Annotated in this window: 54 protein-coding genes and 3 tRNA genes (1 of these 57 only partly in view); 29 read left to right on the forward strand and 28 right to left on the reverse strand. The window is 71.7% G+C overall.

Annotated features, from left to right (window positions below; translation table 11 throughout):
* Positions 1-53: 53 nt before the first annotated feature.
* The 4 genes from ACZ7HQ_RS39410 to ACZ7HQ_RS39425 all read right to left on the reverse strand — a co-directional run bounded on the left by ACZ7HQ_RS39410 (position 54) and on the right by ACZ7HQ_RS39425 (position 5,527).
* Complete coding sequence (locus ACZ7HQ_RS39410; protein ID WP_471000619.1) at positions 54-989, reverse strand: PD-(D/E)XK motif protein; 936 nt, start codon at positions 987-989, stop codon at positions 54-56.
* The gene (locus ACZ7HQ_RS39415; protein ID WP_471000622.1) at positions 986-3,541 is read right to left on the reverse strand and encodes a Z1 domain-containing protein; all 2,556 of its coding nucleotides are present in this window, start codon (positions 3,539-3,541) and stop codon (positions 986-988) included. Before ACZ7HQ_RS39415 ends, ACZ7HQ_RS39410 begins: the two co-directional genes overlap by 4 nt.
* Positions 3,542-3,653: 112 nt before the next feature.
* Positions 3,654-4,148: a very short patch repair endonuclease gene (locus ACZ7HQ_RS39420; RefSeq protein WP_471000625.1), complete on the reverse strand. Its 495-nt coding sequence runs from the start codon at positions 4,146-4,148 to the stop codon at positions 3,654-3,656.
* A gap of 368 nt (positions 4,149-4,516) precedes the next feature.
* A complete protein-coding gene (locus ACZ7HQ_RS39425) occupies positions 4,517-5,527 on the reverse strand; it encodes a hypothetical protein (RefSeq protein WP_471000627.1) in 1,011 nt (336 codons plus the stop codon).
* Between the two features lie 237 nt (positions 5,528-5,764).
* Here ACZ7HQ_RS39425 and ACZ7HQ_RS39430 point away from each other — a divergent pair, with 237 nt between their 5' ends.
* Positions 5,765-6,571, forward strand: a complete 807-nt coding sequence (locus ACZ7HQ_RS39430) for a class E sortase (RefSeq protein WP_471000630.1) — start codon at positions 5,765-5,767, stop codon at positions 6,569-6,571.
* Between the two features lie 30 nt (positions 6,572-6,601).
* On the opposite strand, the gene ACZ7HQ_RS39435 is transcribed toward ACZ7HQ_RS39430, so the two are convergent.
* On the reverse strand, positions 6,602-7,999 hold the full coding sequence (locus tag ACZ7HQ_RS39435) for an MFS transporter (protein WP_471000633.1): 1,398 nt from the start codon (positions 7,997-7,999) through the stop codon (positions 6,602-6,604).
* A gap of 168 nt (positions 8,000-8,167) precedes the next feature.
* Here ACZ7HQ_RS39435 and ACZ7HQ_RS39440 point away from each other — a divergent pair, with 168 nt between their 5' ends.
* On the forward strand, positions 8,168-8,695 hold the full coding sequence (locus ACZ7HQ_RS39440; RefSeq protein ID WP_471000636.1) for a winged helix-turn-helix transcriptional regulator: 528 nt from the start codon (positions 8,168-8,170) through the stop codon (positions 8,693-8,695).
* A 146-nt stretch (positions 8,696-8,841) separates the two neighbouring features.
* On the opposite strand, the gene ACZ7HQ_RS39445 is transcribed toward ACZ7HQ_RS39440, so the two are convergent.
* A complete protein-coding gene (locus ACZ7HQ_RS39445) occupies positions 8,842-9,609 on the reverse strand; it encodes a serine hydrolase domain-containing protein (RefSeq protein WP_471000639.1) in 768 nt (255 codons plus the stop codon).
* 77 nt (positions 9,610-9,686) lie between these two features.
* Positions 9,687-10,091 carry a thiol-disulfide oxidoreductase DCC family protein gene (locus ACZ7HQ_RS39450; protein ID WP_471000642.1) on the reverse strand — a complete coding sequence of 135 codons (405 nt, stop codon included), beginning with the start codon at positions 10,089-10,091 and terminating at the stop codon, positions 9,687-9,689.
* Between the two features lie 61 nt (positions 10,092-10,152).
* Here ACZ7HQ_RS39450 and ACZ7HQ_RS39455 point away from each other — a divergent pair, with 61 nt between their 5' ends.
* The 3 genes from ACZ7HQ_RS39455 to ACZ7HQ_RS39465 all read left to right on the forward strand — a co-directional run bounded on the left by ACZ7HQ_RS39455 (position 10,153) and on the right by ACZ7HQ_RS39465 (position 12,301).
* Positions 10,153-10,464, forward strand: coding sequence for a DUF6412 domain-containing protein (locus ACZ7HQ_RS39455; protein WP_471000645.1), 312 nt, complete (start codon positions 10,153-10,155; stop codon positions 10,462-10,464).
* Between the two features lie 127 nt (positions 10,465-10,591).
* The gene (locus ACZ7HQ_RS39460; RefSeq protein ID WP_471000648.1) at positions 10,592-11,317 is read left to right on the forward strand and encodes a YidC/Oxa1 family membrane protein insertase; all 726 of its coding nucleotides are present in this window, start codon (positions 10,592-10,594) and stop codon (positions 11,315-11,317) included.
* 126 nt (positions 11,318-11,443) lie between these two features.
* Positions 11,444-12,301 carry a fumarylacetoacetate hydrolase family protein gene (locus tag ACZ7HQ_RS39465; RefSeq protein ID WP_471000651.1) on the forward strand — a complete coding sequence of 286 codons (858 nt, stop codon included), beginning with the start codon at positions 11,444-11,446 and terminating at the stop codon, positions 12,299-12,301.
* A gap of 101 nt (positions 12,302-12,402) precedes the next feature.
* Here ACZ7HQ_RS39465 and ACZ7HQ_RS39470 read toward each other — a convergent pair whose 3' ends face one another.
* The 3 genes from ACZ7HQ_RS39470 to ACZ7HQ_RS39480 all read right to left on the reverse strand — a co-directional run bounded on the left by ACZ7HQ_RS39470 (position 12,403) and on the right by ACZ7HQ_RS39480 (position 14,931).
* Positions 12,403-13,266 carry an LLM class F420-dependent oxidoreductase gene (locus tag ACZ7HQ_RS39470; protein ID WP_471000654.1) on the reverse strand — a complete coding sequence of 288 codons (864 nt, stop codon included), beginning with the start codon at positions 13,264-13,266 and terminating at the stop codon, positions 12,403-12,405.
* An 85-nt stretch (positions 13,267-13,351) separates the two neighbouring features.
* Complete coding sequence (locus tag ACZ7HQ_RS39475; protein ID WP_471000657.1) at positions 13,352-13,864, reverse strand: heme-degrading domain-containing protein; 513 nt, start codon at positions 13,862-13,864, stop codon at positions 13,352-13,354.
* Complete coding sequence (locus ACZ7HQ_RS39480) at positions 13,864-14,931, reverse strand: Gfo/Idh/MocA family protein (RefSeq protein WP_471000660.1); 1,068 nt, start codon at positions 14,929-14,931, stop codon at positions 13,864-13,866. The genes ACZ7HQ_RS39475 and ACZ7HQ_RS39480 overlap by 1 nt, the downstream gene beginning before the upstream one ends.
* A gap of 48 nt (positions 14,932-14,979) precedes the next feature.
* Here ACZ7HQ_RS39480 and ACZ7HQ_RS39485 point away from each other — a divergent pair, with 48 nt between their 5' ends.
* From ACZ7HQ_RS39485 to ACZ7HQ_RS39550, 14 genes are all read left to right on the forward strand, one after another.
* The gene (locus ACZ7HQ_RS39485) at positions 14,980-16,212 is read left to right on the forward strand and encodes an ROK family transcriptional regulator (RefSeq protein ID WP_471000663.1); all 1,233 of its coding nucleotides are present in this window, start codon (positions 14,980-14,982) and stop codon (positions 16,210-16,212) included.
* A 109-nt stretch (positions 16,213-16,321) separates the two neighbouring features.
* Positions 16,322-16,678, forward strand: coding sequence for a hypothetical protein (locus tag ACZ7HQ_RS39490; protein ID WP_471000666.1), 357 nt, complete (start codon positions 16,322-16,324; stop codon positions 16,676-16,678).
* Between the two features lie 268 nt (positions 16,679-16,946).
* Positions 16,947-17,804 (forward strand): hypothetical protein, encoded by an 858-nt coding sequence (locus ACZ7HQ_RS39495; RefSeq protein WP_471000669.1) that lies wholly within the window; start codon positions 16,947-16,949, stop codon positions 17,802-17,804.
* Positions 17,805-17,905: 101 nt separating this feature from the next.
* The gene (locus tag ACZ7HQ_RS39500) at positions 17,906-18,661 is read left to right on the forward strand and encodes a GntR family transcriptional regulator (protein ID WP_471000672.1); all 756 of its coding nucleotides are present in this window, start codon (positions 17,906-17,908) and stop codon (positions 18,659-18,661) included.
* A gap of 153 nt (positions 18,662-18,814) precedes the next feature.
* Positions 18,815-19,939 (forward strand): TIGR03364 family FAD-dependent oxidoreductase, encoded by a 1,125-nt coding sequence (locus ACZ7HQ_RS39505; RefSeq protein WP_471000675.1) that lies wholly within the window; start codon positions 18,815-18,817, stop codon positions 19,937-19,939.
* 7 nt (positions 19,940-19,946) lie between these two features.
* The gene (locus ACZ7HQ_RS39510; RefSeq protein WP_471000678.1) at positions 19,947-20,645 is read left to right on the forward strand and encodes a phosphonatase-like hydrolase; all 699 of its coding nucleotides are present in this window, start codon (positions 19,947-19,949) and stop codon (positions 20,643-20,645) included.
* Position 20,646: 1 nt separating this feature from the next.
* Complete coding sequence (locus ACZ7HQ_RS39515; RefSeq protein WP_471000681.1) at positions 20,647-21,693, forward strand: ABC transporter ATP-binding protein; 1,047 nt, start codon at positions 20,647-20,649, stop codon at positions 21,691-21,693.
* A complete protein-coding gene (locus tag ACZ7HQ_RS39520) occupies positions 21,686-22,468 on the forward strand; it encodes a 2-aminoethylphosphonate ABC transporter permease subunit (RefSeq protein WP_471000684.1) in 783 nt (260 codons plus the stop codon). Before ACZ7HQ_RS39515 ends, ACZ7HQ_RS39520 begins: the two co-directional genes overlap by 8 nt.
* Positions 22,455-23,252 carry an ABC transporter permease gene (locus ACZ7HQ_RS39525; protein WP_471000687.1) on the forward strand — a complete coding sequence of 266 codons (798 nt, stop codon included), beginning with the start codon at positions 22,455-22,457 and terminating at the stop codon, positions 23,250-23,252. Before ACZ7HQ_RS39520 ends, ACZ7HQ_RS39525 begins: the two co-directional genes overlap by 14 nt.
* A 36-nt stretch (positions 23,253-23,288) precedes the next feature.
* The gene (locus tag ACZ7HQ_RS39530; protein WP_471000690.1) at positions 23,289-24,344 is read left to right on the forward strand and encodes a 2-aminoethylphosphonate ABC transporter substrate-binding protein; all 1,056 of its coding nucleotides are present in this window, start codon (positions 23,289-23,291) and stop codon (positions 24,342-24,344) included.
* Positions 24,345-24,468: 124 nt separating this feature from the next.
* Complete coding sequence (locus ACZ7HQ_RS39535; RefSeq protein WP_471000693.1) at positions 24,469-25,248, forward strand: HAD-IIA family hydrolase; 780 nt, start codon at positions 24,469-24,471, stop codon at positions 25,246-25,248.
* Positions 25,249-25,384: 136 nt separating this feature from the next.
* Positions 25,385-25,930 carry a hypothetical protein gene (locus tag ACZ7HQ_RS39540; protein WP_471000696.1) on the forward strand — a complete coding sequence of 182 codons (546 nt, stop codon included), beginning with the start codon at positions 25,385-25,387 and terminating at the stop codon, positions 25,928-25,930.
* A gap of 8 nt (positions 25,931-25,938) precedes the next feature.
* Positions 25,939-26,607: a class F sortase gene (locus tag ACZ7HQ_RS39545; protein ID WP_471000699.1), complete on the forward strand. Its 669-nt coding sequence runs from the start codon at positions 25,939-25,941 to the stop codon at positions 26,605-26,607.
* A gap of 110 nt (positions 26,608-26,717) precedes the next feature.
* Positions 26,718-27,761, forward strand: a complete 1,044-nt coding sequence (locus ACZ7HQ_RS39550) for a glycoside hydrolase family 6 protein (protein ID WP_471000702.1) — start codon at positions 26,718-26,720, stop codon at positions 27,759-27,761.
* Here ACZ7HQ_RS39550 and glxA read toward each other — a convergent pair whose 3' ends face one another.
* The 4 genes from glxA to ACZ7HQ_RS39570 form a co-directional block, all read right to left on the reverse strand.
* Positions 27,762-29,699 carry a radical copper oxidase GlxA gene (glxA, locus tag ACZ7HQ_RS39555; RefSeq protein WP_471000705.1) on the reverse strand — a complete coding sequence of 646 codons (1,938 nt, stop codon included), beginning with the start codon at positions 29,697-29,699 and terminating at the stop codon, positions 27,762-27,764. It lies immediately after the preceding gene.
* Positions 29,696-31,687: a glycosyltransferase family 2 protein gene (locus tag ACZ7HQ_RS39560; RefSeq protein WP_471000709.1), complete on the reverse strand. Its 1,992-nt coding sequence runs from the start codon at positions 31,685-31,687 to the stop codon at positions 29,696-29,698. Before ACZ7HQ_RS39560 ends, glxA begins: the two co-directional genes overlap by 4 nt.
* Positions 31,688-32,003: 316 nt before the next feature.
* Positions 32,004-32,726, reverse strand: coding sequence for a FadR/GntR family transcriptional regulator (locus ACZ7HQ_RS39565; protein ID WP_471000712.1), 723 nt, complete (start codon positions 32,724-32,726; stop codon positions 32,004-32,006).
* Positions 32,727-32,832: 106 nt separating this feature from the next.
* Positions 32,833-32,906 (reverse strand) — tRNA-Lys (locus tag ACZ7HQ_RS39570).
* Positions 32,907-33,091: 185 nt separating this feature from the next.
* Here ACZ7HQ_RS39570 and ACZ7HQ_RS39575 point away from each other — a divergent pair.
* From ACZ7HQ_RS39575 to ACZ7HQ_RS39595, 5 genes are all read left to right on the forward strand, one after another.
* Positions 33,092-34,156: a peptidoglycan-binding protein gene (locus tag ACZ7HQ_RS39575; protein ID WP_471000716.1), complete on the forward strand. Its 1,065-nt coding sequence runs from the start codon at positions 33,092-33,094 to the stop codon at positions 34,154-34,156.
* Between the two features lie 126 nt (positions 34,157-34,282).
* A complete protein-coding gene (locus ACZ7HQ_RS39580) occupies positions 34,283-35,425 on the forward strand; it encodes an SPFH domain-containing protein (RefSeq protein ID WP_471000719.1) in 1,143 nt (380 codons plus the stop codon).
* Between the two features lie 138 nt (positions 35,426-35,563).
* Positions 35,564-36,169, forward strand: a complete 606-nt coding sequence (locus ACZ7HQ_RS39585; RefSeq protein ID WP_471000722.1) for a lytic polysaccharide monooxygenase auxiliary activity family 9 protein — start codon at positions 35,564-35,566, stop codon at positions 36,167-36,169.
* 118 nt (positions 36,170-36,287) lie between these two features.
* On the forward strand, positions 36,288-36,755 hold the full coding sequence (locus ACZ7HQ_RS39590) for a DUF3592 domain-containing protein (protein ID WP_471000725.1): 468 nt from the start codon (positions 36,288-36,290) through the stop codon (positions 36,753-36,755).
* Between the two features lie 40 nt (positions 36,756-36,795).
* A complete protein-coding gene (locus ACZ7HQ_RS39595) occupies positions 36,796-38,457 on the forward strand; it encodes an AMP-binding protein (RefSeq protein ID WP_471000792.1) in 1,662 nt (553 codons plus the stop codon).
* On the opposite strand, the gene ACZ7HQ_RS39600 is transcribed toward ACZ7HQ_RS39595, so the two are convergent.
* From ACZ7HQ_RS39600 to ehuB, 6 genes are all read right to left on the reverse strand, one after another.
* Positions 38,419-38,492 (reverse strand) — tRNA-Lys (locus ACZ7HQ_RS39600). The two genes, ACZ7HQ_RS39595 and ACZ7HQ_RS39600, sit on opposite strands and share 39 nt — an antisense overlap.
* Before the next feature lie 99 nt (positions 38,493-38,591).
* Positions 38,592-39,350: an IclR family transcriptional regulator gene (locus ACZ7HQ_RS39605; RefSeq protein WP_471000728.1), complete on the reverse strand. Its 759-nt coding sequence runs from the start codon at positions 39,348-39,350 to the stop codon at positions 38,592-38,594.
* A 211-nt stretch (positions 39,351-39,561) separates the two neighbouring features.
* On the reverse strand, positions 39,562-40,344 hold the full coding sequence (gene ehuA, locus ACZ7HQ_RS39610) for an ectoine/hydroxyectoine ABC transporter ATP-binding protein EhuA (protein ID WP_471000730.1): 783 nt from the start codon (positions 40,342-40,344) through the stop codon (positions 39,562-39,564).
* Positions 40,334-40,984: an ectoine/hydroxyectoine ABC transporter permease subunit EhuD gene (ehuD, locus tag ACZ7HQ_RS39615; RefSeq protein WP_471000733.1), complete on the reverse strand. Its 651-nt coding sequence runs from the start codon at positions 40,982-40,984 to the stop codon at positions 40,334-40,336. The genes ehuA and ehuD overlap by 11 nt, the downstream gene beginning before the upstream one ends.
* A complete protein-coding gene (gene ehuC, locus ACZ7HQ_RS39620; protein WP_471000736.1) occupies positions 40,981-41,724 on the reverse strand; it encodes an ectoine/hydroxyectoine ABC transporter permease subunit EhuC in 744 nt (247 codons plus the stop codon). The genes ehuD and ehuC overlap by 4 nt, the downstream gene beginning before the upstream one ends.
* Positions 41,721-42,638: an ectoine/hydroxyectoine ABC transporter substrate-binding protein EhuB gene (gene ehuB / locus ACZ7HQ_RS39625; protein ID WP_471000740.1), complete on the reverse strand. Its 918-nt coding sequence runs from the start codon at positions 42,636-42,638 to the stop codon at positions 41,721-41,723. Before ehuB ends, ehuC begins: the two co-directional genes overlap by 4 nt.
* Before the next feature lie 47 nt (positions 42,639-42,685).
* Between ehuB and ACZ7HQ_RS39630 the strand changes: the two genes are divergently transcribed.
* Positions 42,686-43,180, forward strand: coding sequence for a DUF3830 family protein (locus ACZ7HQ_RS39630; protein WP_471000743.1), 495 nt, complete (start codon positions 42,686-42,688; stop codon positions 43,178-43,180).
* Here the strand turns inward: ACZ7HQ_RS39630 and ACZ7HQ_RS39635 are convergent.
* Both ACZ7HQ_RS39635 and ACZ7HQ_RS39640 read right to left on the reverse strand, forming a co-directional pair.
* Complete coding sequence (locus tag ACZ7HQ_RS39635; protein ID WP_471000746.1) at positions 43,161-44,570, reverse strand: amidase; 1,410 nt, start codon at positions 44,568-44,570, stop codon at positions 43,161-43,163. The two genes, ACZ7HQ_RS39630 and ACZ7HQ_RS39635, sit on opposite strands and share 20 nt — an antisense overlap.
* Before the next feature lie 23 nt (positions 44,571-44,593).
* Positions 44,594-45,544, reverse strand: a complete 951-nt coding sequence (locus ACZ7HQ_RS39640; RefSeq protein ID WP_471000749.1) for a D-2-hydroxyacid dehydrogenase — start codon at positions 45,542-45,544, stop codon at positions 44,594-44,596.
* Positions 45,545-45,729: 185 nt separating this feature from the next.
* Here ACZ7HQ_RS39640 and ACZ7HQ_RS39645 point away from each other — a divergent pair, with 185 nt between their 5' ends.
* The 3 genes from ACZ7HQ_RS39645 (at position 45,730) to ACZ7HQ_RS39655 (ending at position 48,443) form a co-directional block, all read left to right on the forward strand.
* The gene (locus ACZ7HQ_RS39645; RefSeq protein WP_471000754.1) at positions 45,730-46,521 is read left to right on the forward strand and encodes a maleate cis-trans isomerase family protein; all 792 of its coding nucleotides are present in this window, start codon (positions 45,730-45,732) and stop codon (positions 46,519-46,521) included.
* Positions 46,518-47,249 carry a maleate cis-trans isomerase family protein gene (locus tag ACZ7HQ_RS39650; protein WP_471000757.1) on the forward strand — a complete coding sequence of 244 codons (732 nt, stop codon included), beginning with the start codon at positions 46,518-46,520 and terminating at the stop codon, positions 47,247-47,249. The genes ACZ7HQ_RS39645 and ACZ7HQ_RS39650 overlap by 4 nt, the downstream gene beginning before the upstream one ends.
* Before the next feature lie 87 nt (positions 47,250-47,336).
* Positions 47,337-48,443, forward strand: a complete 1,107-nt coding sequence (locus ACZ7HQ_RS39655; RefSeq protein WP_471000760.1) for an LLM class flavin-dependent oxidoreductase — start codon at positions 47,337-47,339, stop codon at positions 48,441-48,443.
* On the opposite strand, the gene ACZ7HQ_RS39660 is transcribed toward ACZ7HQ_RS39655, so the two are convergent.
* Positions 48,422-50,233: a putative bifunctional diguanylate cyclase/phosphodiesterase gene (locus tag ACZ7HQ_RS39660; RefSeq protein WP_471000763.1), complete on the reverse strand. Its 1,812-nt coding sequence runs from the start codon at positions 50,231-50,233 to the stop codon at positions 48,422-48,424. The genes ACZ7HQ_RS39655 and ACZ7HQ_RS39660 overlap by 22 nt on opposite strands.
* 327 nt (positions 50,234-50,560) lie before the next feature.
* Between ACZ7HQ_RS39660 and ACZ7HQ_RS39665 the strand changes: the two genes are divergently transcribed.
* On the forward strand, positions 50,561-51,820 hold the full coding sequence (locus ACZ7HQ_RS39665; protein WP_471000767.1) for a M6 family metalloprotease domain-containing protein: 1,260 nt from the start codon (positions 50,561-50,563) through the stop codon (positions 51,818-51,820).
* Between the two features lie 79 nt (positions 51,821-51,899).
* On the opposite strand, the gene ACZ7HQ_RS39670 is transcribed toward ACZ7HQ_RS39665, so the two are convergent.
* From ACZ7HQ_RS39670 to ACZ7HQ_RS39690, 5 genes are all read right to left on the reverse strand, one after another.
* A tRNA-Lys gene (locus ACZ7HQ_RS39670) sits at positions 51,900-51,973 on the reverse strand.
* Positions 51,964-52,533, reverse strand: coding sequence for a bifunctional DNA primase/polymerase (locus ACZ7HQ_RS39675; RefSeq protein ID WP_471000770.1), 570 nt, complete (start codon positions 52,531-52,533; stop codon positions 51,964-51,966). The genes ACZ7HQ_RS39670 and ACZ7HQ_RS39675 overlap by 10 nt, the downstream gene beginning before the upstream one ends.
* A gap of 144 nt (positions 52,534-52,677) precedes the next feature.
* Positions 52,678-53,046, reverse strand: coding sequence for a hypothetical protein (locus tag ACZ7HQ_RS39680; RefSeq protein WP_471000773.1), 369 nt, complete (start codon positions 53,044-53,046; stop codon positions 52,678-52,680).
* Between the two features lie 444 nt (positions 53,047-53,490).
* Positions 53,491-54,828, reverse strand: a complete 1,338-nt coding sequence (locus ACZ7HQ_RS39685) for an AAA domain-containing protein (protein ID WP_471000777.1) — start codon at positions 54,826-54,828, stop codon at positions 53,491-53,493.
* On the reverse strand, positions 54,825-54,831 hold the 3' end of the coding sequence (locus ACZ7HQ_RS39690) for a hypothetical protein (RefSeq protein WP_471000780.1). Its footprint extends 1,583 nt past the window's final position; the window shows 7 of its 1,590 coding nt (coding positions 1,584-1,590); its start codon lies beyond the right edge, outside the window; it ends in the stop codon at positions 54,825-54,827. The genes ACZ7HQ_RS39685 and ACZ7HQ_RS39690 overlap by 4 nt, the downstream gene beginning before the upstream one ends.

Genomic DNA, 54,831 nt, shown 5'->3' on the forward strand with positions numbered 1-54,831 from the left:
GCGCTACGACAAACTCGCGGTCCGCTACGAGGCGACCGTCCTCGTCGCGGCCATCAACGAGTGGCTGTGACCAGCACATTCGATACACGCCCTAGAAGGGTTTGCGTCGTCAGTCGAGGGAAGTCAGGACCCACCCGGTACCACCTCTCTTCCCTGACCACAAAATGAACGCCGCGGTACTTCTCCGCATCGATGGGGCGGTAGCCGGCCGCAGCGAGCATGTTGAGGAGGGCGGCCTCGTCGTCGCATGAATGAAGCGTCTGCTCCAGCAACTCCAAGAATTCGAGCCCGGCACCACTTGGTTCAGGAGTCTCTAGACGGAACCAGGCCAGACAGAGCGTCCCCTCGGGGGGAGCGTCGAGCTGGTCGAGCCCGTGTATGCGGGGCTTTCGACTTCTGGTACCAATGCTTGCCTTGACCTCTACAGCCAGCTTTCCCCCGACGAAGTCGTGAGTGTGACCTTCGGGTCCGCGCCAGATCCGGTGGGCACTGGAGTCGCGCGAGAGGAGCCGACTCAACACCAGCAGCTCGCCGAACAATCCAGCGATCTGTTCAGGTCCGAGGGGAGCACTCTGCGACTGGAAGAGCGCCTTCCAGCGGTCAAGGACGCCGTAAAGCGCCTTGACCGGATTCCCGGGCAGGGCCGCAACCGCGCTCAGCACATCAACACACAGGTCCGTGAACAGGTCGTTGAGATCCGTGCGCAGGCAGGCGAGATCGGCATACGTCTGATACGTCTCATCGTCTTCCAACGGGCGCTTGCGCAGCCGGAGTACGGGGCCGTCAAGACTGGTCCGGAGTTTCCGATGCGTGTGTACCGGCACCAGCACGTGGCGGTACCCGTCATGGTCGACACCTGCGGCCAGGGCCCCTTGGGCCGTCATCACTGGCAGCTGTGACACACGCAGACGGCGTTCACCGGTGGTCTGCTCTGCCTCGAGTGCAACCCAATGCTCTTCGACCAACTTTCGGAAGGCCTCGTCGTTCACGCGTCTTCGCCTTCGACGAGCGGGCTGTAGTCCTCGTCCTCGATGCGCAATGCCGAAAGGTTGGCAGAGATGTACTTCTCGACCGTGCTGTCCCCATGCTGGGGCTTGGGGAATACCAGGCCCACACCTATGACGTGCTCCTCGGCGTTGAGCGGTGCGCGGAGCTTCTTGGTCGGGTCGGGCGTGGATACCTTGTCGATCGGATAGAGAACCAACAGCCCAGTGTCCGGGAGAAGCTCATGGCGCTTGTCCATGATGCCTTGCTCGGTCAGTTTCGCCGTGTCGCCGTCCAGATCCACAGCGGCGTCCCTGCGGCTCATGAGCGTCTTGATGTCGGCGAAGTAAGGATCGGGATTGCTCACGGCAAGACGAGCGCGGCTGTTGAGCCCGACCCGGATACCCGGAGCCAGGTCGAATGACTCACCTTTGGGATTACCGACAATCGCCACGTTCCAACGGCGAAGGGAGTCGGCTACTTTGATCCTCTTCTGGATGTAGCCGATGATCAGGTCGGCGTCATTCTCTGGCGAATTTTCATGGAATTTGTAGGTGCTGAGGAAATCGGTCACCACGTCGTGAGACACGTCACGGAAGACGTAGCGTCCTTCCGACGATCGGTCCTCTATTCGAACCGCATGCGAGCGAGACGCGGACACGAGGTCGCGCGCTGCGGTGATGTTCCCCCGGAGCCAGTCCGCGTCCGTGCGGAAGTAATGGGTCTGGACTCGCTTGCCACCATATGAAGAAGCTGCGGTGACGGCGTCGCGCATCTTGGCCGCCGCAGTGACGCGCAGTGCGGGGTGTGTGCGCAGGCGTACGGCGAAGGTGAGCGGTGTCTCGGCCTCGGTCATGTATATGTCGATGTCCCGGCGCATTTCCGTCTCGACGGTGGCGAGATGACGGAACCACTCGGCCAACTCGTCGGTCATCCAGATCCGAGGTAGATCCGCGTAGCCCTTCCTGAAGCCGAACCAACGCCCCATCTGCAACAGAGTGTCATACGCAGAGACGGCGCGGACGAAATAACTGACCGACAGTCCTTCGAGAGTCAGTCCGCGGGAAAGTGTGTTGCCGCCGACTGCGATTGCCACGACTGGGCCGTTTTCGTAGTCCAGACGATCCTCGCTGCTGGAGTTGTCCATGATGACACGGCAGCTTCGAAGCACACCGGGCAGCTCGGGTGTCAAGTCGTCGAAGGCGACCTTCGTCTCGCCGAACTCTTCCGCAGGCACACGCCCGGTCTCCTCCTCCCAGAGGTCGCGCAGCCGAGAGAGGAAGCTTGAGTCGGTGAGTGACTCGCCGGCGCGCTTCAACAGGTGTTGCAGTGGGCGCTTGAAGCTGTTGTGCACAGCTGTGTTGACGCTCGTGTGAACCAACATCGTGCTGTGCGGGTTGCCCTTGCGGCGCACGCGACGAGCTGCCGTGGTCAGCCAGAAGTACTCGACAGCCCGGCGGAGTGTGTCGGTGATGACGGGTTCGAAGCCATCGACGTCGGCCCTCGTCTCCGGGCGAACACACGGCACATCGTCGTCGGGGACCGAACGGATCATGTCGTATCCGTCGTCGACCTGCTCCGGGTCTTCGCCGTCGAGCGCATAGCGGCCGAACAGAACCTCCGTTCCGAAGTGCCCCTCCGGCTTCGGGAGGTTCACAACGAAGTCGCGGGGATACAAGTCCTGCGCGCTCGGATCAATGAGAAGGTTGGCGAAAGGAGATGCCGTGTAGCCCACGTAGGCGGAACGCGGCAGGCTGCTCATGATATTGAGGATCAGAGGGTTGATGGACTTCGTCGCAACCGTCGCCTGGTCCGCCTCGTCGTCAATGATCAACGCCGGGCAGTCCTGCAAGTAGTCCGCAGCCTTCTCCAGCCACTGCGCCAGTTTGCGAAGCACCGTCGCGTTCTTCTTGACCACGCACAGTACGTGTGTCTTGTTGCTCTTGCCGAAGTAGGAAGCCGGATTCTCCTGTGGAGTGAAGTCTTTGTCCAACCCGGTCAGTTGGGACCACAGCGACGGATTGGGCTCCACGAGTTGCTGAACCAGGCGCGCCTGGGTCTGGCGGCGGAGGCCGTTGTGGATGCCCGCCAGAACGATGAAGAGCTTGTAGCCGCGGTCGGCCGCCTTGGCCATGACGGAGGTGAAGTTGGTTGTCTTGCCGGACTGCACGTAGCCCACGACCAGACCGCGCGTGGAGAACGACTTCTCCTTGGGATGGTTCAGTAGAGAGACCACGCGGGTCGAGGAGTCGTCGAGGTTGCGGATGGCGGGTTCAACAGGCCAGCCGTCCTTCCGCAGCAGCTCGACAATCGCCGGCCAGCACTTGTCCTTGTCCTGCGGGCCCGTGTACCACGTGTCGCGGTTCCCGAGGATGACGGCATGCGGCTCTTCGAGTTCCTTGATGCGTATCGTCTGCTGTTCGTGGCGCTCGCGGATCTCCTGGACGATCTCCGGCCCGACTCCCAGCATCTCCAGCCGCTTGACCGCTTCCGAAGGCGGGAAGGTGTCCAGGAGCGCCTTGAACGTGTCATACATGCCGTCGAACTCGTCGGTCATAGGACCCGACCGCCCCCGCTCCCACTCGTCCATGTGTCTGGATCAGACCCGCGCTCCGGAAGCCCTGGCGTCCGGGGTGCTCCAGCGTCACCTTTACAAGGTCTACACATTATTAGGTCAGATGGTTGTCACTACCAAGCATCGTGTCCGGATTGATGCTTGACGCGGCCCGGCCGCCCGCTGAGGTCCGACCGCCCTTCGGCGCTACCAACTGTGCGATTCGACGTGTCACGTCCTCGGGGGATTCGTGCTCCCAGAAGCGCAACACCGTCCAACCCGCGTCTCGCAGGTGCTCCGTCGTCTCCAGGTCGCGCGCCATGTTCTTGTCGAGCTTGGCGCGCCACCACGAAGCGTTGGCCTTCGGGTGCGTGGCGTGTTCGGGGCAGCCGTGCCAGAAGCAGCCGTCCAGAAAGATCGCAACCTTGGCTTTGGTGAAGACGATGTCGATCGTCCGCCGAGGCATGCCCGGTACCGGCCGGTTCACTCGGTACCGGAGTCCTGCCGCGTGAAGGAGTCGGCGAACGGCGACTTCGGGCGCTGTGTCGCGCGATCCCTGACGGCTCATGCGAGCGGACACGGCGGCGGAGGAAGGCACTGCATGTGACACGGCAGCAATTCTGCCGGCGTAGCTGGAGCCATGTGGCTCTGCCAGGGAAAAGAAGTCTTGGATTCGGATGTGTGAGGAGCAAGCCCCCGCTTCTCGGGCATTGGTGCGCTTCTGCGGGCCGCCTCAGGGGCTCGTCCGCTTCGCTCACGTGTCGGTTGGCACCGATGACCCTTCGGGCCACCCCCTTGACCCGGGCCGCTCCAGCAACGGTAAGAAGCGAGCGGGCGGCCCGGGGAAGGCGGAGGCCCGGGGGAGCGGCCGCCCGGGTGGGCTGGAGGTGCCGCCGGAGCGGCGGGGCGCGCCAGTCGGGTGGCGGCACGCCGGGTCGGCTCAGCGGCGTGCGCTCGGTGGTGGCGCGGGTTGCGTTCCTAGGCTCCGTGGCAGCCCTCGTACACCTCGGCCGAGCCACACCAGCACTCCGCCCCCCGCACCGGCGGCCAAGCCACCGCCCGCCCCCGGGCCGCCAGCGTCGTCGCGTACTGCGGTAGCAGGGTCGTGTCCGCCGGTGATGACCCCTCCGATGCCGCGAACGCCTCGTAGGACGGGACCGTGCCCGTGACGATGCCGAGGTTGGCGGTGCCGGAGGAGGACAGTTCGCGCAGGGAGGACTCTATGGTCGCGAGGTGGGTCTCGTGGGACGGGTACTCCGAGGACAGGGGCGGGTACGCCGACAGCAGCTCGGCGAGTTCCGGTGCCGGCCAGTGCAGGACCGCCACCGGGAACGGGCGGGAGAGGGCCTCTCGGTAGGCGCCCAGTTCGGCCCTGAGGCGGGAGATCTCCGCCGCCAGTTCTGCCGGGTTGTCGGAGCCCAGAGACCAGACGCGTTTCGGGTCGTGGAGTTCGTCCAGCGGGACCGGGGCCGTGTGGAGGGTGTCGGCCAGTGTGTCCCAGGCGTCGTGCGGCAGGCCCCGCATGCGGCGGACCCGGTGGCGGCCGTAGAGGAGGGGGTGGGCCGACGCGGAGGGCTCCTGTCCGTCCGGCAGCAGCAGGCGGGCCGCCTCCGTGAAGGTCTCCTCCGCGGCCTCCAGCTCGTCGTGCGACTCCAGGGACTCCGCGATGATCACCCAGGGGCCCGGGTCCCGGGGGGCCGTCGTGCGCAGTCCCTCGATGATCGCTCTTGCCTCGGCCTCGTGGCCGTACTCCCAGAGGTTCGACGCCTTCAGGGCGCGGACCAGGGCGGGGTTCTCCAGGCCGTCCGTGGTGGACAGCAGGCGGTCGTAGAGCGCGGTGGCCGCGGGGCGGTCGCCGGACAGTTCGAGGTGGGCCGCGGCGCGCAGCAGGAGGGCCTCGGCGTCCTCGGGATACAGTCCGGCGGTCCGCTCCAGGCGTGCCGCTTCGGCGGTGTGGTCGACGTTCTCGGCAGGCGTGTCGGGGCGCATGGGGGACACCGTACTGAAGAGTGCGGACGGGGGGAGGTAAGCCCTGGTCAGGGTCCTGCCGGAGGTCTCCTCACACCGTCACCCCGTCCACCTGGAGCGTCTGGACCGACTTCGCCGCGAAGGGGACCGACAGCGTCCTGCCCGACAGACTGGCGTGGTATTCAGTTCCCGCGCTGCTATGGCCAGTTGGGCCTGCCGCGCCTACCCTGCGCACGGCTCCCGTGGAGGTGGGTGCGGATGCTTGCGGCGTCGGGCGTGCGGGTCGTACGGCACAGCGATCGGCGCAGGCGTGCCCGGCTCAGGCGGATGCTGTGGGGCGGCGGCGAGGTGTTCGTCACCGTCGGGGTGCTGCTCGTGCTGCTGGTCGTGCACCAGCTGTGGTGGACCAACCGGGAGGCCCGGCGCGGGGCCGAGCGGCAGGTGGAGGCGCTGGAGCGGGAGTGGGGCCCCGGGGCGGGCGGCGGTCGTGCGGTCTCCCCGCCCACGGCGCCCGCGTCACCCCGGGCGTCCTCGTCGTCCTCCGCACCGGTGTCCGGGACCGTCGGGTCACGTGCGCCGCAGCGGTCGTACGCCCCCGTCGGCCTGCCGCGGCAGTCCCAGGCGTACGCCATCCTCGTCATCCCCCGCCTTGGGCTGCGCGTCCCCGTCGCCGAGGGCGTGAGCAAGGCCGACGTCCTCAACAAGGGGTACGCCGGCCATTACCGGGGGACCCAACAGCCCGGCCAGGCGGGCAACTTCGCGCTCGCCGGGCACCGGAACACGCACGGCGAGCCCTTCCGGTATCTGCCCCGGATGCGGCGCGGGGACGACATCGAGGTGGAGACGCGGACGGCGACGTACACGTACGGCGTCGACCAGATCCTGCCGCAGACCTCCGCCATGGACTCGGGGGTCGTCCGGCCGGTTCCGCGTTCCGTGGTGCGGCCGGCGTACGGGTACGACACACCCGGCTACTACATCACCCTGACCACCTGCACGCCCGAGTTCACCTCGCGCTACCGGATGGTGGTGTGGGGCAGGCTGGTGTCCGTGCGGCCACGCTAGGGCCGCTCCGGAGGGTCTGGCCCCCGCCGGCTACTGCCGCTCCCGCAGCACCACCACCCCGACCGCCCCCGCCGCCGCCAGCCCCGCCGACACCAGCAGGGCGATGTCCGCGCCGTGCGCCGGGTTCCCGGCCGACGTGGCCAGGGCGATGGTCAGGGCCACGCCGGCGCAGGAGCCGATGTAGCGGAAGGTCTGCTGGGCGCCGGAGCCCATCGCGGCGCGTTCGCGCGGGACCGACTCGACGGCGAGCAGCGGCAGCGCGCCGTTGAGCAGACCGCTGCCCACCCCGCCGAGGACGAGGCCGGGCAGCAGCCGGGTCCAGTGGCCGGAGGCGAGGGCGCCGAGCATGGTCAGGACGGCGACGGCGTGCAGGGCGAAGCCGACGGCCAGCTGGACGCGCGGGGCGACCCGGCCGGCGAGGTGTTTGACCTGGAGGGCCACCACGAAGCTCAGCCCGGACCAGAGCAGGAACAGCCAGGCCGTCGCCATCGGGGACATCCGGAGCGTCTGCTGGAGCAGGGCCGGCAGGAAGCTGAACATGCCGATCACCGCGAGACCCGTGAAGAGGCCGCCGGCCGCCGAGGCGAGGAAGCGGGCGTGGCGCAGCAGGCCGAGGTCGATCATCGGCGTGGCGGTGCGGTGTTCCACCGCGGCGAAGAGGGCGATCAGGACCACGGCGGCCGCGAGGAGGAGTCCGACCGGGGCGCGCAGCCAGCCGTCGCGGCCCAGGGTGAGGGCCGCGACCAGGGCCATCAGGGCCAGGCCGAAGGTCAGGGCGCCGAGGATGTCCGGCCGGCCGCCGCGCGGGGCGCGGGACTCGGTGAGCGCTCGGGTGCCGAGCGCGGCGACGACGAGGGCGGCGGCGCCCAGGATGCCGTACGCGATCCGCCAGCTCGGCAGCGCGCCCGTGACCAGCGGGCCCACCGCGATGCCGCCGCTGACGAAGGCGCCCCACACGCCGGTCGCGTGCAGCCGGCCGCGTGGTGAGGGGAAGGCCGCCACCAGCAGGCCGAGGCTGCTCGCCAGGATCGCCGCGCTCGCCGCTCCCTGGGCGATGCGGGCGAGGGTGAACTGCCAGGTCGAGGTGGTGAACGCGCCGAGGGCGGTGGTGAGGCCGAGGGCCAGGGTGCCGCTGAGGAAGATACGGCGGCGGCCGTAGTCGTCGGCGAGGCTGCCGGCCACCAGCAGCAGGGCGGCGAGGCCGAGCGGGGTGCCGTTCAGCAGCCAGGCCTGGCCGGAGAGCGGGGTGTGCAGGGCGGCCGCCGTGTCCGGCAGCGTGACCATCGGGGCCGTGTAGGTCATCAGCGCCACGGCGGTGGCCGCGCTGGTCAGGGCGAGGGTGGCTCTGGGGCGTGTGGGGGCGTCCGGGGCGGTCGCGCCGCCCACGGCTGAGGCGGCTGGGGTGGTGGTGGAGTCGAGCCCGGTCATGGCGTGGTCCTGTCCTTCCGGGGACTGGGGCGACGTAACGGGTGGCTCAGGGGAACCGGCGTACGGCCCACCTCTACAGTTCGGTCATTGAACTGACCTGGCTCTCACCGTAACACTGCAGGTTCGGTCACCGAACCAACCTGTCGGAAAGTGGCTACAGTGGACGGCATGGCACTGGGCAAGGACTACGCGACACAGGAGTGCTCGATCGCTCGCGCGCTCGAGATCGTCGGCGAACGCTGGACGCTGCTCGTCGTCCGGGACGCGCTGTTCGGGGTGCGGCGGTACAACGACTTCCTGGTCCACCTCGGCATCCCGCGCGCCGTCCTGGCCGCCCGTCTGCAGACCCTGACCGCCGAGGGCATCCTCGAAAAGCGCAGGTACCAGCAGTCGCCGCCGCGCGACGAGTACGTCCTCACCGAGCGCGGCACCGCCCTGTGGCCCACCCTGCGCGCCCTCGGCCTGTGGGGGCGGGAGCACGTCACCGAGAAGAGGTTGCGCTACTTCCGGCACGCGGACTGCGGCACGGAACTCGGGCGGTACGGCGAATGCGCCCGCTGCGGGGTCGTCGTACCGGTCCCGGACGTGATCATGGAGCCCGGCCCGGGGCTCGACCGGGACCCGGCGGATCCGGTCAGCCGGGCCCTGCTGAAGCCGAAGCGACTGCTGGAGCCGCTGGAGACGGAGCCCGCCTGACCGCGCGGGTGGTGCCGGGTGGCGTGAGCCCGGCTGGTGGCGTGCGGGTGGTTGCCGGGTGGCGTGAGCGTGGCCGGTGGCGCGGGCGGTCGCCGGGTGTCACGGAGCCCGCCCGGCCGCCCGGGCGGTGCCGGGAGCCTGGCGGCTCAGGAGGCGTCGGCGCGGCCGTCCCTCAGGAGGCCGACGCCGATTCGGTCGGTACGGTCCGACGAGCCGCCCAGCCGGTGGACGACCACCCACCGGCCGTCCGTCATCGCTCCGGCGAAGAGCGAGGCGTGCCGGGTCGCGCCGTTGTGCCAGCGCACCGGGCCGGTCGTCTGCCAGGAGGGAGCGGGATCCCCGAGGCGGCGCTCGACCGCCAGCCGGACGAGCAGATCGGCGACCGCACGTGGGGTGGCCCACAGACCGCCCGCCGGAAGGATCGCCCCGTCCATGGTCCAGGGCCTGCGGTCCCTGCCGAACAGCCCCGGGGCGAGCAGCCGCCGGGTCGCCTCCGGCCGCACGCTCACCTCGTGGACGTCCAGTGGCCCAAGGACGTGCTCGGCGAGCAGTTCCTCGTACGGCGCACCGGCCGCGCTCACCAGTGCGGCGCCCAGCACGGCGTACCCGAGGTTGGAGTACTCCTGCTCTCCCGGTGGCCGGATCGTCACCCTGTCGAGCCGGCCGAGCAGCCGGTGCAGGGCGTCACCGTCGAACGCGGCGTACGGATCGCGGCCCCCGGCGCCGGGCGGCAGGCGCGGCAGCCCCGACGTGTGCTCGGCCAGGTGCCGCAGCGTGATCCCGGTGCCGGGCGCGGCGGGGAGCAGGCGCTCGACGGGGTCGTCTAGGCCGAGCAGACCCGCGGCGGCCATGCGCACGAGGGCCGTACCGGTGAGCACCTTGGTGAAGGAGCCGATCTCGACGAACCGGTCCACGGCGTGGCCGTCACCGGCCCGTGCGGGTGCCGTGCTGCTCAGGACGCAGGTGGGTGTGCGAGGCAGGGCGAGTCCTTTCAGGCGCGGCGCGGGGGAACGGCGCAGGCGGCGGTGGCTCCGGGCAGACGGTGTCGGTGCCGGGACACCTGGCGGTACACGGCGCGCGAGAGGACGCGTACGCCCGGGAAGCCGACGAGGGCCGCCAGGGCGCGGTGCGGCCGGGACGGTGAGGAGGCCACGAAGCGGGCCAGCGCGTCGGCGCCCGACGCGACGACCGTGCCGCCGTCCAGGAGCAGCACCTCCGACTCCAGACGCCGGACATGGGGCGCGGTCGTCTCCTCGGGCAGGAACTGCCAGGGCACCGCGTCGATCGTCGGCCGGGCAACGGCGCGGATGCGGTCGACGGACGCCTGGCAGAAGCCGCAGTCCCCGTCGTAGGCGAGGACGAGCGGTGCGCGGGACGTGCTGGCGGGGCCGGTCACCCGCACATTGTATAAATGACAGGCAGACACTGGTGGTTGTGACCGTGGGGAGGGGAGCCAGGTGGTCCGCAGTCTCGCGAGGTCACGCGCGCTCGCCCCGCTGTTGCTCCTGCTGCTGCCGGTCCTGCTGCTCGACACCGGCAACCTCTCCGCGACCGTGGCGCTCGCCGCGACCACGGCGGCCGCCGCCGCGTTCGCCGCCTGCGCGCTCGTCGCCGCCCGCTCGGCCCCCGCCGTCCCGCCCACCCGGGTGCGCACGGCCATCCGCGACCGGGCCCGCCGTACGGCCTTCCTGCCGCAGCGCGATCCCGACGCGCCCGGCCGGCGCCGGCCCAGGGCACCCGGACACGCCCCTGCGGCGACCGCCGCGTAGGGCACGTCCCGGCGCACCTCTGCGACACCTGTGTACGTGACCCCGCGCGGGTCGTCATGCCGTTCTGCTCATGTCCCGGAACATTCCGGAACTTTCCGGCACGACGAGACCCCCGGAGGGCTCACCCATGTCCGTCTTCTCCGTCTTCGCCCGCCTGGTCGAGCAGCTCGCCGACCTGCTCCAGCCGCTCTTCCACGCCTCCGCGGCCGCCGCCGCGATCGTCCTGTTCACCGCCCTCGTACGACTCCTCGTCCACCCCCTGTCCCGCGCCGCCGCCCGCGGCCAGCGCGCCCGCGCCGAACTCCAGCCGCGCATCGCCGAGCTGCGCGAGAAGCACGCCGAGGATCCGCAGCGGCTGCAGCGGGCGGTGCTCGAACTGCACGCCGAGGAACGGGTCTCGCCGCTCTCCGGCTGCCTGCCCAGCCTGCTCCAGCTGCCCGCCTTCTTCCTGCTCTACCACCTCTTCTCCAGCTCCACGATCGGCGGCGAGAGCAACGGGCTGCTCGGCCACCGGCTGTTCGCGGCGCCGCTCGGCGGGAAGTGGGCCGACGCGCTCGGCGGCGGTGGGGTGTTCGGCCCGGCCGGTCTGGTCTACCTCGCGCTCTTCGTCCTCGTCGCGGCCGTCGCCGCCTTCAACTACCGGCGCACCACGCGGATGGTGGCGAACAACCCGGCCGCGGCGGGCGCCACGGGCGGTGCGCAGGTGCCGGGGCTCGGGGCGGTCGGCAAGGTCATGCCGTTCATGTCCTTCTTCACGCTGTTCACCGTGGCGGTCGTCCCGCTCGCCGCCGCGCTGTACGTCGTCACCAGCACGGCCTGGAGCGCGGTGGAACGGGCCGCGCTCTACAGGTGAGGGGCCCGGTTACGGTCCAGTACGTGAACAGGGTCTTGCGGAGTGGACGGCCGGATTGGAGGATCGGCCAGTCCTCCGATGGCTGCACCCATCGGCCGGGCGCCCGCGACCGAGGGAGATGTGACCATGAAGCTGCTGCGAGTCGGTACGGCGGGGGCGGAGCGGCCCGCGCTGCTGGACGCCGAGGGAACCCTCAGGGACCTGTCGGGGATCGTCGAGGACATCGACGGCGCGTTCCTCGCCGACGAGACCGCGCTCGACCGGGTACGGGCCGCCGCCGAGGCCGGCGAGCTGCCCGCACTGGACGCGACGGGCCTCAGGATCGGTCCCCCGCTCGGCCGCATCGGCAAGATCGTGTGCATCGGGCTCAACTACCACGACCACGCCCGCGAGACCGGCGCCGAACCGCCCGCCGAGCCGGTGGTCTTCTTCAAGGCGCCGGACACGGTGGTCGGGCCGTACGACACGGTGCTCGTCCCGCGGGGATCGGCCAAGACCGACTGGGAAGTGGAGCTGGCGGTCGTCGTCGGGCGTACGGCCCGCTACGTGGAGTCGGCCGAGGAGGCGCTCGGGCACGTCGCCGGGTACGCGGTGGCCCATGACGTGTCCGAGCGGGAGTTCCAGATCGAGCGCGGCGGGACCTGGGACAAGGGGAAGAACTGCGAGACGTTCAACCCGCTGGGGCCGTGGCTGGTGACGGCGGACGAGGTCGCCGACCCGCAGAACCTCTCCCTGAAGCTGTGGGTCAACGGCGAGCTGAAGCAGGACGGTACGACGGCCGAGCAGATCTTCCCGGTGGCGGAGGTCGTGCGGTACGTCAGCCAGTTCATGACCCTGTACCCCGGGGACGTGATCAACACCGGGACCCCGGCGGGGGTGGCCATGGGGCAGCCCGAGCCGAAGCCGTATCTGAAGGCCGGGGACGTCGTCGAGCTGGAGGTCTCCGGGCTCGGGCGGCAGCGGCAGGAGCTCAAGGACGCGTAGACGCTCCGCTGGGGGACGCCGGGAACCGCGGGCCGGTCGTCGGCCGCGGGCGGTTCCCGGCGGGTCGCGCAGTTCCCCGCGCCCCTTTCGGGTGGGACCGCTTACCCCAGCAGAGAGGCGAGCCTGCGCCATTCCTCCCTCGGCAGGGCGTCCCGCTCGTCATCCGCCACCACCTGGAGGGCCACATGGTCCGCGCCCGCCCGGTGGAAGGTGTCGATCCGCTCGCGGATGCGGTTCTCGTCGCCCCAGGCGAACAGCGCGTCCACCAGGCGGTCGCTGCCGCCGTCGGCCAGGTCGTCCTCGGTGAAGCCGTGGCGCAGGAAGTTGGTCGTGTAGTTCGGCAGGGCCAGGTACATGTCCAGGGTCCGGCGGGCCAGGGCGCGGGCGCGGGACGGGTCGGTCTCCAGGACGACCTTCAGTTCCGGGGCGAGCAGCGGGCCCTCCCCGAGGATCTCGCGGGCCTGGGCGGTGTGCTCGGGGGTGACCAGGTACGGCACCGCGCCCGCCGCCCGGTCGCCGGACAGCTGCAGGGTCTTCGGGCCGAGGGCGGCCAGCACCCGGCGCTCGGCGGGCACCCCGGCCGCGTCCAGGGCGTCGAGGTAGGAGACCAGGGCCGAGTACGGGCGGCGGTACCGGTCGGTGAGCTTGGCGTGGCTCACACCGAGGCCGAGCACGAAGCGGCCGGGGTGGGCGGCGTCCACCTCGGCGTAGGCCGCCGCGCTCGCCTCGGCGTCGTAGTCCCAGATGCTCTGGATGCTGGTGCCCACCGTGAGGGTGCCGGTCGCCTCCAGGAGCGGTACGGCGTGCCGGGCGGCGCTGCTGCCGCCCAGCCATACGGCTCCGTAGCCGAGGGACTCCAACTCGGCTGCCGCATCCGCCAGTTCACCGCGCCGGGAGGGGTCCTCCGTGCGCAGGCCGACGCTCCAGACGCCGTACCGGCCGATCCTGTCCTTCAGGGTGCTCATGGGTCGATCCCTCCGGGTGGGGCCGTGATCGTCACGTTGCAGCCATTCCCAACCGGAGGGATCCCTCACGTAATCCCGGAGGGCGTCACACCTTCAGGAACTGCTCCAGCGCCGCCACGACGAACCTGTGGTCCTGCAGCTGGGGCAGGCCGGACACCGTCACCGCGCCGACGACGCCCACGTTCTCGACGGTGATCGGGAACGAGCCGCCGTGCGCCGCGTAGGTGTCGGGGTCCAGGCGGGAGGAGTCCTCGAAGGACGTGCCCTTGGCGCGGAAACGGGCGCCGACCAGGTAGGAGGAGGCGCCGTAGCGCTCCACCACGCGGCGCTTGCGGGCGATCCAGGCGTCGTTGTCCGGTGCGGACCCCGGCAGGGCCGCGTGGAAGAGCTGCTGGCCGCCGCGGTGGATGTCGACCGCGAGCGGGGCCTGGCGCTCCCGGGCCAGCTCGACCAGGAGCGAGCCGAGGGCCCAGGCGTCGTCGTGGGTGAACTGCCGGAAGACCAGGCGGCGTTCCTGCGCCTCCAGTTCCTCGACCGAGGGGGTGAGTTCGGGGGTGGTCCTGGGGGTGATCTGCGGGTGGTGCTGCTGGTGCTGCATCAGAGAGTCACCGTCACCTTGTCCCGGGCGGACCTGCGGGCCGCTTCCAGTACGTCGAGGGCGGCCGCCGCCTCCAGCGCCGTCACGGGGTTGGGGCCGGCGCCCCTGAGTGCCCCGGCCACCGCCGCGTAGTAGGCGGGGTAGTCGCCGGGCAGGGTCGGTACGGGGGTGCCGCCGCCGGTCAGCGGGGACTCGCCGGCGCCGATGCGGCCGTGGAGGGACTCGGGCTCCGCGCCCCAGTGGGGGCCGGGGCGCAGGCCCTCGCGCAGGGCCGCCTCCTGCGGGTCGAGGCCGTACTTCACATAGCCGGCGCGGGAGCCCAGGACCCGGAAGCGGGGGCCGAGCTGGGCGGTCGTCGCGGAGACGTAGAGGTGGGAGCGGACGCCGTTCGCGTGGGTGAGCGCGATGAAGGTGTCGTCGTCGGTCTCGGCGCCGGGGCGGCGGATGTCCGTCTCGGCGTACACCTCGGTGACCGGGCCGAAGAGGACCAGGGCCTGGTCGACGACATGGCTGCCGAGGTCGTAGAGCAGACCTCCGATCTCTGCCGGGTCGCCGGACTCGCGCCAGCCGCCCTTCGGTTGGGGGCGCCAGCGCTCGAAGCGGGACTCGAAGCGCCACACGTCGCCCAGGTCGCCCTGGGAGACCAGCTTGCTCAGGGTCAGGAAGTCGTTGTCCCAGCGGCGGTTCTGGAAGACGGACAGCAGCAGTCCGCGCTCCTCGGCGAGGGCGGCGAGGTCGCGGGCCTCGGCCGCGGTGCCGGCGACCGGCTTGTCCACGACGACCGGCAGGCCGGCCTTGAGGGCGGCGGAGGCGAGCGGGACGTGCGTCCTGTTCGGGGAGGCGATGACGACCAGGTCCAGCCGGTCCGCTCGGTCGAACAGCTCCTCGAGCGTGGCGACGGGCGTCACGTCCGGGAACTCGGCGCGGGCCTGCTCCTGCCGCTCCGGGTTGGCGGTGACCACGGTGTCCAGGGTGAGGCCCTCGGTGGCGGCGATCAGCGGGGCGTGGAAGACGGAGCCGGCGAGGCCGTAGCCGATCAGGCCGACGCGGAGGGGGGTAGCAGTCATGCGACCTACTTTCGCAACGCTGTTGCCAAAGTGCAAGTGGTGGGGACAATGGGTGGCGTGAACAGGACGAGGACGGGGACGGGGACGGGGACAGGGGCGGGTCCGGGGACGACGGCGGGGACGGGGGCCGGCCCGGGACCGGGACCCGGGCCTGGGCCTGGGAGCGGCGGTCCGTCGGGGGCGAACCTCGGCGCGGTGCGCAGCCACAACACCGCGCTGGTGCTGGGGCTGCTGCGGGACGCCGGGGCCGAGGGCATCAGCCGGCTCGAACTGGCCGAGCGGACCGGGCTGACCCCGCAGGCCGTCAGCAAGATCACCGCGCGGCTGCGGGAGGAGGGGTTCGCGGCGGAGGCCGGGCGGCGGGCGTCGACGGGCGGCAAGCCGCGGACCGTGCTGCGGCTCGTGCCGGAGGCGGCGCACGCGGTGGGAGTGCATCTGGACCGGGACGGGCTGCGGGTGGTGCTGGTCGATCTGCACGGCGCCGTGGTGGGGGAGCGGCGGGCCGGGCTGGATCTGGGGGCCGGTGCGCAGGCCGTGCTGGGCGTGGTCGCCGGAGTGGTGGCGGGGACGGTGCGCGACGGCCTGGGCCTCGTCCTCGGTGAGCAGGCGCCGGCCGGGGCCGGGACCCTGTTGGGGGTGGGCGTGGCCCTCCCCGGGCCGCTCGACCATGCGCGGGGGGTGCTGCACCGGGTCACGGGGTTTCCCGAGTGGGACGGGTTTCCGCTGCGGGACGCGCTCGGGGAGCGGCTGGGGGTGCCGGTCGTGGTGGACAAGGACACCAACGCCGCGGCGCTCGGGCTGTCGGTGGCGGGCGAGGGCGGATCCTTCGCCTATCTGCACCTCGGGACCGGGCTCGGTGCCGGGCTCGTGATCGGCGGGCGCGTGCACCGGGGGGCGCGGACCGGGGCCGGGGAGTTCGGGCACCAGGTGATCCAGCTGGACGGGCCGCTGTGCGAGTGCGGGAACCGGGGCTGCGTGGAGGCGCTGTGCCTGGCGGCGGTGGGGCGCGGGGAGCCCGGGGAGGCGGCGCGTGTGCTGGGGGTGGGGGCGGCGAACCTGGTCGGGCTGCTGGACATCGACGTGGTGCTGCTCGGCGGCCGGACGGTCGCGGGGGCACCGGAGGCGTACGTACGGGGGGTCGATGAGGTGCTCCGGGCGCGGGCCCGGCGGGAGGGGGTGCCCGCGGGGACGGTGCGGGTCGCTCCGCGGGGGGAGCGGGTGGTGGCCGAGGGGGCCGCGCAGCTGCTGTTGGCGCCCGTGTTCGGGCGGGGGGACGTGTAGGCGCGCTGTGTCTGCGGCCGGATGGGTCGCTCACCGCGCCACGGATGCGACGGCACCGCACCGCACGGGTACTCGGTGCAGCCAGGCCTTCCCCGTAAGGAGGTACGACGTGGACCCGACCAGGAGGAGAGCCGCCGCCGGTGTGCTGGGAGCCGCCGTGCTCTGTCTCGCGGTGCCCGCCCAGGTGTCCGCCGCCACCGGCGCACCCGCGAAACCCACGCGCTACTGCGGAACGGACCGGGCCACCGGACTCGGGGTGTCGGCCACCGGGAACGTGCCCTGTGCCACCGCGCGCCAGGTGGTCGCCGCGTACACCAAGGTCTGGCACGGCACGAAGGGCGCACCCGTCGAGGTGCGCGCGGCCGGGGCCACCTGGAAGTGCCAGGAACGCCGGGGTGACCCCAACCCGTACCAGGAGTGCGTCGCCGCGCGGGACCACACCCGCCTGGTCACGCTGACGTCGTGACCGGAGGTTCTCCCATGGTGTCCGTGCGTATCCGGCTGCGCCAGGAACGCTCGAGCGCTAGACGGCCGACGGGGGGCACCCGGACAAGTCCGAGCTGCGGGCGCTCCAGGAGGCCGACGCCAAGCGCCTCGCGACGGCCTCCCAGGCCCAGCGCGTCTGCGGTCCCTGAGGCCCGGGGTCCCGTCGCCGGAGCTGCGCTGATCGGGCGGAGTTCCGGCCCGTCCCGGAGTGGCGTGCGCGCCCCCCGCCCGCGACCCGGCATGGTCATGTGTTCATGCGACTGTGCACGTCCCTGTCCCTCAGTCTTGCCGCAGCCGCCGCCGTGGTCGTCCCCGTGTCGTCGCCGGCACCCGCCTTCGCCGACACGCCCCCGGCCTGCGTCGGCGCCGACGCGCACTCCTTCCCGCTGACCACCCGCATCCGCGGTGGCCCGGGCTCCTACGAGGCGGGCGGCGGATACGGCACCTGGTACCTCGACCTCACCAACACCACCCGCCGGACCTGCACCGGCGTCCACCCCGTTGTCGTCCTCGTCGACGACAGACGCGCACTGAGACCCGGCCAGGCCGAACTGGACTTCTACGACGGCCACCGGGCCCGGCCGGTGACGTTCGAGAGCACCGACGAGCAGGAACTGGTCGGCGTGCTCGACGGCGAGGGGTTCGCCGGCTTCGCGGTACCGCCCGGCGGGACCGTCAGCGTCAAGGTCAGGCTCGCGCTCCGCTCCGACGTCGTGGCCGAGCGGGTCACCGCCACCGCCGCCCTCGTCCAGCGCAGGGGTGACGACGGGGACTGGGTCGGGCAGTCCAACGCGTACCGGTTCGGGATCGGCCGGAACGGCGAGGAGCCGCCGCCGGACGCGACGCCGGAGCCGGACGGCACACAGGGGGGCGGCGGGGTGAGTCCCAGCGCGTCCGGCAGCCCGCAGGCCACACCCGGCACCGGGACCCCCACCGCGACGCCCCCTTCCTCGCCGCCGCCCGCCCAGGAGGTGGAGGCGGCCGGAGAGTGGGCCCGCGAGCTGGCCCGTACCGGACCCGGCCGCGCCGCCGGGTTGCTCGCGGGGGCCGTCGCGCTCCTCGGCGTCGGCGGCACGGCCCTGCTGGTGGCCCGCAGACGCCGTTGAAGCGCACACGCCGTTGAACCGCGGGCCGGGGTGCGGCGGGCCGGGGCGGCGTGGCCAGGGTGCCGTGGGGCGTGAGCCGCCCCGTCTGCGACGATCCCTGCGTGGACTATCCGAACGACCAGGCCCCCGGCGCCCCCGTCCGCTCCGGCATCCCCGAGCACGGGCGTATCCCCAAGTACTACGCGGTCAAGGCACGGATCGCCGCGCTGCTGGAGGAACTCGGGGAGGGCAGTGTCATCCCCACCGAGCGGGACCTCGCCGAGCGGTACGACGTCGCCCGGGAGACCGTGCGGCAGGCCGTACGGGAGCTGGTGCTGGAAGGGCGGCTGAGGCGGAAGGGGCGGGGGACCGTCGTCGCGGGGGCCAAGCTGGCCCAGCCGCTGTCCCTCGCCAGCTACACCGAGGGTGTGCGCCGGCAGGGCCGTACGCCCGGCCGCGCCCTCGTCACCCTGGACCGTTTCCCCTGCCCGGAGGCCCTGGCCGCCGAGACCGGGCTCACCCGGGGCGAACCCGTCTGGCACCTGGAGCGCGTGCTGCTCGCCGACGAGGAACGGGTCGGCCTGGAGAGCACGTACGTCGCGGTCGCGCGGGTGCCCCGGCTGGACGCCGACTTCGACCCGGACTCCTCCTTCTACGGCTACCTCACCACCCAGGGCCTCTCCTTCGGGGACGCCGACGAGCGCATCGAGACCGTGCTGGCCACACCCCGCGAGGCCCTGCTCATCGGCACCCCGCCCGCGCTGCCCATGCTGCTGATCCACCGGATCTCCCGGGATACGCAGGGGCGGCCCCTGGAGCGGGTGCGGTCGCTGTACCGGGGCGACCGGTTCTCGTTCACCACACATCTCAAAGGCTGAAAGGCGCCCTCTCAAGGGCTGAAAAACGCCCCGCCGACAGCCGTCGTGATGTCACGAAAAGATAACGGGTCTAGCCCAAACGTGATGGGTCGTTCACGCTCTCGTTGTCAGCCGGACCCTTCCGGTTCCCCGATCGCGAGGAGCGTTGCAGCCGTGAGAGTGACAGTCGTCGGAGCAGGCGTGGTGGGCACCATGCACGCCTGGCACGCAGTGCGGCGCGGCCACCAGGTCGTCCAGATCGAGCGCGAGGCCGAGGCGCGCGGCGCCTCGCTGCGCAACTTCGGGCAGATCTGGGTCAGTGGCCGCGCCGGTGGAGAAGAGCTGGAGACCGCGCTGCGGGCGCGGGAGCTGTGGGAAGGGATCGGAAAGCGGGTCCCGGCGCTCGGCTTCAGGGCCAACGGGTCCCTGACCCCGGTCCGCGGCCCCCTCGAACTCGCCGTCGCCGAGGCCGCCGCGGCCCGCCCGGACGCCGCCGCCCGCGGCTACAAGCTCCTCGCTCCGGACGAGGCCCGCGCCCTCAACCCGGCCCTGCGGGGCGACTTCACCGCCGCCCTGTACTGCGAGCGGGACGCGGCCGTCGAGCCGCGCACCGCCCAGCTGGCCCTGCGGGAAGAACTGCTGAAGTCCCCGGACTACACCTTCCTGCCGGGACGTGAGGTGCGCGAGGTGACCGGCCCCGGCACCGTCCGGGACGACCACGGGGACGTGCACCGGGCCGACGCGGTGGTGCTGTGCACCGGCGCCTGGCTCGGCGGCCTGGTCCGCGAACTGGCCGGGCCGGATCTGCCCGTGCGCCGTGTGCGCCTCCAGATGATGCAGACCGACCCGCTGGGCGAGCGGCTGCCGACCTCGGTCGCCGACGCCGACAGCTTCCGTTACTACCCGGCGTACGCCTCCCCGGCCCTGGACCGGCTCAACGCCGACCAGCCCCAGCCGGAGACCGCCGCCACGCACAGGATGCAGCTGCTCATGGTGCAGCGCGCCGACGGCGGCCTGACCATCGGCGACACCCACGAGTACGAGCACCCCTTCGCCTTCGACACCGTCGAGGAGCCGTACGAGCACCTCACCGGCGTCGTCGAGTCCCTCCTCGGCCGGCCGCTGCCGCGCGTCCGCCGCCGCTGGGCGGGCGTGTACGCGCAGTGCACCGAGCCCGGCCGGGTCGTGCACCGGCAGCAGGTGCACGAGGGGGTGTGGCTGGTCACCGGGCCCGGCGGGCGCGGCATGACCTGCGCCCCCGCGATAGCCGAGACCACCGCGAACGAACTGGGCTGGTGAGCACCAGATGACCGACATCAGCAACGACATCCGTCTCGTCGTCCTCGACATGGCCGGTACGACCGTGGCCGACGGCGGACTGGTCGAGCGGGCCTTCGAGGCGGCGGCCACCGAACTGGGCGTCGCACCCGGCTCGGCCGAGCACGCCGAGCACCTCGCCTACGTCCGCGCCACCATGGGCGAGTCCAAGATCTCCGTCTTCCGGCACCTGTTCGGCGACGAGGAGAGCGCCCGGCGCGCCAACACCGCCTTCGAGAAGGCCTACGGCGACCTCGTCGACGCGGGCCTGATCGCCCCGGTGCCGGGCGCCCGCGAGGCCATCGAGGAGCTGGCCGGCGGTGGCCGCACCGTCGTCCTGACCACCGGCTTCGCCCGCGTCACGCAGGACGCCCTCCTCGACGCCCTCGGCTGGCAGGACCTCGTCCCGCTCACCCTGTGCCCGGCCGACGCCGGCGGGCGCGGACGGCCGTACCCGGACATGGTCCTCGAGGCCTTCGTCCGCACCAAGGCCGCCGAGGACGTGCGGCAGATCGCCGTCGTCGGGGACACGTCGTACGACGTGCTCAGCGGCGTACGTGCCGGGGCTGGCCTGGTCGCCGGTGTGCGCACCGGGGCCCACGGGGACGCGGAGTTCCGCGCCGCCGGTGCCACCCACGTCCTCGACTCCGTCGCCGGCCTGCCCGCGCTGCTCCCGGGAGCCCGGTGAGATGAGCATCCGCTTCGACTCCGTCACCGTCGCCTACGACGGCCACGTCGTCCTCGACTCCCTCGACCTGACCGTCGAGCCCGGCGAGGTCATGGCGCTGCTCGGGCCGTCCGGCTCCGGCAAGACCACCGCGCTGCGGGCGGTCGCCGGGTTCGTACGGCCCGCGTCCGGGCGGGTGCTCCTCGGCGGCAGGGACGTGACGGACCTGCCGCCGTACCGGCGCGGCATCGGGATGGTCGTCCAGCAGTACGCGCTGTTCCCGCACATGCGGGTGGACGAGAACGTGGCCTTCGGACTCAGGGCCCGCAGGACGGCCAGGGGCGAGATGCGGCAGCGGGTCGCCGAGGCGCTGGAGATGACCGGCATGGCCGCCTACGCCCGCCGGCATCCGCGCGAGCTGTCCGGCGGGCAGCAGCAGCGGGTCGCCATCGCCCGCGCGCTGGCCATCCGGCCCGACGTGCTGCTCCTGGACGAGCCGCTGTCCGCACTCGACGCCCGGCTGCGGTCCGGCATGCTGGCCGAACTCGCCCGGCTGCACCGCGAGTTGCCGGACGTGACGATGCTCTACGTCACCCATGACCAGGTCGAGGCGCTGACCCTGGCGGACCGGATCGCCGTCATGGACCGGGCGAGGCTGCAGGCCTGCGGGACACCCAGGGAGCTGTACCGGGCGCCCGCCGACGCGTTCACGGCGTCCTTCGTGGGCGGCGCGAACCTGGTGCCGGTGACGGTGGGCCGCGGCGGCGTCTCCTTCGCGGGCGCGGAGCTGAAGGTCGACACGGGGGACGCGGTCGCAGGCGCACGGGCCACGTTGTGCGTACGGCCGCATCTGGTCGGGCTGGGGGAAGGCCCCAACCAACTCGTGGGCGTCGTACGGGAGATCCAGTGGCGGGGGGCCACGCATCGGCTGTACGTGGAGGTCGGCGGGCACGCGGTGACGGCGGACGTGCGCGAACTGAGGGATCCGCCGGGGTACGGGGACGCCGTGACGTTGCACTTCGCCGCCGAGGACGCGGTGCTGCTGCCCGCGGGGGTCGGCCATGAGTAGGCGACTGCTGTGGGCCCTCCCGCCCCTCGCTCTCCTCACCCTCTTCTTCCTCTACCCCCTCGCCCTCGTCGCCCGGCAGTCCTTCCAGCCGGACGGCGGCGGCACCTCCCTGCAGCCGTACGCCGACGTCCTCGCCTCGGCCGCCTTCCGGAACGCCCTGTGGACCACCGTCTGGCTGGCGCTGGCCTCCACCGCCGGATGCCTGGTCCTCGGTTTCCTGCTCGCGCTGGTCATCGCGTTCGTGCCGTTCTCCGGGGCGAAGGCGGTGGCGCGGTTCATCGACGTGTACCTGTCCTTCCCGTCCTTCCTGATCACACTGGCGCTGCTGTTCATCTACGGCACGACCGGCATCATCGGCTCCTTCCAGTTCCTCACCACGCCCTGGGGCGTGCTGCTGGCGGAGGTTACGTACTTCACGCCGTTCGTGATGCGACCGCTGCTCGCCGCGTTCTCGCAACTGGACACCGCGCAGCTGGAGGCGGCTTCGAGCCTCGGCGGCCGCGCCCTGCGCATCGTCCGGCGCATCATCCTGCCCGAGGCGCTGCCCGCGCTCGCGGCCGGCGGGAGTCTCGTCCTCGTGCTCTGCCTCAACGAGTTCGGGATCGTGCTGTTCACCGGCGCCAAGGGGGTCACGACCCTGCCGATGCTCGTCTACGGCAAGGCGATCCTGGAGTCCGACTACCCGGGCGCGTGCGTGGTCGCCGTCGTCAACGTCCTGATCTCCGTGGGCCTCTACGGCCTCTACCGGGTGGTGAGCCGCCGTGCTGGTGCATAGCCGCGGGGCCAGGTGGGCCGTGTGGGCGGTGTTCGCCGCCCTCTTCCTGCCGCTGTTCGCCCTCCCCCTGCTCGTCGTCCTCGGCGCCTCCTTCGCGACCCACTGGTCCGGCGTCCTGCCCTCGGGCCCGACCGCGGCCAACTACCGGTCCGCCACCCGCGGCGAGGCCCTCCAGGCCCTCACCACCAGCCTGCTCACGGCCACCGCCGCCAGCCTGCTCGCACTGACCGTCGGCACCTGGGCCGCACTGGCCGGGGCGGCCCTGAAGAAGCGGTACCGCAGGCTCGTGGACGCCCTGTTCGTGCTGCCGGTCGCCGTGCCCTCGGTCGTGGTCGGACTGTCGGTCCTGGTCGCCTTCTCCAAGCCGCCGATGCTGCTCAACGGCACCCGGTGGATCGTGATCCTCGCGCACACCGTGCTGGTCACCGCGTTCGCCCACCAGTCCGTGTCAGCGGCGATCAGCCGCCTCGACCCTGCCTGTGAACAGGCCGCCGCCTCCCTCGGCGCCCGGCCCTCCTACGTGCTGTGGCGGGTCCGCCTCCCCCTCCTGCTGCCCTCGCTCACCGCCGCGGCCGGCCTCTGCTTCGCCCTGTCCATGGGCGAGCTGAGCGCCACGATGATGCTCTATCCGCCCGACTGGACCCCGCTGCCGGTCCTGATCTACGCGGCCACCGACCGCGGCGCCCTGTTCACCGGCTCCGCCGTCGCCGTGGTGCTGATGGCCGCGACCTTGCTCGTCCTGTTCGCCGTCTCCCGGGTCCGCACCCGGGCCTCCTACCGCTGACCGACGCCCTCACCCAGGCAAGGAGTTCACCTCGCCATGCCCAGAAACCACCTCACGCTCGCCGTGGCCCTCGCTCTGCTCGCCACTCCCGCGCTGTCCGCCTGCGGCGGCTCGTCGAACGCCTCCGACGCCAAGTCCGTCACCGTCTACAGCGCCGACGGACTGAAGGGCGAGAACGGCGACGGCTGGTACGACAAGGTCTTCGCGGACTTCCGGAAGCAGACCGGCATCAAGGTCAAGTACGTCGAGGGCGGCTCCGGCGAGATGGTGCAGCGCGCCGTCCGCGAGAAGAGCAACCCGCAGGCCGACGTGCTGGTCACCCTGCCGCCCTTCATCCAGGAGGCCGACAGCAAGGGCCTGCTGCAGAAGTACGAGCCGAAGGACACCGACCAGGTCAGCGGCGCCGACAAGGCCGTCGACGGCACCTGGACGTCCGTCGTCGGCAACTACTTCGGTTTCGTCTACAACAAGAAGCAGCTGAAGCAGGCCCCGAAGACATGGGAGGAGCTGCTCGGCCCCCGGTACAGGAACAAGCTGCAGTACTCCACGCCGGGCGTCGCCGGTGACGGAACCGCCGTCCTCATCAAGGCCGTCCACGACTTCGGCGGCAAGGAACAGGCCCTCGCCTACCTCAAGAGGCTCCAGGCCAACAACGTCGGCCCGTCCGCCTCCACCGGCAAGCTCGCCCCCAAGGTGGACAAGGGCGAACTGCTCGTCGCCAACGGCGATGTGCAGATGAACTACGCCCAGTCCAAGACCATGCCGGGCCTCGGCATCTGGTTCCCGGCCGGCCGGGACGGCAAGCCCACCACCTTCGCGCTGCCCTACGCGGCCGGCCTGGTCACCAAGGCCCCGCACAGCGAGAACGGCAGGAAGCTGCTCGACTTCATGCTCGCGCGGAAGCAGCAGCAGGAGGTCAGCGAGATCGGCGGCGGTTTCGCCGCCCGCCAGGACGTCAAGGCCACCGACGCCAACGCCGTCGCCCTCGCCAGGCTGATGGACGGCGTCGCACTCTTCGAGCCGGACTGGAACGACATCGACAAGAACCTCGCCTCGTACGTCGAGGACTGGAAGGCGGCCACCGGCAGCTGAGCCGGCCGGCAGGCGAAACGCCGGGTCAGGATCAGGCCACGCTGATTAGGCTGGGGGGCGTCGGTACGCCGTGGTTCCGGCGCCCCCGCTTTCAGAACCGTACGTACGCCAGGAGAAGCACAACATGGCAGACCGCAAGCCGATCGAGTCGTGGCTGACCGACATGGACGGTGTCCTGATCCACGAGGGCGTCCCGATCCCCGGCGCCGAGGCCTTCCTGAAGAAGCTGCGCGAGTCGGGCCGGCCCTTCCTGGTGCTGACCAACAACTCCATCTACACCGCCCGTGACCTGCACGCCCGCCTGCGCCGCATGGGCCTGGACGTGCCGGAGAAGAACATCTGGACCTCGGCCCTGGCCACCGCCCAGTTCCTCGACGACCAGCGCCCCGGCGGCAGCGCCTACGTCATCGGCGAGGCCGGTCTGACCACGGCGCTGCACGACATCGGCTACATCCTCACCGACCACGACCCCGACTTCGTGATCCTCGGCGAGACCCGCACCTACTCCTTCGAGGCCCTCACCAAGGCCGTACGGCTCATCAACAACGGGGCCCGGTTCATCGCCACCAACCCCGACAACGTCGGCCCCTCCACCGAGGGCGACCTGCCCGCCACCGGCTCGGTCGCCGCCCTGATCACCGCCGCGACCGGCAAGAAGCCGTACTTCGTCGGCAAGCCGAACCCGCTGATGATGCGGGCCGGCCTGAACGCGATCGGCGCCCACTCCGAGACCTCCGCGATGATCGGCGACCGCATGGACACCGACGTCCTCGCGGGCCTGGAGGCCGGCATGCGCACCTTCCTCGTGCTCAGCGGCGTCACCCAGCCCGACGATGTCGACCGCTACCCCTTCCGCCCCTCGCAGGTCGCCGACTCCATCGCGGACCTGGTCGACTTGGTCTGACCCCGTCCGGCCCGGCCCACTAGGCCCTGACCAGGGATTTTCAAACCCCGGTCCACCCGTTCGGAGCAACGGGGCGCCCCCCGAGGATGCGGGGGCGCTCCAGCCGGGGGAGCCTCCAGATATCTGGAGGTTCACGATGGGCTCACTACGCCTCACGCTCTGTACGGGAATCCTGGCCCTCACCGCGTTCGCCCCGGTGGCCCACGCGGCCGACGCGGGCTCGGTCTCCGTGACCCCCGCCGTCCCCGCTCCCGGCTCCGACGTGTCCCTGCAGGTCCGTGGCTGCTCGGCGCAGCAGGGCAGCGCCACCTCGGCCGCGTTCGTCTCCGACGCCCCGCTGACCGGCGGCCAGGGCACCCTGTCGGGCGAGACCCGCGTCCGCTCCTCCCTCGGGCCGGGCCGCTACGACGTCAGGATCACCTGCGCCAACCATGTGATCACCGGGAAGGTGACGGTGGCCGGCAAAGGCGCCGGGCCGTCAGAGCCGGGCCGGCGGCCCACCCCGAACGCCACGCCCGTCGCCCCCGTCCAGGCGGGGGGCGGCGGCACCGCGCACTTCGCCACGGTGGCCACCGACGAGTCCGGACCCGACACGGGCCAGGCGGTGACCGGCCTGGCCCTCGCCGCGATCGCGGCCGTCGCCGTCACGCTCGGTGCCGGCCGCAGCCGCCGTACCCGCTGAAGCGGCACATGACCGGCGACCGCGAACGCGCCACCGGCGGCGGGCGGCTCCTCACGGGCCTCGCCTGGGCGCTGCTGCTGTTCGGCCTGTGGCTGTGGGGGCGCGGGCTGACCGGCGTACCGCACGGCACGGACGGCCCCGCCACGGGCGGACTGTTCGCCGTCGGACCCGCCGACCCCGCCCGGCTGCCCCGCCCGGCCACGCCGCTCGGGGACGCCGTACCCCAGCGGGTCGACATCCCCCGGCTGGGCGTGCGGGCACCGGTGGTGAGCCGGGGCCTGGACTCCCGGGGCGCCATCGACCCGCCGCCCCTCGACCAGCCGGGCGTGGTCGGCTGGTACGGCGCCGGCACCCCGCCCGGCGCCAGGGGAGCGGCGCTCCTGGTCGGACACGTCGACACCGCCACCCGGCCCGCGGTCTTCTACCAGCTCAGCACACTCCAACCCGGCGGGACGGTCCGGGTGGTCCGCTCGGACGGCACGGTCGCCGAGTTCACCATCGACGACGTCCGCGTCCTGCCCCGCGCCGGCTTCGACGCCGACCAGGCCTACGGCCCCCGCCGGCCGGGCCGCGCCGAACTGCGCCTGATCACCTGCGGCGGCTCCTTCGACCGCGCCGGCCACAGCTACACGGCCAACGTGGTGGTCTCCGCGTACCTCACCGGAACCACCCGCTGACCCCCTCCGGCACACCCGCGCGCCCCGCCACACGATCTCGTGACGAACCGGCCGGATATGCCACGATTGGCAGCCGGACCAGTTCGCCCGGGGGGACCAGGGGGATGCGCATGGACGACATCAGGGGGGCCCGTTCGACCGCGCGGGCGTCGGCAGCGGTGGTGGTGCTGGGGGCGGCACTGCTCCTCGCCGGATGTTCCTCCGGGAACGGGAACGGGAGTGGGGGCGGGGACCAGAACGGGGACGCTTCGGCCCGGATCACTCAACAGCCCAAGGCCGCCGACCCGTTCTGGGTCAACCCGGACGGCACCGCGGCCCGCCAGCTGGCCGCCTACACCAGGTCCGGCAGGAACGCCGAGGCCGCGCAGATCCGCAAGATCGCCGAACAGCCGGTGGGGGAGTGGATCGGCCCGGAGAACCCGGAGCGGGAGGCCCGCGGCTTCACCGAGGCCGCCCAGAAGTCCGACCGCACGGCCCTGCTCGTCCTCTACAACATCCCGCACCGCGACTGCGGCCAGTACTCCCAGGGCGGCGCCGCCGACGGCAACGCCTACCGCGCCTGGATCGACGCCGTCGCCCGCGGCATCGCGGACCGCTCCGCGACGGTCGTCCTCGAACCCGACGCCGTCCTGCACCTCGTGGACGGCTGCACCCCGGCCCAGTTCCGCGAGGAGCGCTACGACCTCCTCAAGGGCGCGATCGCCCGGCTCAAGTCCCTGAAGAACACGAAGGTCTACCTGGACGCGGGCAACGCCGGCTGGGGCCACCCCGACCAGATCTACCAGCCCCTCCAGCAGGCCGGCGTCGAGGGGGCCGACGGCTTCTCCGTCAACGTCTCCAACTTCTACTCCACCGAGGACTCCCTCGCCTACGGCACACAGCTCTCGGCGAAGGTGGGCGGCAAACACTTCGTCATCGACACCAGCCGCAACGGCAACGGCCCCTACACGGCCGGCGACCCGAACCAGCGCTGGTGCAACCCGCCGGGCCGCGCCCTGGGAGAGACCCCGACGACGAGGACGGCCGACCCGCTGGCGGACGCCTACCTGTGGGTCAAGCGCCCGGGCGAGTCCGACGGCACGTGCAAGGGCGGCCCGAAGGCAGGGGACTGGTGGGCGAGTTACGCACTCGCCCTCGCCAAGGACAGCAGGTGACTACGGCACCCTGACCCACTGAGCCTTCGACGGCGTCCCCTGATCGTCGTCCACGAACAGCATGTACCAGCCGGACTGCACCAGATTCCGGTTCTTCGGCACGGTCACCGTGATCCTGTCCCCTGCGGTCCTGAAGTCGAGCGCGACGGACCGCTGATCCACATCCGTCACGTGTGTCGAGGCACTCGGCCGGATCAACCGCACCTTCTTGATGCCGGCCGCGTGCTTCGACGTGAACGTCCCGGAAGCGCCGCGGGCGATCGTCTGCGGCCCACCACTCAACCCGGGCCGCGAACCGCGGTACAGATACGGCGGTGTGTAGATCTCGATCCGCTGCTCGAACTTCCCCGGCTTGGTGTTCGCCCGGTCCCCGTACAGCGAGTCGGACCCGAAGAACATCACCCGTCCGTCCGGCAGCAGGATCGACCCGGAGTGGTAGTTCCGTCCCACCAGCGGATCGGCGACCCGGGTGAAGCTGTTGCTGTCCGGGTGGTACAGCCGCGCCTGCAGGATGTTGGAGTCGCCGCGCCCCCGGTAGTCCTGCGAGCCACCGGACACCAGCACGGTGTCGTCGGGCAGGATCGAGGACTGCGGATACCGGGTCCCCTTCTCCAGCGCGGGCCCGTCCACGAACCTCGGGTTCCGGGCCGACAGGTCTATCAGCCGCGTCCTCTTGCTCGACAGCTTCGACTCGCCGACCCCACCGCCCCCGATCACCATGAACCTCTCGTCCTGCGCCGGGGGCAGCAGCACGGTCGCGGAGGTCTCCATCATGTCCGGATCGCTGAGCCCGGGCAGCTTCGTGAACCTGTTCGTGTCCACGTCCCAGACACCGGGGTCACGGCCCACGTCGTCGGGCCCGTATCCCGCGTTCGAACCCGAGTAGAAGATCTTCCCGTTCTGCATCAGGAACAGCGCCGGATACGTCGGGAACTGCATGATCTTCTTCGTGTACGTCCACTTCCTGGTTCTCGGGTCGAAGATCTCGTTCTTGCCCGGCACCAGCTGACCGATGTCGTCCAGGCCGGAGACACTGAGGATCCTGCCGTCCGACAGCGTGGTGAGCGTCGGGTACCAGCGGGCCTCGTTCATCGGGTCGACCTTGATGTACCGCTCGGCGACCGGGTCGAACTCGTAGGCGTCGCGGATGCCCTGGAAGTCCTTCTTGTCAAGGGCGAGCTTCTGCGCGATGCCGTACGTGTTGCGCGCGTCGGCGCCGGTCAGCCCCTGGATCCGGTAGTTGTCCTGGGTGCCGGTCTCGTACTGGGTGCCGCTTCGCTGCGCCTCGACGTAGATCCGCCCGAGCCCGGGGTCGTTGCGCAGCCAGGCGCCCGTCCTCGGGTCGAACACCTTCTTCGCGCGCGGCACCAGCACCGGGTCCTTGGAGACGAACGCCTTGCCGTTGGTCCTGCCGGTGAACCTGGTGCCCGCGGGCAGCGTGATCGGCCTGTCCGGGTTCTCGTTGTGGACGATCATCAGGCCGCCGGCCTTGGTGACGTCACCCTTGAGCTTCTCGTACCGCTTGGTGCCGCCCGCGATCAGCAGATCGCCGTTGGCCAGTTGCGTGTGCCCGGTGCAGAACAGGTCGTTGGGCGTGGGGATCTTCTTGATCGTGCCCTTGACCGGGTCCCAGATCCGGGTGTCGAACTTCTTCTTGTCGAAGTTGTCCTGGTTGTTGCCCGAGCCGGCCACCAGCAGCACCTTGCCGGTGTGCAGGAGCGCCGCGTGAATGGTGTCCTGGCGGTACTCCGGCGGGAACTCGATGATGTCCCAGTGGCCGTTCCCGGCCTTGTACTCGGGTCTGTTGATCTCGTACTGGTGGTACTGCGCGGTGCCGAAGCGGTACACCCACGGCCCGTTCATCCCGGCCAGCGCGAGTACCGCCGCCGTACCGACCGCAAGCCTGCGGGCACGACGGTGGCCGGACTGGTCCCTCATTCGTTACGTCCCCCCAGTCCGCCAAAGGCGATCTTCATGGTCTGCTCGGTCTCCCCAGCCGCCGGGCCGGTCCGGTCCCGGTCCCCGTGCCCGGCGGCCGCCCAGGTGGGCCGCTGCTGGGGCACGTGCGGGGCGTGGGCCGCGTACCGCGCCGGTACCGCGTCCTGCGGTTCGGCGGCGGCCGGCGCCGGCTTCGGCCGCTCCTGCCGCAGCGTGTACCGCCAGGCGAAGATCGGCGAGGCGGTGATCAGCAGGGCGAAGGCCGCCCAGGTGATCATCGCGGGGTGGGAGTGCCCGAACACGAAGCCGGCCGCGAGGGAGCCGGCGAAGACCAGGATGAAGAACCAGTGGATCCGGAAGGTCCCGAACAGGGTGTCGGGGCTTGCCGACTCGCCCTTGGGCGTCACCACGAACCTGCTCCTGCGGCGCAGCACGGCGTCCATGAGGGAGCGCGCGTAGACCGGCGCGGACAGGGCGGACATCACCATGCCCGCGACACCGCCGGAGCCCTCCGGCTCGTGCGGGGAGACGTTGTGCCGCCGGTTCCAGACGTACAGGCCGATCTGCAGCGCCGAGGCGTTGCCGTAGAGCATCAGCCACACGGTCGGGTCGATGTTCACACCCGAGGCGCCCAGGCCCAGGAACAGGGCGCAACTCAGCGCCGCGAGGATCCAGTTGAGGGCGGACATCGGATAGAAGATGATCATCATCGTGTAGTTGAAGAGCTTGCCCGGCCCCAGCGTGAACAGGCCCTTCCAGTACTGCTTGAGGATCGTCTCGTAGGTGCCCCGGGACCAGCGCAGCTGCTGGGTGAAGAAGTCGGTCCAGGCGCTCGGGCCCTCGCCGACCGCGAGCACGTCCGGGGTGTAGACGGACTTCCACTTCCGGCCCGTCGCCGGGTTCCTGGCGCGGTGCATCTCGAAGCCCGTCGCCATGTCCTCGGTGATGGAGTCGTACAGCCCGCCGATCTGCTTGAGTGCCCTGATGCGTACGGCGTTGGAGGTGCCGACGAACATGGGGGCGCCGTAGCGGTTGCCGGCGCGCTGGATCAGGGCGTGGAAGAGGAACTGCTGGGACTCGGCGGCCTTGGTGACGAACGTGTCGTAGTTGCCGTAGACCTGCGGGCCGATGACGAAGCCGACGTCCGGGTCGCGGAAGTAACCGAGCATCCGCTCCAGGTAGTTCGGCAGGGGTACGTGGTCGGTGTCGACGGAGGCGAAGAAGTCGTAGTCGTCGCCGTGCGCCTCCAGCCAGGCGTTGTAGTTGCCGTGCTTGGTCCTGGCGCGGTGCGGTCCCTCGGGCCGGTTCCACCGGGCGACACCCTTGCGGGAGAAGTGGTGCACGCCGAGCCGGGCGCAGACCTCCTTGACGGCCGGGTCGTCGCCCTCGTCCAGCAGCCACACGTGCAGCAGACCGCGGTGACGGAGCCGCACCGCCGCCTCCAGGGTCCTCGTCACCATCTCCAGCGGCTCCTTGCCGGGCACGAAGGAGGTGAGGAAGGCGACGCGGGTGCCGCTCTCGGGGACGACCGGGACGGGGTCGCGGGCGACGAGCGTGGCGTGCGCGTTGGACAGCACGTTCATGCAGCGGAAGAACTCGATCAGGCCGATCGAGACGAGCATGACGGTGTCGAGGGCCGGCAGGAAGTCGTGGGCGGGATAGTCGCGTTCGGTCCAGTGCTCCGGCCGGAGCAGCCAGAACAGCAGGACCAGGGAGAGTACGGGGGCCGCGCCCAGCATCAGCGCGGCGCGCACGCGGTGCGGCTCCTGCGAGAGCAGCGAGCGGTACTGCACCTTGTACGGCTTGGTCGGGTCGGGCTGGGTGAGGGGGCCCGCGAGCCGGCTGTAGTGCTCGTAATCGTATCTCGGCAGGCTCTTCCTCATCCGGCGGAACTGGCCGGTCCGATGCGTGACCGCCCTGAGCTGTGTGGTCTGTGACGGGTCGTTGTGAGCGTGGCTCGGTCCGGCGCCCGGCGGCGTCGACGTCATGAGTCATTCCCCCCACACGCAGGTCACCCGCGTGTTTCGTCGGTCCTTTCCGCCCGGCCGGCTCCCCTTAAGCCCACACGCGCGGGTCAGTGGTGGCGCGCAGTCCCCGCGTCTTTCCCCACCGCGTCGACACGGGACGGCGAGCTTCCGGTTGCATGATGCCCCCCTCGGCATCGATTCATGAGCGAGGTCCCCACCCCGCCGGCGTGCAACCGCTTGTTTCCCCCCAACTGCCGCCAAACGGCGGCAGCTTGGACACCCCAGGGTTCTACGGCGCTCCGCATGATCGCAAGACGCGAAACACCGTGTTTACCGGTCAAACCCGTTCATTGTGGCGCGCGTGAGGCTCAGGGGGCCGGGATGCGCCGGTGGTGGAGAGACGGACGCGGACGTTGCCGAAGTGGTCCCTTATGGCCTTCTCCGCCCGCAGCGAGTCGCCGGACCGGACCGCGTCCAGGATCTCCCGGTGCTGGTGGCAGGTGACCCTGGGGTCCTGCGGCACGTCCACCAGATCCCGCTGCACCCGGTGGAAGGCGTCCCAGAACGCCTCCAGCACCTCGCTCAGCAGCACGTTGTCCAGTCCCCGGTAGAGGGTGGCGTGAAAGGCGCGGTCGGTCTCGGCGAGGCCGGCTCCTTCCGCGGCCTCCTGTTCCATGCGGTTCACCAGGGCGTCCAGCTCGACGAGGTCCGCCTCGGGCAGCCGCCCGGCCAGCCGCGAGACCAGCCCGGTCTCCACGGCCTCGCGCAGCTCCAGCAACTGCAGCAGGGAGTCCTCGCCCCGGTAGTGCCCGGCGACGGTGCGGAAGGCCAGCCCCTCGATCAAGGGCGCGAACGACATCGAGCCGACGTACGTCCCGAAGCCGTGCCGGATCTCCACGATCCCCATCGCCTGCAGCGCCTTCAGGGCCTCGCGCACGGAGTTCCGGCTCGCGCCGAGGTACTCCATCAGCTCGGGCTCGGTGGGCAGCGGGGCTCCCGAGGGCAGCCGCCGGCCGACGATCAGCTTCTTGATCCGCTCTTGGAGGTCCCGGGCTGCCATGGCGAGAGGGTATCCGGCCAATCGGGGGGATGGCCCGGTTCCGGACAGGGGCGGAGGTCCGGGCATGCGGAAGGCCCCCCGCTTTCGCGAGGGGCCTTCCGGTCGGTGCGCCGCCAGGGACTCGAACCCCGGACCCGCTGATTAAGAGTCAGCTGCTCTAACCAACTGAGCTAGCGGCGCCTGCTGACGGGGACAACTCTACCTGACCTTCCGGGGTGCCCCTGACCACCGGGAGAGGCCGGAAGATCGCGCCGGGGCCCGCGTACATCGTTCGGACCGTCAAAGTGGCGGTCCGATGGACAGTTGAGAAACTGATCAACGTGCACAGACGCGGACAAAACCCCCCCGAATGTGAGGCAGATCGCATGACCACTCCGGCCTTCGAGGAATTCGAGCCCGCGAGGGACTGCGACTGCCACGGTTGTGTCGAGGTACGACGGGTAAGTCCCCGCCCGTCGTCCGGCCGCTCCTGCGGCCACCCGGCGGCCTGCGGAATCGTGGTCGTGGCCGCCGCCTCCGCCGTCCTCGGTGCGGTCACACCGGCCGCCGCCGTCACCCCCAGCGGGCACGTCGCTCAGCGCCCCCACGCCCCCGGCGACGGCGAGCCGGCGACCCCCCAGGGCCCCAGGTCCCCGCTGCACGGCGGGGCGGGCAAGCCGCCGGAGCCCGCCACCGTCCCGATCCCCGCGACCACCCGGGCCGAGATCATCAAGCGGGCCAAGGTCTGGGTGACCGCACAGGTGCCGTACAGCATGTCGGACTACTGGTCCGACGGCTACCGCCAGGACTGCTCGGGCTATGTCTCCATGGCCTGGAACCTGGGGAGCAACGAGTGGACGGGCAGCCTCGACCAGTTCGGCGTGAAGATCACCAAGGAGGAACTGCAGCCCGGGGACATCCTGCTCTTCCACAACCCCGACAACCCCGAGAAGGGTTCCCACGTGGTGATCTTCGGCGGCTGGACGGACTCCGCGCACACCACCTACACGGCCTACGAGCAGACGCCCCCGCACACCCGCACCCAGGCCACCCCGTATCCCTACTGGAGCAACGCCAGCAAGTACGTCCCCTACCGCTACAAGGGTGTGAGCGCGGGCACGGCGGGCACCGAGCCGGCCGACGGCAAGACGACGGTTCCGGTGGCGCCCGCCTCGCACGGGGTGCCCGGCTATCCCGGCCGCAACCTCTTCCGTCCGGGCGCGGAGAACGAGTACGTCACACAGCTGGGCCGCCAACTGGTGAAGAAGGGATTCGGCAGGTTCTACGCCACCGGTCCCGGTCCGCGCTGGGGCGAAGCGGACCGGCGTGCCGTGGAGGCCTTCCAGCGCGCCCAGGGCTGGCGCGGCGGCGCGGCGGACGGCTACCCGGGGCCGGAGACCTGGCGACGGCTCTTCGCGGATCCGGGTCCCGGCCACAAGAGCGGCCGGTGACCGCCTGACCGTGCGACCGGCGCCCGGCGCCCGGCCGCACACGTCCCGCACCGCCACCCCCACCCTGTCGACCCCCCGTCCACCCCCCTGTTCATGACGTATCTGGCGCGGAGGCTGGAGGAACGCATGAGTACGACCACGTCACACACGCCGCCCGAATCCGAGGGGCAGCCGGAGGGCGCTCCGGTGCCGGGCGGGCGTCCGGCCCGGCTCATCCAGAACGAGGCGACCACCGAGATCCCCGTCCATCTGCTCTTCCGCGACGATCCCGACCCGGCAAACCCGGTGAAGGTGCCGCTCAAGCCGGCGGTGGTGGCCCGCCGGCAGGGCACCGGCGAGCAGCCGCGCCTCGGCCGTCCGGCGCGGGTGCGGCGCCGGCCGCTGCCGGAGGTCGACCCGCAGCTGGTGGAGCGCCCGGCGCGGGTGCTGCCGGGGGTGGCCGGGGTGCTCGCCGGGGCATGCGGGCTCACCGGGTGTCTGGCGACCTCCTGGTGGGCGGGGCTGCTTCCGTCGGTCACGGCGCAGGTGCTGCGGCTTCCCGCCTCCGTGGGGGCGGGGCCCGGTCCGGCGCAGTGGGCGGCGTACGCGGGGGCCGGGGCGCTGGGGACGCTGGGGTTCGCCGGGCTGGCCCGGGGCCGGGCCGGGCGGGCCTGGGTGCTCGGCCTGTTCGGCGGCTACCGCGGCACGGTCCGGCGCAGTGGGCTGGTCTGGGTGAACCCGCTGCTGCGTCGCCGCCGGGTCGACGTGCGGCTGCGGCACTGGCGCAGTGAGGCGATGCCGGCGGCGGATCCCGACGGGATGGCGCTGCGGGTGGTGGTGCTGGTGGTGTGGCGGGTGCGGGACACCGCGCGGGCCGTGCTCGGCCTGGCGGACCACGAGGCGTATCTGCGCGAGTGCGTGGAGGCGGCGCTGGCCCGGGTGCCGGTGGAGCCGGCGGGCGGGACGCGGGGCGGGGTGACGGCGGCCGGGGACGCGCTGACCCGGCTGGTGGCGGAGGAGACCGCGCCGGTCGGTGTGGAGGTGTTCTCGGTACAGCCGATCCGGGTGGAGTACGCCCCGGAGGTGGCCGCCGCGATGCACCGGCGCAGGATCGCCGCGCTGGACGCCCGGCAGCGGGCCAGCATGCTCAGCTCGGTGGTGGACTCGGTGGAGGACACGGTGACCCGGCTGACCGTGCGCGGCCTGGTGGAGCTGGACGACTACGAGCGCAAGGTGCTGGTGCGGGACCTGACGGTCGCCTTCTGCTCGGGGCGCGGGGAGCCGTTGTAGCGGGCGCTCGCCCAGGGCCTCCGTCAAGGGCCTCCGCGATTGGTATGGACATGTTCAACTAGCGGCAATAATCTGGCACTTGGTCTAGACCTACCTGCACAGCTCACCGAACTCCCCACGTTCTCCAGGAGCGGCAGTATGCACACCAGGACCAAGCTGTCCGCGGTCGTGCTGGGCATGGTGACCGCCGGAGCGTTCGCGCTCTCCACCGGCGGCGCCAGCGGGCACGGCTACACCGACCTCCCCATCAGCAGGCAGAAGCTCTGTGCCAACGGCACGGTGACGGGCTGCGGCGACATCCAGTACGAGCCGCAGAGCGTCGAGGGCCCCAAGGGCTTCCCGGCCTCAGGGCCCGCCGACGGCCAGCTCTGCAACGGCGGCCTGAGCCGGTTCGCCCAGCTCAGCTCGCCGGCCACCCCGTCCGGCGGCGCCTGGCCCACCACGAAGGTGACGGGCGGACAGACCTACACCTTCCGCTGGCAGTTCACCGCCATGCACGCCACGACCGACTTCAAGTACTACGTCACCAGGCAGGGCTGGAACCAGAACCACGCCCTGTCCCGCTCGGACCTCAACCTCACCCCGTTCCTGACGGTCCCGTACAACGGCCAGCGCCCGCCGGCCACCCTCAGCCACAGCGGCACCCTGCCGAGCGGGCTGAGCGGGCACCACGTCATCCTCGCGGTGTGGACGATCGCCGACACGGGCAACGCGTTCTACGCCTGCTCCGACGTCACCTTCTGAGGGCCGTTCCGCCACAGCACGGAAACTGAGGTTCTCCTGAGGCCGGTCGCCCCTACCGGCGGGTACGTTCCTGGCACGCCGACCGAGCGGGTGGCGTACCGGACCTCGGGGGAACCTCATGTTCGAGCTCTTGTTCTACCTCGTACCCACCGTCATGATCGCCGGCTTCGGGTACGCCGCGTTTCTCCTGCTGCACCGCGCCCGGCGGATCAGCAGGACCTGGGCGCACGGGCTGACCGCCGAGGGGCGCTGTCTGCGGATGTTCACGACGACCAGCGGGGGCGGCGGGGACACGTCCGTGCGCACGACCGTGCACCACGTCTACGAGTTCGCCACCCGCGAGGGCCGCACGGTCCGGTTCGAGGAGGAGGGCGGCCCCGCGACCGTCCTGGAGGGCGACATCGTCACGGTGCGGTACCTGCCGGAGCAGCCCCAGCGGGCCACCGCGCGCCCGCCCGCGCGCGCCGGTCTGGCCGTGGGCACCGGCTGCGGGGTGGCCTTCCTCGGCGTGGGCATCGCCTTCTGCGCCGTCTTCATGGCCGTGGCGCACATGATGTTCACGGAGTCGAGCGGGCTGCTGCCGTGAGGCTCCCCATCTGACGCTACGTCAATTACCGTGCCCATCCATGGAGTCCAAGGGCAGCACGGTGGCGGAGCTGGTCGCGGCGTGGTGGGGGGACCACCGCCCGGGGCTCATGTGCGAGGACCGGACGCTGACGCAGCACGAGGTGGCGGCGGGTGCCGCCGCCCGGGCGGCCCTGCTCGCCGACCTGCTGCCCCCGGGCGCCGTACCGCACGTCGGCGTGCTCCTCGACAACACCGAGGAGTTCCCGCTGTGGCTCGGCGCCGCCGCCCTGGCCGGCGCGGCCGTCGCCGGGATCAACCCGACCCGCCGGGGCCCCGAACTCGCCCGGGACATCCTGCACACCGAGTGCCCGCTCCTGGTCACCGAGCGGGCCCACCTGCCCCTGCTGGCGGGCCTGGAGTTGCCCGGGGTGCGGATCCTGGTGACGGACGGCGAGGAGTACGGCCCCCTCCTCGCCCCCTACGCCGGCGCCGTGCCCGACCCGTCCCGCGCCGCCCCGGCGAGCCGCCTGCTGCTGTACTTCACCTCCGGCTCGACCGGCGCCCCCAAGGCTGCGATCTGCTCACAGGGCCGGCTGGCGGCGGCCGGGCAGGCGCTGGTGAGGCAGTTCGGGGTGCGCGCGGACGACGTGCACTACATCTGCATGCCGATGTTCCACGGCAACGCGGTGATCGCCGACTGGGCGCCCGCGCTGGCCGCCGGCGCGGGGGTGGCGCTGCGCCGCCGCTTCTCGGCGTCCGGGTTCCTCGCCGACGTGCGCCGCCACCGGGCGACCTACTTCACCTACGTGGGCCGGGCGATCCAGTACCTCCTCGCCACCGAGGCGCGCGGGGACGACCGTGACAACCCGCTGCGGCTCGGCTTCGGCACGGAGGCCGGCGCGGTGGACGCGGCGGCCTTCGAGCGGCGCTTCGGGGTGCGGCTGGTGGAGGGGTACGGCTCCTCCGAGGGCGGGGCGGCGATCCAGTGGGCGCCGGGCACGCCGCGGGGCGCGGTGGGACCGGCCGGGCCGGGGCTGGCGGTGCTCGAACCCGGCACCGGGCGCGAGTGCCCGCCGGCCGAGTTCGACTCCGCCGGGCGCCTGCTCAACGGGGACGAGGCGATAGGCGAGCTGGTCAACCGGGCGCCGAACCCCTTCGAGGGCTACTGGCGCAACCCGGCCGCCGAGGCCGAACGGCGCCGGGGAGGGGCGTACTGGACGGGCGACCTCTTCTACCGGGACACGGCGGGATACCTGTACTTCGCCGGGCGCACCGACGACCGCATCCGCGTCGACGGGGAGAACCTGGCCGCCGCGGTGATCGAGAACATCGTCGCCCGGTACCCGGGTGCGGTGGCCGCCGCCGTGTACGGGGTGCCGGACCCGGTGACCGGGGACCAGGTGATGGCGACCGTCGCCGGCAGCTTCGACCCGGCGGGCTTCGCGGAGTTCCTGGCGGCCCAGCCCGATCTGGGGACGAAGATGACGCCCCGGTTCGTGCGGGTCGTCGAGCGGATGCCGGTGACCGCGACGAACAAGATCCACCGGGCGCTGCTGCGGCGGGAGGGGTACGCGTGCCCCGATCCGGTGTGGTGGCGGCCGCCGGGGGAGGAGTCGTACCGCCGACTCACCGCGGAAGACGCCGAAGGGCCCCTCGCTTCCGCGAAGGACCCTTCGTCCAGGTGCGCCGCCAGGGACTCGAACCCCGGACCCGCTGATTAAGAGTCAGCTGCTCTAACCAACTGAGCTAGCGGCGCATGACTCCCGCCGACCTCGGATTTTTTCTTCCTCGGCTGGCGACGAAGAAAATACTACCTGGTCCTGAGGGGTGCTCGTGACCACCTGCTCGTGACCACCTACAGGGTCAGCGACAGCAGCACCGGTGCCGCGTTGCGGTTGAGCGTGTCCGCGGCCTGCTTCAGCCGGTGCGCGTGCTCCACGGGAAGCGACAGCGCCAGGCAGCCCACCGAGGAACCGGCCGTGATCGGGACGGCCGCGCAGACGGTGCCGATCGCGTACTCCTGGAGGTCCAGCACCGGCACCGTCGGCGGCTGGGACTCCAGCCGGGACAGCAGCAGCTTGTCGCTGGTGATGGTGCGCGAGGTGAGGCGGGCCATCTTGTAGCGGGAGAGGTGGTCGCGGCGGGCGTTGTGGTCGAGCTGGGTCAGCAGGCTCTTGCCGACCGCCGTGGCGTGGGCGGAGCAGCGGAAGTCGACCCACTCGTTGACCGCCGGGGTGGTGGGTCCGGCGGCGTACTGGGTGACCTTGACCTCGCCGTCGACGTACCGGCTGATGTAGACCGCCGCGCCGACCGAGTCGCGCAGCCGGTCCAGGGTGTGCTGGAGCTTGTCGTGCAGGGCCCGCTCGCGGTCGTGCGCGGAGGTGAGGCGGCGCAGGGTGTCGCCGGTGACGTACGCCCCGTCGGTGATCTGCTCGACGTAGCCCTCGCGGCGCAGCATGCGCAGCAGGGCGGTGAGCCGCTCGGAGCCGAGGCCGGTGTGGCGGGCCAGCTCGGTGTCGGTGACGCCGGCGGAGTGGCGGGCGACGGTCTCCAGCACGCGCAGCGCGTCCTGGGCGGAGTGGTACGGGGCGGTCGGCTCGTGCATCAGCGCCACGGTGTTCCCCCTGCGCTCGCCTGTCAGTGGCCGCGAGATCCGGTCGGCGGATCGCTACCACGATAACGGGCAAACCCCCTGCGCGGAGAGGGGGTTGGCGAGATTGTTGCCCCCGCCCGCCCCTCCCAACTGCGACGCAGACCCTCTGGCATATGCCAACGACATGACCCAGCGGCCGGACCTCGGCATCTTCCGGAGCCACGCACCGTAGTCACAGCACCGCGCTGAGGAATTCCCGGGTGCGGTCCTGCTCCGGCTCCGTGAAGATCTTCTCGGGGGAACCCGACTCGATCACCCGGCCGCCGTCGAACATCAGTACCTGGTCGGAGATGTCCCGGGCGAAACCCATCTCATGGGTCACACAGAGCATCGTGATGTCCGTGCTGCGGGCGATGTCCCTGAGCAGGTCGAGCACTCCCGCGACCAGCTCCGGGTCGAGCGCGGAGGTGACCTCGTCCAGCAGCAGCACCCGCGGCCGCATCGCCAGCGCCCGGGCGATCGCCACCCGCTGCTGCTGCCCGCCGGACAGCCGGGTCGGCCTCGCGTCGCACTTGTCCGCCAGCCCCACCAGGTCCAGCAGCTCCCGGGCCCGCTCCTCGGCCTCGTCCCTGGGCATGCCGAGGACCTGCACCGGGGCCTCGGTGATGTTCCGCAGCACGCTCATGTTCGGGAACAGGTTGAACTGCTGGAACACCATCCCGATCTTCTTGCGGACCTCCCGGACCCGCTTCTCCGGCGCCGGGTACAGCTGCTCCCCGTCGACGGTGATCGTGCCCTCGTCCGGCGTGGTGAGGGTCATCAGCAGTCTGAGGATCGTGGTCTTGCCGGACCCGGACGGGCCGATCAGGGTCACGTGCTTGCCCGGGTCGACGGTGAAGTTCAGGTCGTCGAGCACGGTGTTCGCGCCGAACCGCTTGGTGATGTTCGCAAGGCGGATCAGCTCGCCCGGCTGGGCGTCGGACAGGGGCGGCTGCGGACGGGTCTCAACGGACAAGGCGTCGCTCCAGGGCTCGCAGGAGAAGGGAGGCCAGGTAGGAGATGAGGACGAAGGCCACACCGATCACGGTGAGCGGCTCGGTGAACTGGAAGTGCTGCTGGGAGAAGAGCCGGGCCCGCTGGAGCATCTCCGGCACGGTGATCACCATCAGCACCGGGGTGTCCTTGAGCATGGCGATCACGTAGTTGCCGAGGGCGGGCACCACCCGGCGGATCGCCTGCGGCAGGATCACCGCCGTCCAGGTCCGCCGCCGGGGCAGGCTCAGCGCGGTCGCCGCCTCCCACTGGCCGACGGGCACCGCCTCGATACCGGCCCGGTAGACCTGCATGGTGTACGTCGAGTAGTGCAGGCCGACCGCGAAGACACCGGTGGCCAGCGCCGAGAAGGTCAGGCCCCACTCGGGCAGCACATAGAACAGGAAGAACAGCTGCACCAGCAGCGGGGTGTTGCGCACGAACTCCGTGACCACGCCGACCGGCCAGCGCACCCACCGCACCGGCGTCCGCATCAGCAGCGCCCACACCAGGCCGAGGCCGAAGGACACCAGCGAACCGAGCGCCAGGGCCTCAAGGGTGACCAGCAGCCCGTGCCAGAAGGCCGGCATGAACGCGCTGACGGCGTTCCAGTCCCACTTCATGCGGCACCTCCGCCCATGCCCGCGCCACCCGCGGCGCCCACGCCGGTCGTCTGGGCCCGCTTCAGCTCACGCGCCGCCCACTCCGTCCCGGGATCCCTGCCGACCCCGGCCTTCAGCCGCTTCTCCAGTCCGCGCATCAGCCGCGTCAGCACGAAGGCGATCACGAAGTAGATCAGCAGGACGTACGTGTAGATCTCCGCGCTTTGCTGCAGCGCGAGGCGCACCAGGTTCGCGCTGAACGCCAGATCGCCCATGCCCATGACCGACACCAGGGCGGTGCCCTTGAGCAGCTCGACCAGCAGGTTGCAGAAGGTCGGGATCATCTCCGGCACCGCCTGCGGCAGCAGGATCAGCCGGAGCCGCTGCCAGGGCGTGAAGCCGAGCGCGATCCCTCCCTCCTTCTGCGCCGGGTCCACCGCGTTCAGCGCGCCGCGCACGATCTCCGAGCCGTACGCGCCGTACGTCAGCCCGAGCGCCAGCGTGCCCGCCCACATCGGCACCAGCTGCCAGCCGAAGGCGAGCGGCAGCACGAAGTACACCCAGAAGATCATCACGAGTGCCGAGGTGCCGCGGAACACCTCGGTGTAGACACCGGCGACGAACCGCACGATCCACAGCCGGTGGGTGCGCGCGATGCCGACGACGAAGGACACCGCCGTGGTCAGCAGCGCGCTGAACACCAGCAGCTGGACCGTGGTCCAGACGCCCCTGAGTACGAGTTCCCACAGTCCCGGGGTCATCCGCCGCACAGCTCCTTCGCGGTGAGGCCGGTCATCTCGGCCTTGGTGAAGCCGAACGGCCGCAGGATCCGGAACAGTTCGCCGCTCTTCTTCAGCTTGCGCAGCTCCCCGTTGAAGGCGTCCCGCAGGCTCGTCTCGGTCGGCCGGAACGCGAACGCGCCGCCGTCGACGTGCGGTCTGCCCTTGACCAGCGGCGCGAACGGCCGTGTGGCCTCCGCCTTGGAAGACTTCTTCACCACCTCCCGCGTGGTGAGCGCCGTACCGGCGAACACGTCGACCCGGCCCGCCTCGACGGCGTTCAGCCCGGCGACCTGGTCCGGGACGATGAGGATGTCGCCCTCCTCGTACCCGGCCTCGACCGCGTACTGGATCTCGGCGTATCCGGTGCCGGTGGCGAACTTCGCCTTCTTCGCGACGACATCGCGGTAGGAGTGCAACCCCAGCGGGTTCCCCTTGCGCACGATGAACGAGTCCAGCATCTGGTAGTCCGGATCGGCGAAGATCACCTGCTGGCAGCGCTCCGGATTGACGTACATCCCGGCGGCCACGACGTCGAACTGCTGCGAGTTCAGCCCCGGGATCAGCGAACCGAACTCGGTGGGCACCGGCTGCACCCTGCCGACCCCCAGCCGCTTGAAGATCACCTTCGCCAGCTCGGGCGCCTCACCGGTGAGACGGCCGTCCTTGTCGATGTACCCGAACGGGACCTCACCGGCGATCCCGAGCCGCACGACGCCCTGCGCGCGGAGCCGGTCCAGCAGGTCACCGCCCGCCTTGCCCGAGGCCGCGGCCACCCGCGTGCAGCCCGCCGCGCCCAGCGCACCGAGGGCGGCGAGAGTGCCGAGCACGGACCGCCGGGTGCGTCTGTGTTCCGTCCGAATTGTGTGTACGTCGTTCCCAAGTGGTGGAGCCATGGCGGCGCGGCTACCCAAGCGCTCTGTGGCTATGCACCCTTGTTTTCATGGCCGATCGATTCGTCACCGTCTCGCTCGACAAGCGGGACGTGCACTGCACGGCACGACTGCTGGCCGACCGCGCGCCCCTGACCTGCGCGGCGGTATGGGACGCGCTCCCTCTGTCCGGCGACGTCTACCACGCCAAGTACGCCCGCAACGAGATCTACGCCCTCTTCCCGCCGTTCGCCTCCACGGAACCCCCACTGGAGAACCCGACGGTCACCCCGATTCCCGGCGACCTCTGTTACTTCTCCTTCGCCGGCGCCGAACTCGGCACCAAGGCCTACGGCTACGACCGCGAGGTCCGCCCCGGCACCACGGTGGTCGACCTGGCCCTGTTCTACGAGCGCAACAACCTGCTGCTCAACGGCGACGTGGGATGGGTGCCGGGGATCGTGTGGGGCCAGGTGGTGCAGGGCCTGGAGGCGATGGCCGAGGCCTGCAACGACCTGTGGCGCGGCGGGGCGGCGGGGGAGACGCTCAGTTTCCGGCGGGCGTGAGCGCGGCCGGCGTCGCCGAAGCCACCCCCGCCCCGTACAGCGCGTGCGCCGCCCGCAGGACCAGATCGTCCCGGTGCCGGGCGGCCACGAGCTGCATGCCCACCGGGAGTCCCCGGCCGTCCTTCCCGACCGGGACCGTGGCAGCCGGCTGCTGGGTCAGGTTGAACGGGTAGGTGAACGGGGTCCAGCCGGTCCAGCGCCGGTAGGGAGAACCGCCCGGCACCTCCCTGCCCGCCTCGAACGCCGTCACCGGAAGCGTCGGCGTCACCAGCAGGTCGTAGCGGTCGTGGAAGCGGCCCATGCGACGGCCGAGGTCCATGCGGACGTCCACCGCGGCCAGGTAGTCCAGCGCGCTGTAGCGGGCGCCCTGCGCGCAGATCTCCCGCAGACCCGGGTCGAGCAGCTGCCGGCGGTGCGGTGAGAACCGCTCGGTGAGCCGGGCCGCGCCACTGAACCACAGGACGTGGAACGCCTCCACCGGCTCGCTGAAGTCGGGGTCGGCCTCCTCGACGTACGCCCCGAGGTCCGCGAGGCGCTCCACCGCCCGCCGGACGGCCGCCGCGACCGCCGGCTGGACCGCGACCTGGCCGCCGAGCGAGGGGGAGTAGGCCACGCGGAGTCCGTGCACGCCCCCCTCCAGCGCCTCCGTGAAGGGACCCGGCGCGGGCGGCAGCGCGGACCAGTCGCGCGGGTCGGGCGCGGCGACGACGTCGAGCAGCAGGGCCGCGTCGGCCGCGTCCCGGGTCATCGGGCCCGCGTGCGACAGCGTGCCGAACGGGCTCGCCGGATACAGCGGCACCCTGCCGTACGTCGGTTTCAGGCCGAAGACGCCGCAGAACGCGGCCGGGATGCGGATGCTGCCGCCGCCGTCCGTGCCCAGGGACAGCGGGCCCGCGCCGAGCGCCACGGCCGCCGCGCTGCCCCCGCTGGAGCCGCCGGCGGTGCGGGAGGGGTCGTGCGGGTTGCGGGTGACGCCGGACAACGGGGAGTCCGTCACGCCCTTCCAGCCGAACTCGGGGGTCGTGGTCTTGCCGAGGAACACCGCGCCGTGCTCGCGCAGCCGGGCCACCGAGGGCGCGTCCTCGTCCCAGCGGCCCTGCTCGGAGACCGCCTTCGAACCACGCAGGGTGGGGTGGCCGCGCAGGAGCAGGAGGTCCTTCACCGTCACCGGCACCCCGTCGACCAGCCCGGCCGGCTCACCGCGTTGCCAGCGCCGCGCCGACTCCCGCGCCCGTGCGAGCGCGTCCTCCTCGATGAGGCGCACGAACGCGTTCACCGCCGGCCGGCTCGCCCGGGCCCGCTCAAGGGCCTGTTCGGTCGCCTCCACGGGACTGAACTCACCCTTGCGGTAGCCGTCGAGGAGCTGGACGGCGGTGAGGTCGGTGAGCATGCACCCTCCAAGAGGCCGAGAGATCAGTGACCGGGGACGTAACCACGCTTCTTGTCGACCACGTTCACCAGTGATCTGCCCGCCGCCCAGCGCTCGTACAACTCCACGAACTGCGCGCCCAGTTCGTCGCGCCAGCCGACCGTGTCCCCGCTCATGTGCGGGGAGACGATCAGCCCGGGCAGGGTCCACAACGGGCTGTCCCCGGGCAGGGGTTCGCTGGTGAACACGTCCAGTGCGGCACCCGCGATCCAGCGCCGGGTCAGGGCGTCGGCGAGGGCGTCCTCGTCCACCAGGGCGCCCCGCCCGACGTTCACGAAGAACGCGGACGGCTGCATCACGCCGAACCGGTGGCTGTCGAACATGCGGTACGTCTCCGCGGTGAGCGGCGCCGCCGCGATCACCCAGTCCGCGCGGGAGATCAGCCGGTCCAGGTCGGCCGGGCCGTGGATGCCGGTCCGCGGCACCCGCCCGACCAGCGCCGTCGTCACGCCCAGTGCCTTCAGGGTGCGCACGATCGCCCGGCCGATCGGGCCCGAGCCGACCACGCACGCGCGCGTGCCCGCCACCCGCCGGCCCTCCCGGTGCCGCCAGGTCCGCTCCCGCTGGTGCTCCAGCGTGCGCGGCAGGTCCTTGGCGGCCGCCAGCACCAGGGCCGCCACGTACTCGGCGATCGGCTGGTCGAAGATCCCGCGCGCGTTGGTCACCACCGTGGCGGACTCGGCGAGTTCCGGGCACAGCAGATGGTCCACGCCCGCGCTCGCCGTGTGCACCCAGGCCGGCCTCGGCCCGTGACCCGGCCAGGCCTCGCGCACCGCGTGCGAGGTGAAGTCCCAGACCAGGAGCACGTCCGCCTGCGGCAGCCGGGCGGCCAGGTGCGCGGCGTCGGTGTGCACGATCCGGGCGCGGCCGGTGAGCCGGCCGAGCCGGGGCGGCGGCTCGGCGTCCAGGACGAGGACGGTGGGGAGGGTCGTCATACGGGGCGGCTCCCGGCGTCTGACAGGCTCTTGCGTACGAGGTGACATGCGCGGTGGCATGCCTGGTGACGTACGCGGTGACATGCGCGGATTGACCACGCTCGCACCCGAATCTACCTTCGTCAACACGGGCGTACTCGCGATCCGTTGCCCACTCGTCTCCCAGCGTGAGGCCGGTGCCAGCCATGGACGTCTCCTTTCTCGGCGGCCCCCGCCCCCAGCGCGGTGTCGGCGTGGTGGCTCCCTTCGACTTCGCCCTCGACCGCGAGCTGTGGCGCTGGGTGCCCGACGAGGTGTCGCTGCACCTGACCCGGACCCCGTTCGTGCCCGTCGAGGTGAGCCTGGACCTGGCCCGGCTGGTGAGCGAGCACGAGACCCTCACCGACGCGGTGCGCGCGCTGACCGCCGTCGCACCCGAGGTCGTCGCCTACGCCTGCACCTCCGGCAGCTTCGTCGGCGGGATCGCCGGGGAGCGGGCGATGTGCGCGGCGATGAGCCTGGCGGGCGCGCCGCCCTCCGTGACGACCTCCGGCGCGCTGCTCCAGGCGCTGGCCGAGCTGCGGGTACGACGGGTCGCGCTGGTCACGCCGTACACGGTGTCCGTGACCCGGGCGCTGGAGGAGTTCGTCGCCGAGGCCGGGGTGCAGGTCACCGGGTGCGCCTTCATGGGGCTGACCCGGCACATCTGGCAGGTGCCGTACCGGGACGTCGTCGCCATGGCGCGGCAGGCCGTCGTCCGCCCCGGCAGCGCCGACGCGCTGTTCATCTCCTGCACCAACCTGCCGACCTACGACGTGATCCCCCAGCTGGAGGCCGAGCTGCGCATCCCGGTGCTGTCCGCCAACCAGGTCACGATGTGGGCTGCACTGCGCCGGATGGGTACCCGGGCCGTGGGCCCCTATCAGGCGCTGCTGGACGAGGCCGCGCGTGCCTGGCCCCCGGTACTGCCCGAAGAGACGCAGGAAGGCTGGACATGACCGCACTCGGATTCCTCTACCCGGGCCACTCCGCCGAGGACGACTATCCACGCATCGAGCAGCTCCTGGGCAGCGACATCCGGGTGGACCTGGTCCACACCGACATCGGCGAGGACGCGCACCGGGTGGCGGCGCTGCGCGAGATGGGGTCCGCCGAGCGGCTCGCGGCGGGCATGGAGGGGTTGCGGCTGACCGGCGCCGAGACGGTGGTGTGGGCCTGCACCAGCGGTGGCTTCGTGCACGGCTGGGACGGCGCCCAGGAGCAGGTGCGCACACTCGCCCGGCTGGCCGGGATGCCGGCGTCCTCGACGTCGTTCGCCTTCGTGCACGCGGCCCGCGAGATCGGGGTGCGCCGGGTCGCGGTCGGGGCGACCTACCCGGAGGACGTGGCCGCGCTGTTCGCGGACTTCCTGCGGGCCGGCGGCCTGGAGGTGACCGGGATGCGGTCGTCCGGGATCGTCACGGCCGCCGAGGTCGGCACCTGGGGCGAGGAGGACGTGCTGACGCTGGCGCGCGCGGCCGACGTCCCGGACGCGGAGGCGGTGCTGCTGCCGGACACGGCGCTGCACACGGCCGCGCATCTGTCGCTGCTGGAGAAGGCCCTGTCCAAGCCGGTGCTCACGGCGAACCAGGTGTCGGTGTGGGAGGCGCTGAGGCTTGCCGACCGGCGGGTGAACGCGCCGACGCTGGGGACGCTGTTCACGAGGGAGCCGATCGTGCAGGTCTGAGGGCCGGCAGGGGCGGGAGGAATAAGCGGGGACTGCCTCCTGTTAGGTGGGCCAGGACAGCCACGCCACAAACAGGAGGCCCGCACCGTGTCGGCAGACGAGGCAGTCGAGGCAGACGAGATCCGGGGCACCACGCACGGGACCGCCCCCGCCCCCCTCTCCGTACTGGACCTGGTGACCGTCGGCGCGGGCAGCACCGCCACCGACGCCCTGCGCACCAGCGTGGCGCTGTCCCGGTTCGCCGAGGCCCGCGGGTTCCACCGGTACTGGGTCGCCGAGCACCACTCCATGCCCGGCGTCGCCTCGTCGTCGCCCGCCGTGATCCTCGCCCACCTCGCCGCCCACACCGACCGCATCCGGCTCGGCTCGGGCGGCGTCATGCTGCCCAACCACGCCCCCCTGGTGATCGCGGAGCAGTTCGGCACGCTGGAGGCGATGGCGCCGGGCCGCATCGACCTGGGCCTCGGCCGGGCGCCGGGCACGGACGGCGCCACCGCCGCGGCCCTGCGCCGCACCGACACCCTGAACGAGGGCGCCGACGACTTCCCCGAGCAGCTCGCGGAACTCGTCCGCTTCCTGGACGACGACTTCCCCGACGGACACCCCTACCGCCGTATCCACGCCATCCCGGGCCCCGTCCAGGCCACCACCCCCGGCGGCGTCCAGTCCCCGCACCGGCCGCCGGTCTGGCTGCTCGGCTCCTCCGGCTTCAGCGCCCGCCTCGCCGGCATGCTCGGCCTGCCGTTCGCCTTCGCCCACCACTTCTCCGCGCAGAACACCATCCCGGCCCTGGACCTGTACCGGCAGAGCTTCCGCCCCTCCGCGGTCCTCGACGAGCCGTACGCCCTCATCGGCGTCTCGGCCCTCGCCACCGACGACGCGCGCGAGGCCCGCCGCCAGACCCGGGCGATGGCCCTGAACATGCTCCGCCTGCGCACCGGCCGGCCCGGTCTGTTCCCCGACCCGGACGAGGCCGAGAAGCACGAGTTCAGCCCGATGGAGGAGGAGTTCATCACCTCCTGGACGTCCAACATCGTGCACGGCGGCGCCGACGAGGTCCGCTCGGGCCTGGACGATCTGCACAAGCGCACGGGCGCCGACGAGCTGATGCTCGTCTCCCACGCCCACCGCGGTGAACTCCGGTTGCGTTCCTACGAGTTGATCGCGGACGCCTACGGATTGCCGACCGCGTAGGTCTGCGCGCCGAGGAGTTCGGAGATACGATCCGGCGGCACCGGACGGGAGTACAGCCAGCCCTGCCCGGTGTCGCAGCCGATCCGGCGCAGCCGGGTGGCCTGGGCCGAGGTCTCCACGCACTCGGCGGTGACGGTGATGCCGAGCCGGTGGGCGAGCTGGATCATCGCCTCGACGATGACCTCGTCGGCGCGGTTGGGAGTGATCGCCGGGGTCTTGCCGGACTCCGCCTCGTACTGGAAGCCCCGCACGAACGACCCGTCCAGCTTGAGGGTCGAGACCGGCAGGCGGCTGAGGTAGGCGAGGTTCGAGTAGCCGGTGCCGAAGTCGTCGATGGCGATACGCACGCCCATGTCGCTGAGCGCCTGCAGTGCCTGCAGCGGGCGGCCGGCCGAGCCCATCACCGCCGACTCGGTCAGCTCCAGCTGCAGCAGGTGCGGGGCGAGCCCGGTCTCGGCGAGGATCTCCGCCACGTCGGCGACCAGGTCGGAGTCCCACACCTGCCGCACGGCCACGTTGACGCTGACGAAGATCGGCGGTTCGTCGGGGTGGTCCAGCTGCCAGCGGCGGGCCTGGCGGCAGGCGGTGTTCAGCGCCCAGCGGCCGAGCTGCACGATCGAGCCGTCCTCCTCGGCCAGTCCGATGAACCGATTCGGCGTCAGTGTGCCGAACTGAGGATGATTCCAGCGGATCAACGCCTCGACCCCGGACAGGCGTCCGTCCTCCATGCCGACCAACGGCTGGTATTCGAGCGCGAATTCGTCGCGGTCGATGGCGGGGCGCAAAGTGGACGCCAGGGCCTGACGGGTCATCCGGTGCGCGTTGCGCTCGGGGTCGAACAGGGTCCAGCGGGCCTTGCCGTCGGCCTTCGCCCAGTACAGCGTCGTATCGGCCGCCTGCATCAGGCCCGTGGCCGTCGTACCCGCCGCGTGCCGCTCGACGACGCCGATGGACGCGGTCAACGACAGCCGCTGCCCGGCCAGATCGAAGGGGTCCTCCAGCGCCTTCAGCGCCGACTCGGCGAGCTCGGCGAGCTGTTCGGTGCCGGTGGAGTCCTCCACGAGCAGGGCGAACTCGTCGCCGCCGAGCCGGGCCACCAGCGGTGTGACGGCGCGGGCGTAACCGGCCTCGTCGGCCACCCGGGTCAGGCGCTCGGCGACGGCCGCGAGCAGCCGGTCGCCGACGCGGTGGCCGAGGGTGTCGTTGACGGCCTTGAAACCGTCGAGATCCAGGTAGCACAGCCCGATCCGGCCGGTGCCGCTCTGCTCGTACGACTCCGCCTCCAGCGCGGCCGAAAGCCGCTCGAAGAACAGCGTGCGGTTGGGCAACCGGGTCACCGGGTCGTGCATCTGCAAGTGCCGCAGCCGCGCCTGGAGTTCGCGGCGGGCGCTGATGTCGGCGACGGACAGCAGCACCCCGGTCTCGCCGCCGAGCGGGGCCACGGTCACCTGCACCCACACCGAGTGCCCCTCGGGATGTTTCAGCCGGCGGGTGCAGCGCAGCTTCGCCTGCCGGCCGCGCAGCACCTCGCGGTAGGCGTGCCAGCTGCGGGTGTCCGAGGCCAGGTCCACCAGGTCGGCGGCGATCCGCCCGGTGAGCGTGTCCGGATCGGTGCCCAGCAGCTCGCCGAAGGCCGCGTTCGCGCCGGCGACCAGGCCCGCGCGGTCCACGACGGCCATGGCGATCGGGGCAGCCGCGAAGACACGGTGGTAGGTGGTGTGGTCACTGTCTGTGACGGCTGACCGGTCGAGGTCTGCCGCGGGCGTCGGCCCTTCGGACGTTCCGCTCACCGCTCGCTCCCGCAGTGCACTCGATCGCTGTCGCTGTCCGTGCCGGAAAGTGTGCCGATCATAGAGGCTGGCCCCGGGCCCTTCCAGCCGATGTCCAGTGTCCCGGACCGAACACTGGTTCTGACAGATCGTTTCTGCCCGCGCCTGGACGGGTTCTTCAGGCCCCCGACCAGTTGTGACGTTCTGTGAGTGTTCCGGGGTGTCGGGCGCCGGAGCGCGCCGGAGCATCCGGGGGCGCACTCACCCTTGTGGTGCAGATGAACAGGGCATGACGCAATAAATAACAGCAATCTGGATGCGGGTCCTGTCGAACCGCGTCCGGAGGTCATGTCCGTGCCCAAGCTGCGCAGCACCGCCGCCGTGTGCACCACGCTGTCGGCGCTCGCCGCGACGTCGATCCTCAGCGGCCCGTCGGTCGCCGAGCCCTTCTCCACCACCCCCTGCGCGCTGCACCGCACCGACGCCCACCACTCCGAGGGCGTGGACACCTGGAACCCCGACTACACCCGGCCGATCGGCGCCCTGGACGCCGTCATGGTCTTCCTGTCCTTCCCGGACGCCGCGCCGCGCACCACCCCCGCCGAGCTGACCGCCGACCACTTCCCGGCCACCAGCCGCTACTTCGAGCAGGCCTCCTACGGCAGGTTCACCCTCCGCCCGCACCCGCTCGGGCACTGGCTGCGCATGCCCCGGCCGTCCACGGCGTACGCCATAAGGCGTGACTGGAGCGTGGAGGACCGGGCCGCCTACCTGCGGGACGCGTTCGCGGTCGCCGACAAGGAGGTCGACTTCTCGCGCTACCAGGTCGTGTACTTCGTCGCCGATCCGGACGCGCCCGGCGTCGACTCGGACGCGACGAAGGTCGTCAACCTGGACACGCCCGTGCACGTGGACGGCACGGACATCCGCCGGGTCGTCACCGTGTTCGAGAAGCATCCGCCGGACCGGCTGGTCCTCGCCCACGAGACCGGCCATGTCTTCGACCTGCCCGACCTCTACCACCGCCCCGTCGACGGCAAGGGCGACTGGGACACCTACGTCGGCGACTGGGACCTGATGGGCAGCCAGTTCGGGCTCTCGCCCGACCTGTTCGCCTGGCACAAGTGGAAGCTGGGCTGGCTGGATCCGCGCCAGGTGGTGTGCGTGCGCGGCGCGGGACCGACCCGGCTGACCCTGGAGCCACTGGAGGCGGGCCCCGGGATCCCGGTGCAGGGCACGGCGGGCGCCCCGGCCTTCGGCCTCGGGCACGGGGTGAAGCTGGCGATCGTACGCACCGGGCCCGACAGCGCCCTGGGCTTCGAGGCACGCGGCCCGGCCGGAAACGACCGGGCCGGCTGCCGGCAGGGGGTGCTGGTGTACCGGATCAGAAGTGGAGCGGAGTCCGGCGGCGGCCCGGTGGAGGTGGTCGACGCCCACCCGCGCACCGAGGGGTGCTGGGAGGACTCGGTCTACCCGCCCCTCGCCGACGCCCCGGTCGCCCTCGGTGAGAGCTTCACCGTGCCCGGGGAGGACGTCCAGGTGGAGGTGGAGGGGAGGACGGCGTCGGGGGCATGGACGGTGAGGATCACGCCGCGTGTCACCGGCTGATGCCTGCTTGACGTACACACCGCGCACACGAAAACGGCGGGCCGGATTCTTTCGAACCGGACCCGCCGTCTTCCGCGCGTGCGCCGCCAGGGACTCGAACCCCGGACCCGCTGATTAAGAGTCAGCTGCTCTAACCAACTGAGCTAGCGGCGCCTGCTGACGTCGTAGACCTTAGCATCCTGGTCGGCGGGAGGAAAAATCGATATGCGGACGGCGGCGCGGGCCGCCCGCACGGCCGCCCAGAGGACGACCTCCGGCCCCGGCAGCCAGGGGTGACGCGCGTCCGGGGCGACCAGCCAGCGGGCGGTGCCGGTGCCGTCGTCCCCGGTGGGCGCCGGGACGGTCACCGCGTCGCCCGTGCCGTGACACAGCAGGGGCGGCACCGCATCCGCGCGGTTCGAGCCCCACTCCTCCCACGCGAGCAGCGAGGGCAGTCGCTGGGCCGTGCCCGGTGCGGCGAACAGCAGCACACGGCCCCGGAAGATCGCGACAGGGCCGGAGCCCGGGCCGTCGTCCCAGAGCCGGTCCAGCATCCGGCGGCCGAAGATCGCCGGTGCGCTCACCACGTCGAAAACGGTGCCGCAGGGCAGGACGACGGGGGCGCCCGGGCGCTCCTCCCAGAGGGCGAGCGTGCTGCGTGGGTAGGTGGCCGCCGAGGCGAGCCAGCCGACTCCGTCGGAGGTGACCCGGGTGACGTTCGGTGTGCTGCTCATGCCACCCAGATGTACCGGGGGTGAGCGGGCCGTTCTTCTGAGTTGCCGAAACTCGGGACAGAAACGGTGGGGGAGGAGTATCTTGCCCGCCTGGCATATGCCAGGCGGGGGTGACGTGCGGGATCGAAGTTGACGGGCGGGAGGTCACGCGGGATCGGCGGTCGTCCGGCCCTCGGTGTTGCCGCGCAGCAGGTCCCGCCCGAACTCGACCATCTTCTTCGCGTAGTCCTCGGTCCACTCCGCCCGCTCGGCGATGTCCGCCGGGGTCAGCCGGTCGAACCGGCGCGGGTCGGCGAGCTGGGCCGCCGCGATGGCCTGGAACTCCACGGCCCGGTCGGCGGCCGCGCGGAACGCCTGGGTCAGCTCCGTGGCCCGGACCAGCAGCGCCCGCGGATCCTCGATCGACTCCAGGTCGAAGAAGTGCTCGGGATCGGCGGCCGCCTCCGCGGGCTCGAAGATCAGAGGCGCGGGGCGTAGCCGCGGTTCGTTACGACGCGGCGTGGGCTCCGCCATGTCTTGTCTCCTCCTCGTACGGTTCGCTGGGCCCCGCCTTCGGGTGGGCCACCGTCCATTGTCCCGCGCGCACGCAAGGCCCCCTCATGGCCGCGGTTTCACCCGGAGTCCCGCCGGGTGAGCCGACCGGCGAGGCCTCGGGGCGCGGTGCCGGTTCACCCGGGGCTCGGTGAGGGGCGGCGCTGAGCCGGGTGCCGGGTGCCGGGTGGGGCGGTCACGGCTGCCAGGGCACTCGGGGCTTGCAAGGTGGGCCGTGGCGGCGGGGCCGCGGGTCACGGCTGCCAGGGCACCCGGTGTTCCGTCAGGTGGGCCAGGACCGCGTGGCTCGCCTCCCAGCCGTCCGGGGCTGTGACCGTCGGCCGCCTCCGGCGGCGGGCCGGACTCCGTCCGGCGAGCGGGCGGCGCTGAGCCGGATGGCCGCCGACCAGGTGCCCGGTGGGGCGGTCACGGTTGCCAGGGCACCCGGTGTTCCGTCAGGTGGGCCAGGACCGCGTGGTTCGCCTCCCAGCCGTCCGGGAACTTCACCAGCGTGCCCAGCTGGACCGGTTCCGTGGACGGGTAGGCGTCCAGGAGGTCGCCCACGCCCGCGCGGCAGACCACGATGCACGCGTGGCGGTGCCGGGAGGCCAGGACGCACAGGCGGCCGGTCTCCAGGTGGAAGGCGGTGGCGTCGGGGCGGCCGGAGAGCGGGTGCAGGACGACCGTGACGTCGTACTCCCGGCCCTGGAGGCGGTTCGCGGTGTCGACCGTGACGTCCGCCACGCCCAGTTCGGCGAGCGCCGTGCGGACCGCCGCCGCCTGGTCGCGGTGGGCCGTGCCGACGGCGATGCGGTCGGCACTGAGGGGGGCCGGATCCGGGGCCCGCTCGGAGACGGCCGCGCCGTCTCTGTCCAGCAGGCGGCGCACGACCGTGGCCGCGGCCCGCACCGCCTCGGGGTCCGTGCGCGGGGTGTGCCGGGCGGGCAGCTCCAGCAGGGCCCAGCCGGATTCCGCCGCCTCGTCGATCGCACGGTCCGGGCCCGAGCCGTCGGACGGGACGGCGAAGGCCAGGCGGCGGTCGCCGTGGTCCGTGCCGCTGCGGAAGGGCGTGTAGGGGTAGAAGGCGTCCGAGACCAGGGGGGCCGCGGAGGCCGGCAGGCGCCAGGAGACCGGGAGGCGGTGCTGCGGCAGGCCCGGATTGTGCGCCAGGAGCGTGGTCACCGCGGAGGCCGACGGGTCGTACGACAGGCCCGCCCACTGCTCGCTGCCGACGATCGCGAACGGGTCCAGCTGACCGGGGTCGCCCACGAACAGCGCCCGCTCGAACAGTCCGGCCACGGCCAGCAGGGAGTCGGAGCGCATCTGGTACGCCTCGTCCACGATCGCGTGCCGCCAGGGCTCGTCGACCTTCACATGCGCCCACTTCGCCGCCGTGGACAGCACGACCGGCAGGCCGTTCAGCTCTGCCGCCTTCGCCGATGTGCGGACCTGCGGCAGATCGTCCAGTGCCTTGTCGTAGGCGTCGGTGTCGCTGCTGTGCAGGCGGCCGACCGGCAGCTCCGGGTTCTTCTCGGCGAGCCGGAGGACGAGATCGTCCACCTGGGCGTTGGTCTGCGCCACCACCATCAACGGGCGGCCCGCCTCGGCCAGTTCCAGTGCCGCGCGGACCACGAGTGTCGACTTGCCGGCGCCCGGCGGGGAGTCCACGACCACACCCCGCTCGGTGCCGTGCAGGGTGTCGTGCAGGATCGCGTCGGTGGCGCGGGCGGCGGCCGCCCCGGGGTCGAAGCCGACCGTCGTCACAGG

It is taken from the genome of Streptomyces sp. NPDC037290 (genome assembly GCF_055603245.1).

Bases quoted from the DNA above. Each gene is read 5' to 3' on its own strand.
- ACZ7HQ_RS39415 (WP_471000622.1), bottom strand. From the start codon at position 3,541: ATGACCGACGAGTTCGACGGCATGTATGACACGTTCAAGGCGCTCCTG.
- ACZ7HQ_RS39425 (WP_471000627.1), bottom strand. From the start codon at position 5,527: ATGCGCCCCGACACGCCTGCCGAGAACGTCGACCACACCGCCGAAGCG.
- ACZ7HQ_RS39430 (WP_471000630.1), top strand. From the start codon at position 5,765: ATGCTTGCGGCGTCGGGCGTGCGGGTCGTACGGCACAGCGATCGGCGC.
- ACZ7HQ_RS39435 (WP_471000633.1), bottom strand. From the start codon at position 7,999: ATGACCGGGCTCGACTCCACCACCACCCCAGCCGCCTCAGCCGTGGGC.
- ACZ7HQ_RS39440 (WP_471000636.1), top strand. From the start codon at position 8,168: ATGGCACTGGGCAAGGACTACGCGACACAGGAGTGCTCGATCGCTCGC.
- ACZ7HQ_RS39460 (WP_471000648.1), top strand. From the start codon at position 10,592: ATGTCCGTCTTCTCCGTCTTCGCCCGCCTGGTCGAGCAGCTCGCCGAC.
- ACZ7HQ_RS39465 (WP_471000651.1), top strand. From the start codon at position 11,444: ATGAAGCTGCTGCGAGTCGGTACGGCGGGGGCGGAGCGGCCCGCGCTG.
- ACZ7HQ_RS39470 (WP_471000654.1), bottom strand. From the start codon at position 13,266: ATGAGCACCCTGAAGGACAGGATCGGCCGGTACGGCGTCTGGAGCGTC.
- ACZ7HQ_RS39475 (WP_471000657.1), bottom strand. From the start codon at position 13,864: ATGCAGCACCAGCAGCACCACCCGCAGATCACCCCCAGGACCACCCCC.
- ACZ7HQ_RS39480 (WP_471000660.1), bottom strand. From the start codon at position 14,931: ATGACTGCTACCCCCCTCCGCGTCGGCCTGATCGGCTACGGCCTCGCC.
- ACZ7HQ_RS39485 (WP_471000663.1), top strand. From the start codon at position 14,980: ATGGGTGGCGTGAACAGGACGAGGACGGGGACGGGGACGGGGACAGGG.
- ACZ7HQ_RS39510 (WP_471000678.1), top strand. From the start codon at position 19,947: ATGACCGACATCAGCAACGACATCCGTCTCGTCGTCCTCGACATGGCC.
- ACZ7HQ_RS39515 (WP_471000681.1), top strand. From the start codon at position 20,647: ATGAGCATCCGCTTCGACTCCGTCACCGTCGCCTACGACGGCCACGTC.
- ACZ7HQ_RS39520 (WP_471000684.1), top strand. From the start codon at position 21,686: ATGAGTAGGCGACTGCTGTGGGCCCTCCCGCCCCTCGCTCTCCTCACC.
- ACZ7HQ_RS39530 (WP_471000690.1), top strand. From the start codon at position 23,289: ATGCCCAGAAACCACCTCACGCTCGCCGTGGCCCTCGCTCTGCTCGCC.
- ACZ7HQ_RS39535 (WP_471000693.1), top strand. From the start codon at position 24,469: ATGGCAGACCGCAAGCCGATCGAGTCGTGGCTGACCGACATGGACGGT.
- ACZ7HQ_RS39540 (WP_471000696.1), top strand. From the start codon at position 25,385: ATGGGCTCACTACGCCTCACGCTCTGTACGGGAATCCTGGCCCTCACC.
- ACZ7HQ_RS39545 (WP_471000699.1), top strand. From the start codon at position 25,939: ATGACCGGCGACCGCGAACGCGCCACCGGCGGCGGGCGGCTCCTCACG.
- ACZ7HQ_RS39550 (WP_471000702.1), top strand. From the start codon at position 26,718: ATGGACGACATCAGGGGGGCCCGTTCGACCGCGCGGGCGTCGGCAGCG.
- glxA (WP_471000705.1), bottom strand. From the start codon at position 29,699: ATGAGGGACCAGTCCGGCCACCGTCGTGCCCGCAGGCTTGCGGTCGGT.
- ACZ7HQ_RS39560 (WP_471000709.1), bottom strand. From the start codon at position 31,687: ATGACGTCGACGCCGCCGGGCGCCGGACCGAGCCACGCTCACAACGAC.
- ACZ7HQ_RS39565 (WP_471000712.1), bottom strand. From the start codon at position 32,726: ATGGCAGCCCGGGACCTCCAAGAGCGGATCAAGAAGCTGATCGTCGGC.
- ACZ7HQ_RS39575 (WP_471000716.1), top strand. From the start codon at position 33,092: ATGACCACTCCGGCCTTCGAGGAATTCGAGCCCGCGAGGGACTGCGAC.
- ACZ7HQ_RS39580 (WP_471000719.1), top strand. From the start codon at position 34,283: ATGAGTACGACCACGTCACACACGCCGCCCGAATCCGAGGGGCAGCCG.
- ACZ7HQ_RS39585 (WP_471000722.1), top strand. From the start codon at position 35,564: ATGCACACCAGGACCAAGCTGTCCGCGGTCGTGCTGGGCATGGTGACC.
- ACZ7HQ_RS39590 (WP_471000725.1), top strand. From the start codon at position 36,288: ATGTTCGAGCTCTTGTTCTACCTCGTACCCACCGTCATGATCGCCGGC.
- ACZ7HQ_RS39595 (WP_471000792.1), top strand. From the start codon at position 36,796: ATGGAGTCCAAGGGCAGCACGGTGGCGGAGCTGGTCGCGGCGTGGTGG.
- ehuD (WP_471000733.1), bottom strand. From the start codon at position 40,984: ATGAAGTGGGACTGGAACGCCGTCAGCGCGTTCATGCCGGCCTTCTGG.
- ehuC (WP_471000736.1), bottom strand. From the start codon at position 41,724: ATGACCCCGGGACTGTGGGAACTCGTACTCAGGGGCGTCTGGACCACG.
- ehuB (WP_471000740.1), bottom strand. From the start codon at position 42,638: ATGGCTCCACCACTTGGGAACGACGTACACACAATTCGGACGGAACAC.
- ACZ7HQ_RS39630 (WP_471000743.1), top strand. From the start codon at position 42,686: ATGGCCGATCGATTCGTCACCGTCTCGCTCGACAAGCGGGACGTGCAC.
- ACZ7HQ_RS39635 (WP_471000746.1), bottom strand. From the start codon at position 44,570: ATGCTCACCGACCTCACCGCCGTCCAGCTCCTCGACGGCTACCGCAAG.
- ACZ7HQ_RS39640 (WP_471000749.1), bottom strand. From the start codon at position 45,544: ATGACGACCCTCCCCACCGTCCTCGTCCTGGACGCCGAGCCGCCGCCC.
- ACZ7HQ_RS39645 (WP_471000754.1), top strand. From the start codon at position 45,730: ATGGACGTCTCCTTTCTCGGCGGCCCCCGCCCCCAGCGCGGTGTCGGC.
- ACZ7HQ_RS39650 (WP_471000757.1), top strand. From the start codon at position 46,518: ATGACCGCACTCGGATTCCTCTACCCGGGCCACTCCGCCGAGGACGAC.
- ACZ7HQ_RS39665 (WP_471000767.1), top strand. From the start codon at position 50,561: ATGTCCGTGCCCAAGCTGCGCAGCACCGCCGCCGTGTGCACCACGCTG.
- ACZ7HQ_RS39675 (WP_471000770.1), bottom strand. From the start codon at position 52,533: ATGAGCAGCACACCGAACGTCACCCGGGTCACCTCCGACGGAGTCGGC.
- ACZ7HQ_RS39680 (WP_471000773.1), bottom strand. From the start codon at position 53,046: ATGGCGGAGCCCACGCCGCGTCGTAACGAACCGCGGCTACGCCCCGCG.